Raw genomic sequence first — 53,935 nt, forward strand, 5'->3', positions numbered from 1 at the left:
GCGCGTTGAGTCGGCAGGAGGAGGTTGGCCGCCGTCAAATCGACATGGGAATCCCACCAGGGGTCTGTACGGGTTTTATCCTGAAGCCGGTATCATGGATACGTGGAGAGCTGTAGATACGCCGTATGGCGTCTGGCGTGAGGGCAAAGTGAAGTGCTAAAAGGCAGGGAAAGAGGAAAGTGAGCTTGTTGCAGGGGGGATGGTGGAAGATGGTGGATTCAGGCATAAAAAAAGGCCTGCAATGAATGCAGGCCTTCGGAATTTTGGTGCCCAGAGGCGGAATCGAACCACCGACACGGGGATTTTCAATCCCCTGCTCTACCGACTGAGCTATCTGGGCAAGTGATGCGCATTCTTTCATTAACGACCGTATGTGTCAAGTATGTAGCTGATTTTAATTATTATTTCCTGCCTTCTCCTGCCTTCTCCTGACTAAATCGGCTGATCATTCGGTTCAGTGAATGGCTGATATTCTCCAGCTCAAGAGCCAAATGGCGGTTGTTGTTGGCTTCATTGGCAGCGTCACCCGCCAGAGAAGCGCTGAGATCGATGGTCGTCTGGATATGTGCCGTTGTTTGCGACTGTTGTTCGGTGGCGGTCGCGATCATAGCGTTCATGTCGGCAATTTCCGTAATTGCGTTGTCTATTGCGTGTACGGATTCTCGGGCTTCCTGAATGGCTGTTACTGTGGCGTCGACCAGCGTTTTTTGGGTCTCGATACAGTTGCTGGCTGTCAATGAAGCATCATTCAGCTTGTTGATGATAGCCTGAATCTGTTCGGCAGACTGGGCGGTATTGTTGGCGAGGTTACGGACCTCATCGGCGACAACGGCAAAGCCCCTGCCTGCATTGCCTGCCCGTGCTGCTTCGATAGCGGCATTAAGTGCCAGCAGATTGGTCTGTTCGGCAAAACCGTGAATCACGGTCAATACTTCGCCGATGGCCAGAGTGTCCAGGCGGAGCTGCTCGATGCTGCTTTCGGTGCGCCCTGCCTCCTCACTTAATTGCTGGGCGTAGTGGCTTGTCTGGATGATATGGTCATTGCTCTGCTGTACCTGCTGCTGTACACGGAGTGTAGCAGTGCTGGTATGGCCCGCGCTGTTGGCAACGTCCTGGTAGGAGTTGGTGAGTTGCAGCATCTGTGCGGCGGAATCGGTGGTTTGACGCTGCTGTTGTTGCGCAACATCCTCAATCAATGCGGAACTGTCGGTTGCGCGAGCTTGAAGTGCCGCCAGTTGGACGGTTTGTTGACCGATTTCACTGATTAGCTGCTTGAAGTAGAGTTGCAGCTTGGCCAGGGCCTGGCCCAGACTTTGTGCTTCGTCGAAACGGCTGTTGAAATGGATGTGCCCATTGAGGTCGCCGGCGGCCAGTTGAGAGATGACGTGGCACGTCATGCTGATGAGAGCGGCCAGTCGATTCAGGAGCAGGCCCATCAGAGAGCCGATAAGGAGCAGTAAAAGCACGGATATCCCTAAAATCCAATAGGTGTTATCCAGGGTTGCCTGGTAGGAGGCGTTCACCGATTGCTCCACCTGTTCCAGTGCCTGTTTGAGGTCGAGCAGGGCGCTGCCGGCCAGTTGCTGTCCCTGCTGTTTCAACTGTCCCAGCTTGCCTGCATTTTGTAGTTCTTTGGGATAGCGGCTGACCAGTGTGTAAATTTGTGTGCGTGGCTCTTCACCGAGTTCGACCCGGTTTTGGACGGTATCCCAGCCCATCAGCTCCGCCATGGGGTCTGCCTCCGTGATGGTATAGAGTCCCAGTGGCTTCAGTGAATGAATGCTTTCTGCTGTTGTATGCATTTGCTGCAGGTGCTGTTCAATGGAGCGGAGTGTATCGTTGTCCAGGCGAGCAAAATAACTCTGACGCAGCAGCGTCAGGTGGTGAAGCTCGGACAATAGCTGAGAACCGAGGCGCAGGTAGTGGAGCGCCAAGCGTTGCTGCTCGGGCTCGGATGGTGCCTGCAGCGCGTATTCGTTGAGGCTGTTCAGGCCATAGGCAAGCTCGCGTTCGTTATTGATCAGCAGTGCCTGAGGCTCGGCCAGCTTTCCGGCGGCTCTAAGCTCGGGTAAGACTTCCGTTTGCAGACGAGACAGGCTCTCTTCAATGGGGCGGCGAATGCCGTCGTCGAGCCAAAGCATGTTGTCATTGCCATCAAGGGCGGTTTTGATGCCTTTTTCGGCTTGTGCCAGCTCGTTGGCATCACCTGAAGAAAGGTAGCGCTGTGTCGGCTGTTCGATCCGGTTTTGAATATCCAGTGTATAGTGCTGGTAATGAGTGTTGTTGCGAAAGGACTTGTCCAGTTGCATCAGTGATCCGATGACGGAAACAGCGAGGGCGGCCAGCATCAGCAGGAGAACCAGGGACGAAAGCCGTGCCAGAGTAGATATTTTCATCACGGGCCTGTGAGAGAATTTGTTGGTATGATGCAACAGTATATGAATATTCTGTGACGCTCCGATGACGTCCCCGTGCGTTTCGCACGTGACTCTGACAGCGGGATCGTCTAGAATGCGGGGGTTATCCTGCTACGAATGCAGGTTGTAAACAGCCAGATTTAATAGAAGCGAGGTAAGCGTCCGGTTTTACCTCGCTTTTTTGCACGTATACCATCCAACTGTCCAGACATATAAAGCAGCGCACGCGCGGGGAGGTTCAATTGACGCGACCAGCCATTCTAGCCCTTGAAGACGGTAGTATTTTCAGGGGAATAGCAATTGGCGCCGATGGTGAGTCCAGTGGAGAGGTGGTATTCAACACCTCGATGACCGGCTATCAGGAAATTCTGACGGATCCTTCCTACTGTCGCCAAATTGTGACCCTTACCTATCCGCATATTGGCAATACCGGCGTGAACGCCGAAGATGCCGAATCCACTCAGACATGGGCTGCCGGACTTGTCATTCGTGACCTGCCGTTGCTGGCCAGCAACTTCCGTTCAGAACAGACCCTGGACGAGTACCTGAAGGCCAACGGTATTGTCGGTATCGCGGATATCGATACCCGCCGCCTGACCCGCATTCTGCGTGAAAAAGGTGCCCAGAACGGGTGCATCATGGCAGGCGATTCTCTGGACGAAACCAAGGCTCTGGAAGCGGCGCGCGCGTTTCCTGGATTGAAGGGTATGGACCTGGCCCGAGAAGTTACCGTCGATGAAAACTATGCCTGGCGTTCAACCAGCTGGCAGCTGGGTGTGGGTCATGAAGATCGTGCGGATAGCGACTTGCCGTTCCATGTGGTGGCCTATGACTTTGGAGTCAAACACAACATCCTTCGTATGCTGGTCGAGCGTGGCTGTCGCCTGACCGTAGTGCCCGCGCAGACCCCCGCTGCTGACGTGCTGGCCCTTAACCCGGACGGTGTATTCCTCTCCAATGGACCGGGTGACCCCGAGCCTTGTACTTACGCCATTACTGCCATTCGAGAGTTGCTGACCAGTGGTCTGCCGGTGTTTGGTATTTGTCTGGGGCATCAGCTGCTGGCCCTGGCGTCAGGTGCTCAGACCGTGAAAATGAAGTTTGGCCATCATGGCGCGAACCACCCGGTTCAGGATCTGGATCGCAAGCATGTGATGATCACCAGCCAGAACCACGGTTTTGCCGTTGATGAAGACTCATTGCCGGACAACCTGCGCGCAACCCATAAATCCCTGTTCGACGGATCACTGCAGGGGATCGAGCGCACTGACGTGCCTGCGTTCAGCTTCCAGGGACATCCTGAAGCAAGCCCGGGGCCGAACGATGTGGCTCCGCTGTTCGATCGCTTTATCGAACAGATGAAGGCCCGCAAGGCCTGATAGCCCCCTGACAAGTCAGTGACAGTAACAGAGACGACCGGTTAAGACAGATGCCAAAACGTACGGACATAAACAGTATTCTCATCCTTGGAGCAGGCCCGATCGTGATCGGTCAGGCGTGTGAATTCGACTATTCCGGTGCCCAGGCCTGTAAGGCGCTGCGTGAAGAAGGCTACCGGGTCATCCTGGTGAACTCCAACCCGGCGACCATCATGACAGACCCGGTGATGGCGGATGCAACCTACATCGAGCCCATCAACTGGAAAACTGTTGCCAAGATTATTGAAAAAGAGCGCCCGGATGCGCTGCTGCCGACTATGGGTGGTCAGACCGCGCTGAACTGTGCGCTGGACCTGGACCGTGAAGGCGTGCTGGCTGAATTCGGTGTGGAAATGATCGGTGCCACCCAGGATGCCATCGACAAGGCGGAAGACCGTGAACGCTTTGACAAGGCGATGAAAAACATTGGTCTGGAGTGCCCGCGCTCCGCGATTGCGCACAGTATGGAAGAAGCCCTGCAGGTGCTGGACTCCATCGGTTTTCCGGCGATCATTCGTCCCTCGTTCACCATGGGTGGTTCGGGTGGCGGCATTGCCTATAACCGTGAAGAGTTCCTCGAAATCTGTGAGCGAGGCCTTGACCTCTCGCCGACCAACGAGCTGTTGATCGATGAATCACTGATCGGTTGGAAAGAGTACGAGATGGAGGTTGTACGTGACAAAAACGACAACTGCATCATCATCTGCTCCATTGAAAACTTTGATGCCATGGGTGTGCACACCGGTGACTCGATCACGGTTGCACCGGCACAGACCTTGACGGACAAGGAATACCAGATCATGCGTAATGCATCGATCGCGGTATTACGTGAAATCGGCGTGGAAACCGGTGGTTCCAATGTCCAGTTCGGTGTTGATCCGCAGACGGGTCGTGTCGTCGTGATTGAAATGAACCCGCGTGTATCCCGTTCATCCGCACTGGCTTCCAAGGCCACTGGTTTCCCGATTGCTAAAATCGCGGCCAAACTGGCGGTGGGTTACACTCTGGATGAGCTGCAGAACGACATCACCGGCGGCCGCACCCCGGCGTCTTTCGAGCCGTCCATCGACTACGTTGTTACCAAGATCCCGCGTTTCACCTTCGAGAAATTCCCGCAGGCTAACAGCCGCCTGACCACTCAGATGAAGTCCGTGGGCGAAGTGATGGCCATCGGCCGTTCGCAGCAGGAATCCCTGCAGAAAGCGCTGCGGGGCCTGGAAGTGGGTGCTACCGGCTTTGATCCGATTGTGGACCTGAAAGCTGAAGACGCGCGTGACACCATCGTTGCCGAGCTGACTCAGCCGGGTGCCGAGCGTATCTGGTATATCGGTGATGCGTTCCGTCTGGGCATGAGCGTCGATGAAATCTACAAGCTGAGCGGCGTTGATCCCTGGTTCCTGGTGCAGATCGAAGACCTGATCAAGGATGAGCAGCGCGTATCTGAAACGGCTCTGAGCGAGCTGGGCAAGGATCAGATCTTCCGTCTTAAGCGCAAGGGCTTCTCGGATGCCCGTCTGGCGCGTCTGTTGGGCGTGAGTGAAAAGCAGTTCCGCAAGCAGCGTCAGAGCCTGGGTGTGCGCCCGGTCTTCAAGCGGGTGGATACCTGTGCCGCCGAATTTGCGACGGATACCGCATACATGTACTCCTCCTATGAGGAAGAGTGCGAAGCCAATCCGTCTGATCGTGAAAAAATCATGGTCATCGGTGGTGGTCCGAACCGTATCGGTCAGGGCATCGAGTTTGACTACTGCTGTGTACATGCCGCATTGGCTGCTCGTGAAGATGGTTACGAAACCATCATGGTCAACTGTAACCCGGAAACGGTTTCCACCGACTATGACACTTCCGATCGCCTGTATTTCGAGCCGATTACGCTGGAAGACGTGCTGGAAATCGCCCATATCGAAAAACCCAAGGGTGTGATCGTACAGTATGGTGGTCAGACACCGCTTAAACTGGCGGTTGCCCTGGAGCAGGCCGGCGTGCCGATTATCGGTACCAGCCCGGAAGCGATTGATCGTGCGGAAGACCGTGAACAGTTCCAGCAGATGCTCAAGCGTCTGGGGCTGAAGCAGCCGGAAAACGCGACCGTGCGCAGCATGGAAGAGGCCATTGTTGAAGCCGGCAAGATCGGTTATCCGCTGGTGGTTCGTCCGTCCTACGTACTGGGCGGACGTGCCATGGAAATCGTTTACAAGGAAGATGAACTGCGTCGCTACATGACTACGGCGGTTCAGGTATCCAACGATGCGCCGGTACTGCTGGATCACTTCCTGAATGCGGCGGTTGAAATCGATATCGATGCGGTCAGCGATGGTAAAACCGTGGTGATCGGTGCCATCATGCAGCATATCGAACAGGCCGGTGTCCACTCCGGTGACTCCGCATGTTCCTTCCCGCCGTACAGTCTGGCGGCAGAGGTGCAGGACGATATGCGCGAGATGGTCCGCAAGATGGCGCTGGAACTGGGTGTTGTCGGTCTGATGAACGTCCAGCTGGCATATCAGGACGGCGAAATCTACGTGATCGAGGTTAACCCGCGTGCCTCACGTACCGTACCCTTTGTTTCCAAGTGTATCGGTACCTCGCTGGCGGCTGTTGCCGCGCGCGTCATGACGGGCAAAACTCTGCAGGAGCTGGGCTTTACCGAAGAGATCGTGCCGACCTTCTTCAACGTGAAGGAAGCGGTATTCCCGTTCAACAAGTTCCAGGGTGTTGACCCCATCCTTGGGCCAGAAATGAAATCGACCGGCGAAGTCATGGGAACGGGTGCAACCTTTGGTGAAGCCTTCATGAAAGCGCAGATCGGTGCGGGCGAAAAAATGCCGTCGGCTACGGGTAAGGCGTTCATCTCGGTGCGTGATGTGGATAAGGCAGCCGTTGTATCCGTTGCTCAGGATCTGGCGGAGCTGGGCTTTGCTATCGTGGCAACGGCGGGCACTGCGGCGTTGCTGGAAGAGTCCGGCTTGCAGGTGACCCGTGTCAATAAGGTGGCTGAAGGACGTCCGAATATCGTCGACATGATCAAAAATGGTGAGATCAGCTACGTGATCAACACCACTGAGGGTCGTAAAGCGATTGCCGATTCGGCTGAAATTCGTCGTTCCGCACTGCAGCACAAGGTTCCTTATACCACGACCCTGGCGGGCGCTGCAGCAACAGCAGAAGCGCTGAAGTACGGAGAGGAAAAAACCGTTCGTCGGCTGCAGGATTTGCATACAGGAGTTGCAAAATGAAACGTGTGCCGATGACCGTTATCGGTGAAAAAAGACTGCGGGAAGAGTTGAGCGACCTCAAGTCGGTTCAGCGCCCCGCCGTCATTGCGGCGATTGCAGAAGCGCGTGAGCATGGTGATCTCAAGGAAAATGCCGAATACCATGCTGCACGTGAGCAACAGGGCTTTATCGAAGGCCGTATCCGTGAACTGGAGTATAAGCTGTCGCAGGCACAGGTGATTGATGTCACCGACATTCCGCATACGGGTAAGGTTATCTTCGGAACCACGGTCGAGTTGATCAATATCGACACGGATGAAGAAGTGCGTTATCAGATCGTGGGTGATGACGAAGCGGATATCAAGCAGGGCAAGATATCCGTTAACTCGCCGATAGCACGAGCTCTGGTGGGAAAGGAAGAGGGTGATGTTGCTGCGGTACAGACCCCTTCTGGGATGACCGAGTACGAAATCTCTGCCGTGGCTCACATTTGAGTCACGCCAAGGTGAAAAAAAACCGCCGGTGATCGGCGGTTTTTTTATATGTGCAGCTCAGCGCATCAGGTTGGAGAGCTTGGGGTTGGGGTCTTGGGCGGCGCGATACAACAGTGCGATATTGCCGATTTCCTGTACCAGTTCGGCCTCCACAATGGCGCAGAGTTCGCGGATCATGTTTTTCTTGACCGTGCGGTCGCCGACGGAAAACTTCACCTTGATCAGTTCGTGGTCTTCGAGTGCGCGGTCCACTTCCAACTGAATGTTCTCGGACAGGCCGTTACCGGCCACCATGACGATCGGGTTCAGGTTGTGGCCCAGGGTGCGGAAATGCTTCTTTTGCTCAGGCGTCAAGCTCATACTAGAATATGGTGCCTCTTGATTGGGGGAATAGCCCCGTTGATCAAATAAACAGCTATTTTACCTGAGTCCTGCGGGGCTGAGTAGCCGCCGACAGGCGTCCGGGGTCAAGCGGTTGTTTTTGAGGGCTGGCGGGTGTGTTGCGAGGAACATTTTTGCCTCGTATCGATCGAAATATCAGTGCATGAGCTGTGCTCGGGTATCTGCTCGAAGGCGCACAAGTTGCGTTCAACGATAAAACAGGTTGCGAAGCGGTGCTTATTCAGTAACAGTGGCAATCACAAGCGGCCGACAGAATTGAGAGAACAGAGGGTGTTCCATTGAACGATATGGCAAAAAATCTGGTGTTGTGGCTGGTGATTGCAGCAGTGCTGCTGACCGTCTTCAACAATTTCAGTGCCGAAAACGAGGGTGGCAAGCTGAGCTATTCCGACTTTGTGGCCGAAGTACAGGCGGATCGGGTAGACAAGGTGACCATTGATGGTTACACCATTGTTGGTCAGCGCAGCAATGGTGAGCGTTTCGAGACTGTGCGCCCGGCTGTTCAGGACCCCAAGCTGATCGATGACCTGTTGCAGCATAATGTCGTGATTGAAGGCAAGCAGCCGGAGCGCCAGAGTATCTGGACGCAGTTGCTGGTGGCTTCATTCCCGATCCTGGTGATCATTGCCGTGTTCATGTTCTTCATGCGTCAGATGCAGGGCGGCGGAGGCGGCAAGGGCGGCCCGATGTCGTTTGGCAAGTCCAAGGCGCGGATGATGAGTGAAGACCAGATCAAAACCACCTTTGATGACGTGGCGGGTGTCGAAGAAGCGAAGGAAGAGGTCAAGGAACTGGTTGATTACCTGCGTGATCCCGGCAAGTTTCAGCGTCTGGGCGGGCATATTCCGCGTGGCGTGTTGATGGCGGGCTCCCCGGGTACCGGTAAGACGCTGTTGGCGAAAGCAATTGCCGGTGAGGCACGGGTGCCTTTCTTCAGCATTTCGGGCTCCGACTTCGTGGAGATGTTTGTCGGTGTTGGTGCATCTCGTGTGCGTGACATGTTTGATCAGGCGAAAAAACATGCGCCCTGTATCATTTTTATCGATGAGATCGATGCTGTGGGGCGTCACCGTGGTGTCGGCATGGGAGGCGGTAACGACGAGCGCGAACAGACACTTAACCAGTTGCTGGTTGAGATGGACGGTTTCGAAGGGACTGAGGGCATCATCGTGATTGCGGCTACCAACCGCCCTGACGTACTGGACCCTGCGCTGCTGCGACCGGGTCGTTTCGACCGTCAGGTACATGTAGGCTTGCCGGATATTCGTGGTCGTGAACAGATTCTCAAAGTGCACATGCGCAAGGTGCCACTGGGTGATGACGTCAAGCCGGAGCTTATTGCTCGGGGTACGCCGGGCTTCTCCGGTGCGGATCTGGCCAACCTGGTGAACGAGGCTGCACTGTTTGCCGCGCGTAACAATCGCCGTACGGTTGGCATGGAACAGTTCGAACAGGCCAAGGATAAGATCATGATGGGGGCTGAACGCAAGTCCATGGTCATGTCTTACAAGGAGCGCCTTAATACGGCCTATCATGAGGCCGGTCACGCGATTATTGGTCGCGTCATGCCGGAGCATGACCCGGTGTACAAGGTGTCGATTATCCCGCGTGGCCGTGCGCTGGGGGTCACCATGTTCCTGCCGGAGGAAGATCGTTACAGCCATAGTCGTCAGTGGATTATTTCTCAGATTTGTTCGCTCTACGGTGGTCGTCTGGCTGAGGAAATGACACTGGGCAAGGAAGGGGTGACCACCGGAGCATCCAATGATATCCAGAAGGCAACCTCACTGGCACGCAATATGGTCACCAAGTGGGGGCTGAGTGAAGAGCTGGGCCCGCTACTGTACGGTGAAGAAGATGATGATCCTTTTGGCCGCGGTATGGGGCAGGGCAGCAAGCCGATGTCTGAAGAGACGCAGAAGCGCATTGATGCCGAAGTAAAACGAATCATTGATGGGTGCTACCAGAAAGCTTCACAGATTCTGCATGACAACCGCGATATCCTGGATGCCATGGCAGAAGCGTTGATGAAGTATGAGACCATAGGTTCAGACCAGCTGGATCAGCTGATGGCACGTACCGAGGTTTCACCGCCGGACGGGTGGGTCGAAGCGCAGGAGCGTGCCGATCAGGCCGAGCGTGATGTGCAGGAAATGAAACAGCGTGGCTCGGACGAGCAGGCTTCAGCTGATGATGCCGATAAGCCGTCTGATGACGAGCCGCCGGCCGATAACTCTGGCAAGGAAGGTTCCGGTGATAACGACCCGAACCCATGGCAGCGTCCGGATGATCGCTGACAGGTATTGATCTGGTATCATGAAGCCGGCCCGGGTGGCCGGCTTTTTTGTGCCTGTCCGTGGTGAAAAATAGAACGTAAACGTGGATGAGTACGATGACGGTATTGCAATGCGCCGAGCGCAGGCTTGATCTTTCGACCGCACAGGTCATGGGTATTTTGAATGTGACGCCTGACTCATTTTCGGATGGTGGTAGTGTTTATGCCGGTCGGCGGTTGTCGGTGGAGCTGGCGCTTAAAAAGGCCGAGCAGATGGTCAAGGACGGCGCGACCCTGATTGATATCGGCGGTGAGTCGACGCGTCCGGGGGCAATGCCGGTACCCGTTGAAGAAGAGCTGGAGCGTGTCATACCGGTTGTTGAACGCCTGAGTCGTGAATTGGACGTCGTGCTGTCGGTGGATACCAGTGCTGCTGAGGTGATGGCGGCAGCCGCAACAGCGGGAGCCGGCCTGCTCAACGATGTACGTTCGTTTTCTCGGCCTGGCGCTTTTGAGGCGGCGGCCGCCACCGATCTGGCACTGTGCGTGATGCATATGCAGGGCAGTAGCCCGGCTACCATGCAGCGTCGGCCGAGCTATGAAGATGTTACTGCAGAAGTGGCGCACTTTCTGTCTTATCAGCAGCAGCGTTGTCAGGATGCGGGAGTGGCGGTCAATCGCCTGTTGCTGGACCCGGGGTTTGGCTTTGGCAAGACCTTGCAACATAATCTGGAATTGCTGAACAGGATGGAGCGTCTGCAGAATGTGGGCGCCCCATTGCTGGTCGGTACATCTCGCAAGTCCATGGTTGGGTTAACCCTGGACAAGCCGGTCGATCAGCGTTTGTACGGTAGTCTGGCGACCGTCGCGTTGGCGGTGACCAAGGGGGCCAAAATATTGCGTGTGCATGATGTGGCAGCAACCGTTGACGTGGTACGCATGACCGAAGCGGTCATTAATGAAACAGCAGGAGAGTAACGGGTGAGCAGACGATATTTTGGAACTGATGGTATTCGCGGTGAGGTAGGTCAGTTTCCGATCACCCCTGATTTCGTATTAAAACTGGGCTGGGCGGCAGGGTGTGTGTTTGCTCGTGAAGGCCGCAGCAAAATTCTGATCGGCAAGGATACGCGCATTTCCGGTTACATGTTCGAGTCGGCACTGGAAGCGGGCCTGTCCGCAGCCGGCGTTGATGTGTTGTTGACAGGGCCGATGCCGACACCTGCGGTCGCCTATTTGACCCGCACGTTCAGGGCCAATGCCGGCATTGTCATCAGCGCATCCCATAATGTCTATTCGGATAACGGGATCAAGTTCTTCTCGGAGGACGGGACGAAACTGCCCGACCATATTGAAGAAGCGATTGAAGCACAGATGGATCTGGCCATGACAACAGTGCCTTCTGCCGAGCTGGGCAAAGCACGTCGAGTCGAAGACGCGGCCGGTCGTTATATTGAATACTGCAAGGGTACGCTGGACAATCGTTTTAGCCTCAAAGGCATGCGAGTTGTGCTCGATTGCGCCAATGGCGCCACGTACCATGTGGCGCCCAAGGTGCTGAGCGAACTGGGCGCCGACGTCATCGAAATTGCCTCTTCGCCGGATGGTGTGAATATCAATGAAGCCTGTGGTGCCACCGACCCCGCTCGGCTACAGAAGGTAGTACTGGCTGAAAAGGCTGATCTGGGACTGGCGTTGGATGGTGATGGCGACCGGATCATGATGGTCGATCATCAAGGGGAAGTGGTTGATGGTGATGAAATACTTTTTATCATCGCAACGGCTTTGCAACAGCAGGGTGAACTGGAAGGCGGGGTTGTGGGTACGCTGATGTCCAACTTCGGTCTGGAGCAGGCGCTTAAGCAGCTGGACATCCCCTTTACACGCGCCAAGGTCGGGGATCGTTACGTCATTGAGCAGATGCAGCAACGTGGCTGGGTGCTGGGGGGGGAAAGTTCCGGGCACATTGTCTGTGCGCAGCTGACGACCACAGGAGATGGTCTGGTAGCTGCCTTGCAGGTTCTTAAAGCCATGGTAGAGGGCGATCGCAGTCTGTACGACCTGAAGGTCGGAATGCATAAGATGCCGCAAACCATGATTAACGTGGCAATGCCTCGAAAACTGGACCCCATGCAGGACGCGGATGTGGTCGCGGCTGTGCGTGAAGTTGAGGCCGTGCTGGGGCAGCGGGGGCGCGTGCTGCTGCGTCCTTCTGGCACTGAGCCGGTAGTACGGGTTATGGTTGAGGGCGAGGATGGGCACGAAGTAGCACGCCTGTGTGACGAGCTGGCGCGGCGAGTTGAAAAAACACTGCAGGGCCTTGCCAGCTGATTTCGGCTCGGATACTATATGCGCCTCTTTCGTAAGGGGATATCGATGCGTAAGGCACTGGTAATCGGTAACTGGAAGATGAACGGGTTACAGGACCGCAATGCGGAACTGCTGACTGAAGTGGCTTCCGGTGTTGCGGGTGATGCTTTTGCAAGTGTCGATATCGGCGTGTGTCCGCCTTTCATCTACCTCCAGTCGGTTGTTCAACAATTGACCGGTACGATGATAGCGACGGGAGCTCAGAATATGAGTCAGCATGCCGGAGGCGCCTATACGGGAGAAATCTCCGCCGAGATGCTGGCGGATATTGGCTGCAGTCTGGTCGTGTTGGGGCATTCGGAACGCCGTTCGCTGTTTGCTGAAACTGATGTGGATGTGGCCGAAAAGGTTCAGGCTGCCTTGGCTGCCGGGTTGATCCCAGTTGTATGTGTGGGTGAGACTCTGGAGCAGCGTGAGGCGGGTCGTGCGGTAGAGGTTGTTTCTCAACAGCTTCTGCAGGCGATTGCAGGCCTTGATGTTACAATGCTGGAGCGAATTGTCGTGGCATATGAGCCCGTATGGGCGATTGGCACTGGCTTGACTGCTTCGCCGGAGCAGGCGCAAGAGATACATCAGGCGCTGCGAGCGGCTTTGAGCAGTCTCTCGATTGATGCTGCTGAGCAGATGCGGATTGTTTATGGCGGCAGTGTCAATGCGGCCAATGCAGATGCCTTGTTTGCTCAGCCGGATATCGATGGTGGTCTCATTGGTGGTGCATCATTGAAGGCTGAAGACTTTATTGCGATCTGCCGTGCGGCGGCAGTCGCCGGCTAAACGGTATCGATGATGGAAAATGTAATTCTGATCGTTCATGTGCTGCTGGCCGCTGCGATTGTTGCTCTGGTGCTGCTGCAGCAGGGCAAAGGCGCCGAAGCGGGTGCTTCCTTTGGTGGTGGTGCATCGCAGACAGTATTTGGCAGTCAGGGCTCAACCAGCTTTTTGGGACGTCTGACTGCAATCATGGCAGCCGGTGTGTTTGCGACCAGCTTTGCTCTGGCCGTTTTTGCCAAGCAGAAGGCTGTCAGCGTAAATGATGCTGGTATTCCGGCGGCAGAGGTGATTGAATCTGCAGCGGAAGCCCAGAAAGAACTGCCGGTGCTCGAAAGTCAGCAGGCAGTGCAGTCGGAAACTGATATTCCGGTTGCTGAATAAGTTTAAGCCGAAGTGGTGAAATTGGTAGACACGCCATCTTGAGGGGGTGGTGAGCTATGCTCGTGCCGGTTCGAGTCCGGCCTTCGGCACCATTTGTAAACTGATCAGGTGTTGTGTATAATGTGCACCTGTTTCTGATGCGGGGTGGAGCAGTCTGGTAGCTCGTCGGGCTCATAACCCGAAGGTCGTTGGTTCAAATCCAGCCCCCGCTACCACTATTTAACGAAAAAGCCCCTTGTTAGGGGCTTTTTCGTAGATGATCAACAGGCATCACAGGTGCCGTGTCAGAAATGGGTCCTAAGCGGCCCATTTTTTGTTTCAGGCATATCCAGAACGAGGTCTTCGTCAGTGTCAGCCAAACTTAACGCCTTGCAGGAATTGATCGAGCCGGCCGTAACCGCGCTGGGTCTGGAGCTTTGGGGGCTGGAGTTTAACTCCGCCGGTCGCCACAGCACGCTGCGCATCTTTATTGAAGGGCCGGAAGGCGTCACTGTTGATGACTGTGCACGTGTCAGTCATCAGGTCAGCGGCATTCTGGATGTCGAAGATCCCATCCAGGAGCAGTACACGCTGGAAGTGTCTTCTCCGGGGCTGGATCGACCGTTGTTTACACTGGAACACTTCAGTGAATATGCCGGTCATATGGTGCAGTTGCGTCTGCGGGTTCCCTTCGAGGGACGGCGCAAGTTCAAGGGCATACTGAACGGCGTCGAAGGCGATGAGGTGCTGTTGGTTGTTGATAATGAAGAATATTTGTTGCCGATCGACTATATCGATCGTGCCAACGTGATTCCCCAGTTCTAATACCGGTTTGAGGTTTGGCGAGGCAGTCGTATGAATAAAGAGATTCTACTGGTTGCAGAAGCTGTTTCTAATGAAAAGGACGTGCCCAAAGGCGTCATTTTTGAAGCGATAGAAGTTGCTCTGGCCACGGCTACAAAGAAACGCTATGACGAAGAGGCGGATATCCGCGTCGTAATTGATCGTGCAACCGGCGGCTATGAGACCTGGCGTCGCTGGCTGGTGGTCAGCAATGAAGAGGTGCCTGCACTGGGCACTGAACTGACGCTGGAAGAAGCGCATGAAATAGATCCTGCTCTGCAGCCGGGTGATGTGCACGAGGAGCAGGTTGAATCTGTCGCCTTCGGTCGTATTGCTGCCCAAACTGCCAAACAGGTTATTGTGCAGAAAGTGCGTGAAGCTGAGCGTGCCAAGGTGGTCGAGCAGTATCAGGACCGCAAGGGTGAGCTGGTGGCAGGTACTGTCAAGAAAGTGACCCGTGACAATATTATCGTTGACCTGGGCAATAATGCCGAGGCGCTGCTGCCGCGTGAAAACCTGATTCCGCGTGAAAGCTTCCGTATGGGCGACCGTGTCCGTGCGGTGTTGCAGGAAGTGCGCAGTGAAGGACGTGGCCCACAGCTGATTTTGAGCCGTACCTCCAATGAAATGTTGATTGAGCTGTTCAACATTGAGGTGCCTGAAATCGCCGAAGACGTGATTGAAATCCGTACGGCTGCACGTGATCCCGGTGCGCGCGCCAAGATTGCGGTCAAGACCAACGATGGTCGTATCGATCCGGTGGGCGCCTGTGTCGGCATGCGTGGTTCTCGTGTCCAGGCCGTTTCCAATGAGCTGGGCGGCGAGCGAGTGGATATCATTCTGTGGGATGACAACCCTGCTCAGCTGGTGATCAATGCCATGGCGCCGGCCGAGGTGGCTTCCATCGTAATCGATGAAGAAAGCCATTCCATGGATGTGGCCGTAGCGGAAGAAGCCCTGGCCATGGCGATTGGGCGCAGTGGACAAAACGTACGTTTGGCCGGTGAACTGACTGGCTGGGACCTGAACGTGATGTCGGAAGCAGAAGCGGCCGACAAGCAAGAGTCCGAGGTGGGTGCAGTTGTCGATATATTCGTCAAGCACCTGGATGTTGATGAAGAGCTGGCAGAAGTTCTGGTAAGCGAAGGCTTTACCTCTCTGGAAGAGGTGGCTTACGTCCCGGTCGACGAGATGCTCGAGATCGAAGACTTTGACGAAGATCTGGTTGAGGCCCTTCGTGCAAGGGCAAAAGATGCCCTGATCAACCTGGCAATCGCCAGTGAAGAGCAACTGGGTGACGCGGAACCGGCAGACGACCTGCTGACAATGGATGGTATGGATCGCACGCTGGCATTTCAGCTGGCGGCTTCCGGCATTGTGACCATGGAAGATTTGGCAGAACAGTCTATTGAAGACCTGCTGGAGATTGAGGGGCTGACTGAAGATAAAGCAGCCGAGCTGATCATGACCGCCCGTGCTCCCTGGTTTGAGCAAGAGCAGTAAACGCCAGCGGAATAGGAGAACACATAGATGGCAGAATTAACCGTCAAGAAGCTTGCCGATGTGGTTGGTGTATCCGCTGAGCGTCTGCTGACGCAAATGCAGGAAGCCGGCATTCAGGGTAAGAAAATTGACTCCAGCGTTTCGGAAGAAGAGCGTCTGTCGCTGTTGAGCCACTTGAAGCGCAGCCACGGCGAAAAATCTGACGCCGAGCCGAGTAAAATTACTTTGAAGCGTAAAACCAAATCGCAATTGAAAATTTCCAGTGCTTCCGGGCAACGGAAGACCGTCAGCGTTGAAGTGCGCAAAAAACGCACCTATGTGAAGCGCTCGGTTCTGGAAGAAGAAGCCAAGCCGGCAGAAGAGACTGCAGCGATTGAAGCCGTTGCCGAAGTCAGCGCACCTGAAGCGGTAGTGGCTGAGGTCAAGGCCGAAGCACCGCAGGCTGCAGCCGCTGAGCCGGCAGTAGAACAGGCCCCGCAGGCGGCTGCCCCGGAGCAGGCTGCACCAGCGACAGCTGAACCGGCGGCTCCCAGTGCCGAGCCTGTACATGACAACCCGCGTCGCAAGGACAAGGAAAAGTCTCGTCGCAACGAAGATGACGATCGTCCGCGTCGTGGCAAGGGCGGTGGCCGGGAACAGGACAATAACCGCAACAACCGTCGTGGCAAGGGTGGTCGACGCACGGGAGCGGCTAACAGCCGTGGCCGTGGTGGCAATCAGAACCAGCATGGTTTCGAAAAGCCGACGGCTCCGGTTGTGCACGAGGTGAGTATCCCCGAGAGCATCACCGTCGCGGAATTGGCCAAGAAGATGTCCATCAAGGCCGCCGAAGTAATCAAGGCGATGTTCAAGATGGGTGCCATGGCGACCATCAACCAGGTACTGGACCAGGATACGGCGGTTCTGGTGGTTGAGGAGATGGGTCACAAGGCGATCCCGATGCAGGAAAACGCGATCGAAGATGCACTGATCGAGAGCGTACAGGCTGCTCAGGGTGAAAAGGTTGGCCGTGCACCGGTCGTAACCGTAATGGGTCACGTTGACCATGGTAAAACATCGCTGCTGGACTATATTCGTCGCACCAAGGTGGCAACCGGTGAGGCGGGTGGCATCACCCAGCATATCGGTGCTTATCATGTTGAAACCGATAACGGCATGGTGACCTTCCTGGATACACCGGGACACGCGGCCTTTACTGCCATGCGTGCGCGCGGTGCCCAGTTGACCGATATCGTGGTACTGGTCGTGGCAGCCGATGATGGTGTTATGCCGCAGACCGAGGAAGCGGTTCAGCACGCCAAGGCGGCCGGAGTGCCTCTGGTTGTGGCGGTGAACAAGATCGATAAGGAAGAAGCGGATCCGGATCGTGTCAAGAACGAACTGGCGCAGCGGGACGTGCTGCCTGAAGACTGGGGTGGCGATGTTCAGTTTACCCATGTCTCTGCCAAGAGCGGTGAAGGCATTGATGCCCTGCTGGACGCTATCCTGCTGCAGGCCGAACTGCTTGAGCTGACAGCGGTCAAGGATGCGCCGGGTCAGGGCGTTGTGGTTGAATCCCGTGTGGATAAAGGGCGCGGTTCCGTATCGACCCTGTTGGTCCAGAACGGTACCTTGCACAAGGGCGACATCGTACTGGCAGGTCTGCATTACGGTCGCGTACGTGCCATGCTGGATGAGAACGGCAAGCCGATTGAAGCGGCAGGACCGGCTATTCCGGTCGAGATCCTGGGGCTTGACGGAACACCGGATGCGGGTGAGGAATTCACCGTAGTATCCAGCGAGAAAAAGGCGCGTGAAGTGGCGCTGTTCCGCCAAGGCAAGTACCGCGAAGTGAAATTGGCGCGTCAGCAGAAAGCCAAGCTGGAGAACCTGTTCGAAAACATGCAGGCCGGCGACGTGAAATCGCTGAACATCGTGCTGAAAGCGGATGTGCGCGGTTCTTTGGAGGCGATCATCCAGTCGCTGGAAGAGCTGTCTACCGACGAAGTGAAGGTGAACATCGTCTCCAGCGGCGTTGGCGGTATCGCCGAGACCGACGCCAACCTGGCCCTGGCCTCTTCGGCAATTCTGGTCGGCTTCAACGTTCGTGCCGACAACCAGGCCAAGGCCCTGGTCGAACGTGAAGAACTGGAGCTGCGTTACTACAGCGTTATCTATGACATCATTGATGATGTTAAACAGGCCATGACCGGTCTGTTGGCGCCGGAATACCGTGAAGAAATTGTCGGTATTGCCGAAGTACGTGATGTCTTCCGCTCGCCGAAACTGGGCGCGATTGCCGGCTGTATGGTAACGGATGGCACCGTATACCGTAACAAGCGCATTCGAGTCTTGCGTGATAACGTGGTGATCTATGAAGGCGAGCTGGAATCTCTGCGCCGCTTCAAGGATGCCGTGCCTGAAGTACGTCAGGGTATGGAATGTGGTATCGGGGTGAAGAACTACAACGACGTGAAGGTCGGTGACCAGATCGAAGTGTTCGACACCGTGGAAGTGCAGCGTACGCTGTAACGGAGCATTATGGCACGCGACTTTAAACGAACAGACCGGGTAGGGGACCAGATCCAGCGTGATCTGGCCGCCCTGATCCAGCGTGAAATCAAGGATCCGCGGCTGGGAATGGTGACCATCAGTCACGTCAAGGTGAGCAAGGATCTCGGCTATGCCGATGCCTATTTCACCGTGATGGCTTTTGGTGAACAGACCGAGCAGACGCAGGCAGAGGCGATCAAAAACGCCACGCAGGTCCTGAATAACGCGGCCGGTTTTCTGCGCACCGAGCTGGCCCGCGGCATCAAGCTGCGGGTAATGCCGCAACTGCGTTTCCATTTTGATGAAAGTGTAGAACGCGGCCGCCACCTGCATGGTCTGATAGAAAAGGCCTGGCAGCAGGAAGCTCGGCGTACGGATGATGACGAAGATACTGACGGGAATTGAATACTATGGCCCGTAAACCAAAAGGTCGCTCAATCAGCGGCCTTTTTCTGTTGGACAAGCCCCAGGGGCTGTCTTCCAATTCGGCCCTGCAGCGGGTCAAACGCTTGTACGGTGCGGCCAAGGCTGGTCATACCGGTGCATTGGATCCATTGGCGACCGGCCTGCTGCCGATTTGCCTGGGTGAAGCGACCAAGTTTTCCCAGTACCTGCTGGATTCGGACAAGCGTTACCTGACGACGGCCAAGCTGGGACAGCGTACCGATACCTGTGATGCCGAAGGCAGCATCACCGAGGAAAAAGCAATCCCTGGGGATTTGACATCCGCACAGGTGGAAGCGCTGTTGAATGAGCATTTCAGCGGTGAAATCGAGCAGGTGCCGCCGGTGTATTCGGCGCTCAAGCTCAATGGTCAGCCACTATACAAGCTGGCGCGTCAGGGAATTGAGGTCGAGGTCAAACCGCGCCAGGTGTGGATCCATGAAATCAGGCTGCTGGCGTTGCGAAAAGACGAAATCGATCTGGAAATCTTCTGCTCCAAGGGCACCTACATCCGCAGTATCGTTGAAGATTTGGGACTATTGCTGGGGTGCGGGGCGCACGTAACGGTTTTGCGTCGTCTGCAGACCGGGGCTTTTGATGCCTCTCAAATGATGACGCTGGAGCAGCTGCAGCGCCTGGCCGAACCGGGTGCCGAAGAATCGGAAAACAGCATACAACAGCGCCTGGATGCGTTATTATTACCGGCTTGGAGCCCCGTGGCAGAATTGCCGGCGTTGGAACTGACCGCCTCGGAGGTCGATCGCATGCGGGTGGGGCAACGCTTCAGAGCCGTCAACTCGGGCTCACTCGTTGGCGAATTGCGTTTGTTCGCTGAAGATGATGCGACGTTCATGGGCATTGGCGAGATCGGTGCCGATGGCGTGCTGAGGGCTCGTCGCCTGGTCAGCACGTCCTGACAGATTCGGCCATCAGGGTCGACTGACGCTGTACTGAAAATATGCTCGGTGCAGCGCGACTTTTAATCCGCAGTATCTTGTTGCTGTGTGCATATTGATCAAGGAGATTACAATGGCTCTTTCAAACGAACAAAAAGCGGCAATCGTAGCCGAATTCGGTCGTGGTACCGGCGATACCGGTTCTACCGAAGTGCAGGTTGCACTGCTGACTGCGAACATCGAAGGTCTGCAGGGACACTTCAAATCGCACAAGCATGACCACCACTCTCGTCGTGGTCTGATCCGCATGGTAAACCAGCGTCGTAAGCTGCTGGACTACCTGAAGGGCAAAGATGCTGACCGTTACCTGGCCCTGATCGGCCGTCTCGGACTGCGTCGCTAAGCAGTACCCTACTGAGGCCATACACTGTATGGCCTCAGTTTTATCCGGGTTCTTGAATTCAGGTCCCGTTACCGCCGATACAATCATCCAGCCTGTACTCATGTATCCATTGCCATATCAGTGCATATATGAGTACCGGCTTGAATATGAGGAATGATTGGTCAGCAGGCGGGATATACTCGACAACAAGGAGTTTTATCGTGCAAGCGATTAGCAAGACATTCCAGTTTGGCAAACATGAAATCACCATCGAAACCGGCAAGGTTGCGCGTCAGGCGACCGGTGCCGTCATGGTGACCATGGATGGTGTTCAGGTGTTGTGTACCGTTGTGGGTGCACGTGACGCCAAGGAAGGTCAGGATTTCTTCCCTTTGTCCGTTCACTACCAGGAAAAGTACTACGCCGTAGGCCGTATTCCGGGTGGTTTTTTCAAGCGTGAAGCGCGTCCGTCCGAGAAAGAGACGCTGACCTCCCGTCTGATCGACCGTCCGATTCGTCCGCTGTTCCCGAAAGGTTATATGAATGAAGTGCAGGTGATCTGTACTGTCATGTCGGCCGACAAGGTGAATGACCCGGATATCGCGGCGATGATCGGTACATCGGCTGCACTGGCCATTTCCGGTATCCCCTTCCTGGGACCGATCGGTGCTGCTCGTGTCGGCTTTACCGAAAACCAGGGCTATATCCTGAACCCGACTTACGAAGAACTGGCCTCGTCCGAGCTGGACATGGTGGTAGCGGGCACCAGCGATGCGGTGCTGATGGTTGAGTCCGAAGCACAGGAATTGACCGAAGACGAAATGCTGGGTGCCGTTCTGTTCGCGCATCAGGAAATGCAGGTGGCGATCAACGCCATCAACGAACTGGTTGCCGAAGCCGGTAAACCGAAGTGGGATTGGCAGCCGGCTGCCAAGAACGAAACCCTGGTGGCTCAGGTACGTGAACTGGTCGGTGAAGGCATTGCCGCTGCTTACCAGGTGGCTGACAAGATGCAGCGTCAGGGTGCTCTGTCCGATCTGCGCAGCAAGGCGGTTGAAACACTGTCCGGTTCTGAAGAAGGCCAGCCGTCCGACAAGGAAGTGGCGGGTATCTTCAGCTCCCTGGAAAAGGAAATTGTGCGTAACCGTATCATCGACGGTGAACCGCGTATCGATGGTCGTGACAACAAGACCGTTCGTGGTATCGATGTTGAAATCGATCTGCTGAAAGGTGTGCACGGTTCTGCCCTGTTCACCCGTGGTGAGACCCAGTCCATCGCGACCTGTACCTTGGGTACCAGTCGCGATCAGCAGATCATCGATGCGCTGGAAGGCGAACGTAAAGATCCGTTCATGCTGCACTACAACTTCCCGCCGTACTCCGTCGGTGAAGCGGGCCGCATGGGTGCTACCGGTCGTCGCGAAATCGGTCACGGCCGTCTGGCACGTCGTGGTGTTGCTGCGGTACTGCCGACTCAGGAAGAGTTCCCGTACACCATCCGTATCGTATCCGAGATCACCGAGTCCAACGGTTCCAGCTCTATGGCCTCTGTGTGTGGCGCGTCCCTGTCCATGATGGATGCGGGTGTTCCGCTGAAGGCTCCGGTGGCAGGTATTGCCATGGGTCTGGTCAAAGAGAATGATCGCTTTGCAGTCCTGACCGACATCCTGGGTGATGAAGACCACCTGGGTGACATGGACTTCAAGGTTGCCGGTACCGAAGCGGGTATTACTGCACTGCAGATGGATATCAAGATCACCGGTATTACCGAAGAGATCATGGAAATCGCGCTGGAGCAGGCCCTGGATGCACGTAAGCACATCCTGAAAGAGATGGCCAAAGTCATTGGTTATGCGCGTCCGGAACTGCCGGATAACGCTCCGGCCATGCAGCTGCTGAAGATCAACCCGGAGAAAATCCGTGACCTGATCGGTAAAGGTGGCGCGACCATCCGTGCCCTGACCGAAGAAACCGGTGCCATGATCGACATCGAAGATGACGGTACTGTCCGCATCTACGCCGACGACAAGGCCAAGGGTAAGGCGGCGCTGGATCGTGTAACTGCGATCACCGCTGAAGCCGAGATTGGCAAAATCTACGAAGGTAAGGTTGTTCGCATCGAAGAGTTCGGTGCTTTCGTGAACATCCTGCCGGGTAAAGATGGTCTGGTACACATTTCCCAGATCGCCAAGGAGCGTGTCAACAAGGTGACCGACTTCGTCAATATGGATGATGTCGTGAAGGTGAAAGTGCTGGATGTTGATATGCGTGGTCGTATCAAACTGTCCATGAAGGACCTGGAAGCGGATGACGCTGTTTCCTGATTCCTGAGCTGATCCAGAGCCCCTGTCGGTGTTACCGGCAGGGGCTTTTTTGTTTTGGCAGGACGGTGAACGGAGGAAAAGGCAGGTACCGAAAGTGGCACTCTGCCTGGGGTGCAAGGTCAGGTCGGCTGGTCGTCGGCTTTCATGACACAGTAGAGACGGTAGGCATAAATGGTGGGGAGTACGCCCAGAAACTGAATCAGTATCGAGACCAGGGTCAGAGCGCCCTGCTGCTCGCGTAGTAGCTCACCGATAAGGGTTTCGAGCAGGAGCAGGCAGCCAAAGAGGAGGGCCATCCCTTGCAGGAGTGGCCAGAAGAAGTCATTGGTTTTGTCCCAGCTGGCTTTCAGGGCGTCGATGGGTCCCATGCCATCCATTACGCAATAAAACTCGGCAAAAGCCAGGCGAATCGCGATATAGATTCCGGGTACGATCAACAGGACCAGGCCGAAAGAGATGGCCAGCACCGACAGCATGTAGGTCAGCAGCAGGCGTCCCCAGCAGGTCATGCTGAGGCTGAGGGCGCGGCTGATGGCCAATGGCTGTCCATGGAGCACAGACTGCAGGTAGAACAGAGTTGCCCCCCAGTAAACCGGCATCAGCGCGAGGTCCAGAGCTGAACTGAGAAAAATGCTCTTTTGCAGCGTTGCGGTTTGGATGTTTTCCAGATTATCGGGCAGCTGCTGGATAACCTGAAACTGTACAAACGCGAGTACAGCCAGGAAGGGCAGTTGGATCAGGGCCAGGCGATTGGCGTGGTTTCGGAAGAAAAACAGGCTTTGGCGCAGATAGTCGAAGGTCATGAGTCTCTCTGAAACTGAAGGTTGATCGGCTGGCGCAGACGAACCAGCTTAAACTGTCCGCTATCCAGGTGCGTGTGTATATCGGCAAACAGGCCAATGGCCTTGCGTTCCAGTGGAATATGCTGGTTGACTACAAAGCAGGCGCTGCCCTTCGCCGACAGCAGACGCCGGGCCGCGTGAAGAAAACGGTCTGTCAGGTCGCCATCAACGGAAAAGCCGCTGTGGAAGGGTGGGTTGCAAAGCAGAACGTCGAAGCCGGGGGATAGTCGATCACCGGCGTCAGCCGCGATAACTTCGGCCTGTTGCAGTCCGGCCTGATCCAGATTATAGCGGCAGGCACGCAGGGCTGCGGCATTGTTATCACTGCAGACCAAGGCCGTTGTGCTATCAGCGACGTTCAGGGCGAGATAGCCGAAACCGCAGCCTAGATCAAGCACTTTACCCGGCAGCGGCAGAGAACTGCCCAGCATGGCAGGCAGCTGCTCGATCAGCAGGGCGCTGCCGCGATCGATCTTGTTCCAGCCGAACAGCCCCGGCTTGGACCAGTATTGGCGTTGGGCATCGGCACAGGCCGGGCGGAGTTCGGAGTAGTGTTGATGATCCGGACACGGGCCTGTTCCGTTGCCTTGGCGGATATGTGCGTGCCAGCTGTTGGGACCCAGCTTCTGTTCCGTGCGTGTGCCTTCGAGGCAGGCTTCGGCCTTGCGGGCGTAGGTTCGAATTCCCTCGCCCTTGTCGCCCAACAGGCTAAGGCTACCGTCTGCACGTAAAAGACGTTGTGCTGCAGTGATCAGATAGTGGACAACGGGCTTCTCCTTGGACACTCGATAGATGATCTGATCGAAGCCTGCCGATGCCAGAGCGGACAAGTCGAAATCACTGAAGTGGGCGTCCCAGCCACACTGCTGCAGGCGCTCAATGACATCGAAACGATTGCCTACAACCAGAACCGCAGGGTTGGCCGGCATATCGAGTTGAATATTTTCGTCTACCAGCCAAAGGGTGGTGCCGGAAGCCTGGCGTAACAGCTGGTTGAGTTCGGTAGTCAGCACGTCCATATCAGATACTGGCAATTTCTTCAGGAGTCAGTTCACGGTACTCGCCGGGCTCCAGCATCTCATCCAGCGTGATGCTGCCAATCTGCTCGCGGTGCAGGGCGACCACCCGGTTGCCAATGGCGGCGAACATGCGCTTGACTTGATGATAACGGCCCTCGTGCAGACAGATACGGGCCTGATGCGCAGACAGAATCTCCAGTTCGGCAGGTTGGGTACGCAGTTTTTCACCTTTCAGCATCAGACCCTCGGCAAAGGTGCGAACCGCATCACTCGGGATGGGGTCAGCGGTATCGACCAGGTAGACCTTGCCGGTTTTGTGATTGGGCGATGCGACACGGTGAGCCCACTGGCCATCGTCGGTCAGCAGCACCAGTCCGGTCGTATCGATATCCAGTCGGCCACAGATATTCAAACGTTCGACGCGGGGCAGTTCCAGCAATGCGAGCACAGTCGGGTGGGTGGGGTCATCGGTGGCACAGATCACTCCTTCCGGCTTGTACAGCATCAGGTAGCGTGTGCGGGGCGCCTCCAGAGGCATTCCCTGGAGATTGATCTCGTCATGTTCGCCAACCTTGCGGCCGGGGTCGCGTTCCGGTACATCATTGACGGTGACCTCGTTTGCATGGAGTAGCCGTTTGACTTCCTTGCGTGAGAAGTCCGTTACCTGAGTAATATATTTATCGAGTCGCATGTGAACCTGCAAACCAGTCAAAAGGTCTAGTATATAGTAGCGGCCAGGGGGACCACAGGGTGTTGTGAAAGCTCCGGTCCAATCCGGTAAAATGGTGCTCTTAATCTGATTGCTGAGGTGTCTGTGAAGCTTTTTGTCGATAACCTGACACATGTCGATTTTTCCTACCTGCATCCCGAACGTGGCCTTCTTGGAGAGTCCTGGGCGGTGCAGCTAGTGCTGGACGGGGGGTTGGATGAGCAGGGCATGATCTGCGACTTCGGTGTGGTCAAGCGCCGGGTCAAGCAGTGGCTGGATACCTATGTCGATCATCGACTGGTCGTGCCAACGGGAATGCCCCGCCTGAAACTCGATACGGTGGCCGGCATGACCGAAGTGAACTGGCAGTATCCCGAAGGGGAACGCTTCTATTGCCGGGCACCCGAACAGGCAATCGCGGCTGTTCCGGTGGCCGAAATTAGTGCGGAAGGCTTGGCCGAGTGGTGTCGCGACCAGTTGCTGGCGCTGTTTCCAGATCAGGTCAAAGGAGTCGAGCTGAAATTCATGCCCGAATCCATTGAGGGGCACTTTTATCATTACAGCCACGGCTTGCAGCAGCATGAGGGTAATTGCCAGCGCATTGCACATGGGCATCGCTCGAGTATCGAGATTTACCGCAACGGGCAGCGAGACGAAGCGCTGGAAGGGGCCTGGGCCGGACATTTCCGGGATATCTATATCGGTACCCGGACTCACCTGCGCAGTGATGCCAATCATGAACACCACTATGCCTATACCGCGCCACAGGGGAATTTTGAACTGATCCTGCCGGCACGTTGCTGTTATCTGATCGACGTTGAAACAACGGTGGAGCAGATTGCGATGTATCTGGCCCGTACGATCAAGGCGGAATATATGCACGATGCCGTGGTTGTAAAGGCATTCGAGGGTATCGGTAAGGGTGCGATCGCGTCCGCCTGAGACCTGTTATTGAAATGCAAACAGCCGCCTTTCAAGGCGGCTGTTTGCGTTCTGCAGGTCGGTGGTTTCAGTCGCGCTCGATTGCCAGCGCGGTACCCATGCCGCCGCCGATGCACAAGGTCGCCAGGCCTTTTTTCGCGTCACGTTTGATCATTTCATGGACCAGACTGACCAGAATGCGGCAGCCTGAAGCGCCGATCGGGTGGCCCAGTGCAATGGCGCCACCATTTACGTTGACGATGTCGGTGTTCCAGCCCAGGTCCTGATTGACAGACATAGCCTGGGCGGCAAAGGCTTCATTGGCTTCGACAAGTTCCAGGTCATCAATGCCCCAGCCGGCTTTTTCCAGCGCCTTGGTGGTTGCGCAGATCGGGCCGGTACCCATGATGGCGGGGTCGACTCCGGCAGAGGCGTAAGCCTTGATGCGTGCCAATGGTTTCAAGCCCAGCGCGTCGGCCTTTTCGGCAGAGCACAGAATGACGGCGGCGGCACCATCATTGATGGTGGAGCTGTTACCGGCGGTTACGGTGCCGTCCTTCTTGAAGGCCGGGCGCAGTTTTCCCAGGGCTTCAGCAGTGCAACCGAAACGGGGTTGTTCGTCGGTATCGAAGACGATTGGGTCACCCTTGCGCTGCGGGATGCTGACCGGAATGATTTCGTCCTTGAAGCGACCTGAGGTTACCGCCGCTTCGGCCTTGTTTTGTGAGGCGCTGGCAAAAGCATCCTGCTGTTCACGGGTAAAACCGTATTTGTCGACGATATTCTCGGTGGTGATGCCCATGTGGTAGTTGTTGAAGGCGTCCCAGAGGCCGTCATTGATCATGGAGTCGACCATTTTCCAGTCGCCCATGCGGGCCCCGTTACGGGAGTTGGGGAGGATATGCGGTGACTGTGACATGCTTTCCTGGCCACCGGCAATCACAACATCGGCGTCGCCACAGCGGATGGCCTGGGTTGCCAGCTGCAGCGCCTTGAGGCCGGAACCGCAGACCTTATTGATGGTCATGGCGGGCACTTCCTGCGGTATGCCTGCGTTGATCATCGCCTGACGTGCAGGGTTCTGGCCGCAGCCGGCGGTCAATACTTGACCGAGAATGACTTCGTCCACTTCTGCCGGGTTCAGCCCGGTCTGCTCAAGCAGCCCCTCGATAACCCTGGTGCCGATAGAAGCGGCGGTCAGGGAAGCGAGAGAACCATTGAATGCACCAACCGCCGTGCGTCCGGCAGCAACAATAACAACATCGCGCATAATCAGAGTGCCTCTTTTGTTTGTATCATTATTGATCCTGTACCCATGCTAGAGCGGCTTGGTGACCGGGAAGTTGCATATATTCGGGTACGACACAGGCCTGGGTCGGCGCCGTGGCGCTTGACTTGGAAGTCTTTCGAGTCTGCGTGATGCGGGAAGGGAGTGTCAAGTAGCGAAAAGGACTAATTTGTGCGTTGCACAAAACGGCCTGACCAAGAGCAGAATCAGGCCGTTTTAACGGGCGACCGGCGGCAGCCCTGGTCAGATCTCGATATTGTCGATTAGACGAGCGCGCCCAAGGAACGCGGCGGCCAATACCACCTTGTCATCTGCGGGGCTGGCGGGTAGCAGAGTATCGCGGTTCAGAATGCGATAAAAGTCACGGCGGAACCCCGCGTTTTCCAGGGTCTTCTGGGCCTGCTCTTCCAGCAGCGGAAAATCGGTACTGCCCTGACGGACTGCATCGGCGGTCAGTTGCAGGGTTTGTTGCAGTACAGCAGCGGCAGTCAGTTCATCCTGTGTCAGATAGCCGTTTCGTGAACTCAGTGCCAAACCACTCTCGGCGCGTACCGTTGGTACACCGATAATGTCGACCGGTATGCACAGGTCGCGCACCATCTTCCGGATGACGGCCACCTGTTGATAATCCTTCAGGCCGAATACGGCCACATCCGGTTGTACCATGTTGAACAGCTTGCAGACTACGGTGCTAACGCCGCGGAAATGGCCGGGGCGGCTGACGCCACAGTGGATATCGGACAAACCGGGAACCTCCACCAGCGTTTGTGCGGCCTGACCATCCGGGTAGACTTCGCTGACGGTGGGGGCAAACAGCAGATGACAGCCGACGGAAGCCAGTTTCTGCTGGTCTTCAGTCAGGGTGCGCGGATAACTGTCCAGGTCTTCGTTAGGACCGAACTGCAAGGGGTTAACGAAGATGCTGGTGATGACGATGTCCGCATGCTGAAGCGCTGTCTGTACCAGGCTCAGATGTCCCTGATGCAGGTTGCCCATGGTGGGGACCAGGGCGATTCGCTTGTCGGCCAGGCGGTGCTCGCGCACCGCTGCACGTAGTTCAGCGAGGGTGTGTATCGCGTACATTGTTAATTGAATCCGTGTTCTTCGGCAGGGAACTGACCGTTGCGTACCTGTTCGCCGTACAGGCGGAAGGCATCCTGGATGCTGTTGGCTTCGGGCATGAAATTCTTGACGAATTTGGGTACTCGGCCGGTCGTGATGCCGAGCATGTCGTGCATCACGAGAACCTGCGCATCGGTGTGCTGACCGGCACCGATACCGATGACCGGGATATCCACGTTACGGGTGATTTCCTGAGCCAGCAGGGAAGGTACACATTCCAGCAGGAGCATGCTGGCACCGGCCTGTTCCAGCCGCTTGGCGTCTTCCAGCATTTTCAGCGCGGAATGTTCGTCACGCCCTTGTACCCGGTAACCGCCCAGTTTGTTGACGGCTTGCGGCGTCAAGCCCAAGTGGGCGCAGACAGGCACGCCGCGCTCGGCCAGAAGGCTGACACTGTCACATAGCCAATCGCCTCCTTCCAGCTTGACGATTTGTGCCCCGGCCTGCATCAGGGCCGCCGCACTGTCCATGGCCTGTTCGGGCGTGGCATAGCTCATGAAGGGCAGGTCGGCCATGATCATCGCACCCTGATTGCCACGGGCAACGCAGGCGGTGTGATAGACCATTTCTTCGACGGTAACGGGCAGGGTGCTGTCCTGTCCTTGCAATACCATGCCGAGTGAGTCGCCGACGAGGATCATCTCGATGCCGGCACTGCTGACCAGGTGCGAGAATGTCGCGTCGTAGGCGGTCAATACGGCAAACTTTTCACCCGCCTGTTTACGGGCGTTCAGGGTATGCAGCGTGATGTTACTCATAGCATTCTCTTTGTTATCAATGAGACGCCGATCCAGTTCGGCCTTGAGCGGATTATAGCGATATCCTTTCCAGTGTGCCCAGTGGACAATGGATTAGATGTGAGGATAACGCCGAGCCGTCGGGCAGGCGGAGCTCGGGGGTGATTTCGGCCAGGGGCCAGAGCACAAAATTGCGCTCCAGCATCCAGGCATGAGGTACTGTAAGGCGTTCGGTTGCGAGTGTCAGGTTTGCAAACAACAGAATATCCAGGTCCAGCGTTCTGGGGCCCCAGTGGATCTTGCGGACCCGCTGGTGTGCCTGCTCGATTGCCTGCAGAGCATCCAGCAGCTGTTCGGGCTCCAGCGCGGTATCCAGCGCGGCAACCGCGTTGATGTAATCCGGCTGGCCTGGCGGGCCGACCGGATCTGAGCGGTAGAGTGAGGAGTGAGCAATGACCCGAGTATGCGGGATATGGTCCAGCTCCTGCAAAGCGTCACGGACCTGTTGGTGCGGATCTTCAAGGTTGCTGCCCAGGCCGATATAGGCGCGTCTCACATCGGTTTCTCCTGGTTGTGTTCGCTATTCGGAGTGTGTTTGCGTGGTCGACGGCGACGTTTGCGCTTGGGTTTGTCGTCCTGATTGGATGGCATCATTTCCCGGCGATTGACCGGGTTAGCTACCTGATAATCGGTCCACCACTGCCCCAGCCCGTTCAGATCTTCGCCGCTGCTTTCACGCAGCAACAGCAGGTCATAGGCGGCGCGGAAGCGCGGGTGCTCCATCAACTGGTCCGCTTTTTTGCCCTGACGGCGTGGCAGGCGCAGTTGCAGTTCCCAGATTTCGCGTACCGGGGTGGAGAAGCGGCGCGGGATGGCCGTGCATTTCACCTGTTCGCCCAGTACCTGATTGGCGGCTTCGTGCAGCAATGGCAAGGGCGGAAGGTCGGAAGTGGGTTCCAGTTCACGGATGCGTTGCTGCAGGGGGTACCAGAGCAGAGCGGCAAACAGGAATGCGGGTGTGACGCTCTTGCCTTGAGCCAGGCGACGGTCCGTGTTGCCCAGTGCATTGATGATCAGCGTTTCAACCGGCAGCGTATCGTCTTCCAGCGCCAGATCGGTCAGCGGGAACAGGTATTGGAACAGGCCGAAGCGCTGCAGTTGGCGATAGGAGGCTTCGCCGTGTCCGCTCTGCAGCAGCTTGAGAACTTCGTCAAACAAGCGTGCCGGGGATACGTTGCGCATCAGGCCGGCCAGGTCTCGAATGGGATTGGCGGTGTCCGGGTCGAGGTCAAAGTTCAGTTTTGCAGCAAAGCGTGCAGCCCTGAGCATGCGTACGGGGTCTTCACGGTAGCGTGCATTGGCGTCGCCAATCATGCGCAAGCGGTTGTTTTTCAGATCATCATAGCCGCCGGCGAAGTCGAGAATACTGTGATCCTTGGCATCATAGTAGAGCGCGTTGACGGTGAAGTCGCGCCGCAGGGCGTCTTCTTCAATGGTGCCGTAGACATTGTCGCGCAGGATCATGCCGGTGTCGGCTGTGCGCGCCTGATCACGGTTGACTTCATCCTGATCATGGGAGGCCCGGAAGGTGGCGACTTCGATGACTTCCCGTCCAAAGCGGACATGTAAAAGCTTGAAGCGTCGTCCGATCAGGCGGCCGCGCCGGAACAGCTCTTCGGCTTCTTCCGGATGTGCGGAGGTAGCGATGTCAAAGTCCTTGGGCTTGAGTCCCCGCAGCAGGTCTCGTATGCAGCCGCCCACCAGGTAGCCCTCGTAACCGGCATCTTCCAGTCGATACACCACTTTCATTGCGTTGTCGTCGAGATAGCGGCGCGGGATCTGGTGTTCGGATTCGGGGATGCGGCGGTACGGCAGCGTGTCGGTGCCGGAGGTTGAGGGCATGTCGGTGTCCCTGGTGGCTGTGCCGGAGCGCTTGCGGATCAGTATCCAGGCGGTCAAAGCGGCAACGAGCACTGCACAAATGATCAATAGAGTGGTCGGCATGGGTCGAACGGTGTCCCTGTCTGTAACGTCATCACGGTTGGCGCATCATAACACCTGGTTCCACTTAGGGCATAAGATTCGGTGTTGTTCGATACGGGTAAACGGATCAGGTAGCGTGTTGCAGGGAGTGTGGAAGGAGAGGAGTGGGGTGTCGGTCGTAAAGTGGCAACATTAAACTTAGCTTGTTGTTGTTGTTCCTAAGAGCACTGATTGGGGAGCGCTGCAGTGCCACTTTAACGACCGACTAAGCCTCATTATTATTTTTATTCGAGGCGGTTCACTCGTCGGCATGACCTGTTTTTATTTTTATTGCTGGTCAGGCTTCAGGGTGTGCGTTGTTGTTGTTCTGCCAAATATACTGCAGTTGCCGTGCCAGTTTTCTTAACTATTTGTTTTATAAGGAAAATGGTTTTTTGAGTCGGTTTTTTGTCTCTAAAAACACAACAGAGTGTTACTTGAATATACACGAATAAAGGGATGTGGGTATTTAGGTAACACTTTGGAGTGTTACCGGTTGTTACCCTTTGGGTTTGCGGGGAATCCCCAGTTTCTGGCGCCGCTCCCACAGGTTCTTGCGGCTGATGCCCAGTGTCTTGGCCAGCTCGGTCTCGCTCATCTGGTCCTGGTTTTCCAGCACAAAGCGCTGGAAGTAGTCATCCAGCGACAGGTCGGTCCGCGGGCGCTCGAGTTCATAGGGTGCTGGTTGCCCGTGTGATTCACGGTATTGGCTTTCCAGTTCAGACAGACTGTGCGGGTCCATTTCCAACCCCAACAGTTCGGGTGTAATCGATATGCCATCGGTCAGGATAACGGCACGCTCGATGGCATTTTCCAGTTCGCGTACATTTCCGGGCCAATGGTAACCGCGTAACAGGCGACGGGCTTCGGCGCTGAAGCTGAGCGTCTCACACCCCAGCTTCTGGCACTGTTTGTCGAGAAAGGCCTGCGCCAGTTCAAGAATATCGTCCTCGCGCTCGCGCAGAGGGGGCATGCGCAGTTCCATGACGTACAGACGATAGTAAAGGTCTTCACGGAATTGTCCCGAGCGGGCGCGGTTTTTGAGATCGCGGTGAGTGGCAGCGATCAGGCGGACATCCACATTGAGAGGCTGTACGGCACCTACGCGGCGAATTTCACCCTCCTGCAGGAAGCGCAGCAAACGGGCCTGGGCTTCCAGTGGCAGCTCGCCAATTTCATCCAGAAACAGGGTGCCGCCATCTGCAGCTTCGATCAGGCCGCTGCGACTGCTGGTCGCACCGGTGAAGGCCCCTTTTTCATGGCCGAACAATTCGGACTCGATCAGGGTCTCGGGGATAGCGGCGCAGTTCACGCAGATCATTGGCTTGTCGGCGCGGGTGCTTTGTTCGTGAATCGAGCGTGCCGCCAGCTCCTTGCCTGTCCCCGATTCACCGAGAATCAATACCGTCGCATCGGTGCGGGCAACCTTGGCAATGCGACGGTATAGCTCCTGCATGGCCTGACAGGAACCGATAATATGCGTACCCCCCGAACCATCGGCCAGAGCTTCGCCGGGGGGAGTTGGTGCCGTCAGCTGTTGGGCCAGTGTTCCGGCAACGGTGCTGAGCATTTCGTCATGGTCGAACGGCTTGGCAATATAGTCGACGGCACCAAGCTTCATGGCATCCACGGCCGAGCGCAGGCTGGCATAACTGGTCATGATCAGAACCGGTACCCCGGCCGCCAGTTCGATCAAGTCTGTGCCCGGAGCACCGGGCAGGCGCAGGTCGGAAATGATCAGGTCAAACGTATCCAGACGGAAGCGGGCTGTTGCATCGGTTACAGACTCGGCATCGCTGACATCGTAATCGTTTTTTTCCAGCAGGCGCTTCAGTGCGGCACGGATGATACTTTCATCCTCAACAATCAGAATTCGACTCATCCGGACAAACCTTCTCCATCTGCTTCCGGCCGCTCAGGGAGTGCAGAACCCTGCAGCCGGGGTAAGGTGATAATGACCCGAGTGCCGTTGTTCTGTTTCTTGTTGGCCGGACTCACAATTTCGATACTACCATAGTGCTGAGTAATGATGTTGTAGACCAAAGGCAGACCCAGGCCGGTTCCCTTGCCGGGTTCCTTGGTGGTAAAGAAGGGTTCGAACAGGTGGTCCTGATGTTCGGCCGGGATGCCGTAGCCTTCGTCGGTAATCATCAGGCGGCTGCTGTGCTCGTTCATATCCGAGTCGATTCGAATCACGCTTTCGGCAGGTGAGGCATCGCTGGCATTATTGAGCAGGTTGACGAACACCTGTAGCAGCAGCTGCAGATCGCCCTGGATCAGCAGAGTCTGGTCTACGGCGTTGATGAAATGTTGCTGGCGGCCGTGACGATCCAGAGCGGCCAGGTGAATGGCCTCGTCAATACAGGTATGCAGTCGGATCGGTTCCATGTGCCCGGGACCGTCCTGACGTCCGGTATGCGCAAAGCGAACCAGTGACTGTACGATGCGGCTGATGCGGCGGGTCTGGTCGACGATCTGATCGCCGGTTTCCAGTACTTCCGGCTGTTCGGTTTCCAGTTTCAGATTTTGTGCCAGGCAGGCGATACCGGTCACCGGGTTACCGATTTCATGTGCGACCCCGGCGGCAAAGCGCCCAATGGATGCCAGGCGTTCGCTGTGTGCGAGTTTGCGGGCCATGAGCAGGTGCTGGGTTTCTTCTTCCACCAGCAGGACCATGCCTTGGGCGGGGGTGTCGTCCAAGCGGGCCTTGTGCAGGCTGAACCAGCGCTGTGCGCCGTTCAGTTCAAGACATTCGGCACTCTGGTGCAGGGCATCGGCTGCTGCAAAGCGGGCCAGGAAGTCGGACCAGGGCGAAGGCAGCTGGTCCAGACGGAGTCCCGGTGCCTGGTCTGAGCTCAACTCGGTGCAGGTTTCCAGTTCGGCATTCCAGAACAGAATGCGCTGTTCGGCATCGAGGGTGCAAACGCCAATAGGGAGTCGTTGCAGGGTAGCGCGGTGGTAACGGCGCAGTTGATCCAGCTCGGCGGCCAGCCCCGACAGACGCTGATCGTATGCCTCCAGTTGTTGTTCCAGCAGGTGCACGTTGCGGGCCTTGAAACCGCTGTTGTTGCCGGGCGTATCCAGAGGCTGCAGCAGGGCTGCGGCCTCGACCGGTCCCAGCAGGCCGGACAGGTTCTGCTCCAGGCGGGCGCGCAGGCGCAGACTGTCCAGAGGTGCAAGCCGACCGCTTGGCAGTTGCAGTTCGCGCAGGGCACGGCGTACTTCACGTTGGGCCGGGCGCTCGCCCAGACGGGGAGTGAGTCGATTGACAAAGTCGGCATTGCTTTGGACCTGAATGCCCTGCCCGGTGGGATGCGGCAGGGCATTCAGCAGACAGGCTTCGGCCGCCTGGCGCTCTTCGCGGCGGCCGGGAAACAGAAGTGAGGTGACAACCAGTGTCAGGCTGTTGGCCAGTAGGGAAATCAGTGCGACCGGATAGCTGGACAGGGCCGTGGTGCTACTGTCGGGCTCACTCTGCAGCGCGACGCTCATCATGGGCAGGAGCAGGCCCAGTGCCCAGATGCCAAAACCGACTCCGACGCCGGCCAGAAAGCCATTGCGGCTGGCACCGGGCCAGTACAAGGTCACCAGAATGCCGGGCAGAAATTGCAGGAAGGCCACAAAGGCCAGCAGTCCCAGTTGGCTCAGGGCAAAGCGGTTGCCGATAAAATGAAAAAACAGATAGCTGCCCAACAGCACGGCAAGGATGATCAGGCGTCGTACCCAGAGTAGCCAGGCATAAAAGCGTACATTGTCCGGGACACGTACCAGCGGGAGGACTACATGGTTTTGCAGCATGGAGGCAAGGGCAACGGTCGCGACAATAATGATACCGCTGGCGGCGGACAGGCCGCCAATGAAGGCCAGCAGGCTCATCCATGGCAGCTGCAGTGTTTGTCCCAACTGCAGCACCATGTATTCGGGGTTGTCGATGGCATCGCTCTTGATGGCGGCCCAGAGAATGGGGGGCACGGCCAGAGCCAGCAGCAACAGTAACAGCGGCAGTCCCCAGCTGGCGCGATACAGACTTTCGGTGGGCAGGTTTTCAGTAAAGGCGACATGGAACATGTGAGGCATGACGATAGCACAGGCAAAGAAGGCCAGCAGCAGGACTTGCCAGTGATCGGCCGGAGGCTGCTGCAGGCGCTGCAGCTGTTCCGGATTGGCAGCCAGCCAGTCGGCCAGCCCGCTCGGTCCATCCAGTACGACAAAAAAGGCGTAGCCGGCGATGGCCAGCAGAGCAACCAGTTTGACTAAAGACTCGGTGGCGATGGCGACGATCAGGCCGTTATGGCTGTTGCGCAGGGAGGCGTGACGTGCGCCAAACAGGATGGTAAACAGAGCGATCACGGCACAAAATACCAGGGCGGCCTGGTGTGATGACACGTGGGGCGTCAGCATGGGCAGGGATGCAGCCAGCGCCTGAATTTGGATGGATAGCAATGGCAGGCTGATGAACAGCATCAGCAGGGTGGTCAGGGTGCCGACGCGGCCGCTGCGGAAACGGAAGGCGAAGAGGTCGGCCAGTGAGCTCAACTGATGGCGTCGTGTAATGCGGAGAATTGGAATCAGCACCACTGGTGCCAGCAGAAAGGCCGCCGACCCGCCCAAATAGGAAATCAGATAGAGGTAGCCTGATTGGTAGGCCACGCCAAAAATGCCATAAAACGTCCAGGCGCTGGCAAATACGCCAAGCGCCAGAACGTGCACGATCGGGTGACGGATCAGGCGTTCGGGCAGGTATTTGCGTTCGGTGAGCCAGGCCGCGCCGAACAGTACCAGCAGGTAGCCGCATCCGAACAGCAGCAGGGTCGAAAGGTCAAAGTTCATGATGTCGGTGCCGCCATTCGATGGCTGCTGCCGTTAGAATCAGCAGTGCCCAGATCAGGAAAGGAGTCAGCCAGTGTGCGTGACCGAACAGCCACCAGTTGATGCCGGCCGGGGCAAGCAGCAGAGCGATGAGGGTCAGCAACAACAGCAGCCGCTGGCGGATCATGGTGTGCCTGGCTGGTCAGGTGGCTGAACCCTAGGCACGCCTTCGGGTGTCAGTTGCATGGCTGCAGGTATGTTGTCCAGGCGCCAGTGTGTTCGGGCCCAGGTGAGCAGTTCCGTCGGACTTGCAGCAAGGAACTCTGCCGGTGGCTGCTGTCCCAGCAGCCTGAGTGCCTTGAACAGCAAGGCCTGGCGTTCTACCGGATCAATGGCGGGAGCCAAATTCTGTTTGCTGAGTTTCTGGCCCTGAGGGTTGGTAATAACCGGGATGTGGGCATAACGGGGCTGTGGGTAACCAAGCTGCCGCTGCAGTTCGTTCTGATGTGGTGTTTCGTCGATCAGGTCGCTGCCACGCAGTATTTCGGTAATGCCCTGTTCGGCATCATCGACCACGACTGCCAACTGGTAGGCAAACAGGCCGTCGCGTCTGAAAACGGTAAAGTCGCCCTGGTGGGCGCTCCAGTGATACCGGCGCCGTCCCTGGATGCGGTCGATGAACTGGTGGTCGGTTTGTGTATGCTGCACTCGGTAGGCCGCTGTGGTCGTATCGACGGGGGGATGACGCAGGCAGTGTCCGTCGTAGCCATGTGACAGCAGTCGTGCTCGCAGTTGCTTTCGGCTGCAGGTACAGGGGTAGGCTGTTCCGAGGCGAATCAGCTGCTGCAGGGCCTCATGGTATAGGTCATGTCGCTGGCTTTGGTAGACCACCGGGCCATCCCAATGCAGACCAAAGGCATCCAGGGTATAGAGAATCGAATCGGCAGCACCAGGTTGCTCACGGGGTGGATCGATATCTTCGATACGCAGCAGCCAGCGGCCGTTGCGGGCACGAATGTCCAGATAGCTGGCCAGGGCGGCCAGCAGTGAGCCAAAGTGGAGCGGACCGGTAGGAGAAGGGGCAAAACGTCCGATACAGGGCACGGTGAGCTCTCCAGCCAGTGGGCCGAGGTGCCGGGGGCCCCTCGGCATCCGGCATCAGCGGCCGATCTGTTTTTCCTTGATCTCGGCAAGGGTCTTGCAATCAATGCAGAGGGTCGCGGTCGGGCGGGCTTCCAGGCGGCGAATGCCAATCTCGACGCCGCAGGCCTCGCAATAGCCGTAGTCGTCCTCGTCGATGCTTTCGAGAGCTTCGTCGATCTTGCGAATCAGTTTGCGCTCACGGTCGCGGGTGCGCAGTTCCAGACTGAATTCTTCTTCCTGGCTGGCACGGTCGCTTGGGTCTGCAAAGTTGGATGCTTCTTCTTTCAGGTGAGTGATGGTGCTGTCGACTTCTTCCATCAGCTCGCGTTTCCAGGCAAGCAGAATTCTGCGGAAATGATCTTTCTGCGCTTCATTCATGTACTCTTCGCCGTTATCCAGCGGGTAGGGCTCGAAATGCATGAACTGGGTATCGTTTGTTTTCGGCATTGGCGCAGCCTCACGTCATTGGGGGTTCGGAAGCGTGCAGAGCGCTATTGCTCTGGCCCTGCGCCCCTGATATGGGAACACTATGGTGCTTTAAAAGCCGGTGAAAGTACCAGAAGCCCATCCTTTAGGCTAGACCCCTTTCGGGTTTTTGCCATCTGCTTGATCGGCTGCAGGCCCTCCGCGGCATACAGCTACGACGAATGTCTATATACTTCGGCACGTATTGAAGGGAGAAACAGAACGATGAATACTGGCTGGACGGAACGGGCGCGGGAAATCGACTCGTTCAAGGTGATGGATCTGCTCAAGCGTGCCGCCGAACTGGATGCCGCAGGGCATGACGTGGTGCATATGGAAGCCGGTGAGCCCGATTTCCCCACGGCGGAGCCTATCCTGCAAGCGGCTCGTATCGCGCTGGCCGGCGGCGAGGTGCGTTATACCCCGGCGGGCGGTATTCCCCGCCTGCGTGCGGCAATTGCCGATTTTTATCAGCAGCGTTATGACGTCAGCATCACGCCACGGCAGGTACTGGTGACGGCGGGTGCCTCGGGCGCTTTGCTGCTGGCCTTTGCCTTGCTGGCACCACCGGGTGGCCGCTTCCTGCTGGCGGACCCGGGATATCCCTGTAACCGGCAGTTTTTGCGTTTGCTGGAAGCGCGGGGGCAGCTGGTGCCCGTGGGGCCTGAAACCAACTACCAGCTGACACCTGAACTGATTGAGCGGCATTGGCAGGACGACACGGCCGGTGTACTGCTGGCATCTCCGTCCAACCCGACCGGCTCGGTGGTGCCTGCCGACCAGCTGGCAGCAATTGCCCGGACGGTGGAGCGGCAGGGAGGAGCGCTGATTGTTGACGAAATCTATCACGGTTTGACCTATGGCTTTGATGCCGAGACCGTGCTGAGTGCTGCGCCGAATGCAGTTGTATTGAACAGTTTTTCCAAGTATTTCGGTATGACGGGCTGGCGTCTGGGGTGGCTGGTTGCCGAAGAAGCCGCCGTCGCTGAAATGGAAAAAATTGCCCAGAACCTGTTTATTTCGCCCCCGACCCTGTCACAGCAGGCCGCACTGGCGGCGTTTGAGCCGCAAACGCTGGCCATTTTCGAGCAGCGCCGGGCCGCTTTTGCCGAGCGCCGTGACCGTTTGGTCGAGGGACTGCGCCAGTTGGGTTTTGGTATCCCGTTAATGCCTGAAGGGGCGTTTTATGTCTATGCCGATGCCTCCCATCTGACCGATGACAGCTATGCTTATTGCTGGTCGCTGCTGGAAGAGGATTTTCTGGCCGTGACGCCGGGGGCCGATTTTGGCTGCAATCATCCGGAACGCTATATCCGCTTTTCCTACACCACTGGCCTGGATCGCATTGAGCTGGCACTGCAGCGACTGCAGCAGCGCATCAAGCGCGGCTGAGATAGACCTTCCCGTCCCTGACTGTGCAGGGCAGTGCTTCCAGCTGTTCGCCAGGACAGGGACCGGCGACGCAGATACCGTCCTGGATGCCGAACAGTGCGCCGTGGGTAGCGCACTGGATAAACTGCTTTTCGTGGTCGAGAAATTGATGTGGCTGCCACTCCAGTCGAATGCCTCGATGAGGACAGCTGTTTCTCCAGGCCAGTATCTGGTCGTCACGGCGCAGGACCAGCAGGGCGGTGCCGTCGTCCAATTCGAAGCCGCGCCCCTCGATCGGGTCCAGCTCATCAAGGTGGCACAGTACAATTTCGCTCATGTCAGTCTCCTATCAGGCGCTGGGCTCGTAGCTGTGCCATCAGCTGTTCGATGGCCTCGTCATCGCGTGTGTCGACCGGCAAGGTGATCAATTGCTCTTCACTGCTCAGTGGCTGCATCACCTTCAACTGCTCGTGCATGACATCAACATCTGCATCCGAGGGATCCAGCCCTTCTTCCCGGCGGCGCTTCAGACGCGCTTCAATCAGGTTCTGCTCACAGTGGCAACTGATGATGCGGACGGGGACTTCGCGCAGCGCTGCCAGCTCGACATAGGCATTACGGGTGCGTTGATGGATGAAGGTGGCATCGACAACCACGGAGTAGCCGGCCTTCAACATCAGGGCAGTCGTCTCCAGCAGGTGCTGGGATGTGCGGCTGTTCATCTGGGCACCATACAGATCCAGTGACAGTCCCTGCAGGCTCAGTTCACGGTAGAGGCGTTTGCGTTCCACGTCCGAGCGGATACGAATCACGCCCACGGCCTCGGCCAGACGTTCGCTGAGGTAGCTTTTGCCGCTGCCACTGACGCCATGCATCAGAAAAACGGCCGGCGAGCGTGTGCGGCAGTAATGCTCGGTCAGGTGCAGGTAATGGCGGCATGTCGGTACATCGGGCTGGAGACCGAGCATGGCAACCTTGGCGCGGACCATGGCGCGATAGGCCTTATAGAAATTGAGCAGCGGCAGTGCCGAATAGTCACCGGTTCTTTCCAGATAGAGGTTCAGGCAGCGGTTGGCCCAGCGGAACTGCTGGTTGGCCTCCAGATCCATCAACAGGAAAGCCAGATCGGAGGTGGTATCGATCCAGCGAAATTCCAGGTTGAACTCGATGCAGTCGAACAGACGCAACTCGTCGTGGAACAGGTTGATGTTGGCCAGATGCAGGTCACCATGACATTCACGGACATGCCCTTCCCGCTTGCGCTGGCGCATCAGGCCCTCCAGGGCGCGGAAGTTCTCGGCGGTCCGTGTTGACAGCTGCTGCAGCAGGAGACGGTCTTCGGCTTCCAGGTGGTCCGGCTGGATATGACGGTAGTTGTCGGCGACAGCTTCCCAGAGTGTTTCGGGTTCACCCCAGGGGCTGTCCTGGGCCACGATCGGTATACGCTGGTGGAAGGCCGCGATCTGTTCTGCCAGCAGGTCGATCCAGTGAGTTTCGAACAGGTGACGTTGCAGCAGACGGTCAAGGCGCAGTTCAGGATCAAACTGGTACATTTTGACCGCATAGTCGATGATGCCGTCGTCCGCCCCCAATTCGGGAGCATCGTCACTGCCCCCGATCGGCACCAGGCCGATATAGATATCCGGCGCCAGGCGCTGGTTCAGTCGAACTTCTTCCTCGCAACAGTGGCGTCGCTGTTCCAGCGTGGTAAAGTCCAGAAAACCGAAGTTGACCGGCTTTTTGATTTTGTACGCGTACTCACCGGTGAGCAGCAACCAAGATATATGGGTTTCGATCACTTCGACCTGCTCCACCGCATGTGGATAGCGGGCGGGGTCGCGCAATGATTCGATCAATTTGGGTAACATGAGGCTCCAGCTGTTGTCAGCGATGGCATGAGATTATACTGACCCGATGAGTAAAAAGAGAACACCCCCCTCGAAAGGGCGCAGGACGCGCCGTCCCAAACAACCTTCCCGTATGGTCCGACTGTTCCGCTGGCTTCTGAAGCTGGGGCTTGTCTTGACGGTCATGGTGGGAGTTGGTCTGATCTATCTGGATGCCCAGGTACGCAGTAAATTTGAAGGCAAGCGCTGGGCTGTGCCGGCCAAGGTCTATGCTCGACCTCTGGAGTTGTATCCGGGGCAGCGGCTGAGTCGTGATGAACTCAAGCAGGAGCTGAAGGGGCTGCATTATCGTTTCGTGCGCAATGCCGGTCAGCCGGGTGCGGTTGAGTGGGCCAGCAGTCGCGCACGCATTCGGACGCGAGGCTTTAACTTTCCGGATGGTGCCGAGCCTGCGCGGAACATGTTGCTGACGTTTTCGGGCGACACGATCAACGATATTCGCGATGCTGAAGGTCGACGTTTGCCGTTGGTGCGCCTGGAACCGATGCTGATCGGCGGTATCTACCCGAAATCCAATGAAGATCGCGATCTGATCAAGCTTTCCGAGGCACCGTCACACCTGGCGAGAGCACTGGTGGCAGTGGAAGATCAGGCGTTTTATGACCACTGGGGCGTGTCCTTCAAGGGCATTGCCCGTGCCATGTGGGTGAATGTGCGGGCGGGGCGTTTTGTTCAGGGCGGCAGTACCTTGACCCAGCAGCTGATCAAAAACTTCTATCTGACGTCGGAACGTACGCTCAGTCGTAAGTTGCTGGAGCTGCCAATGGCGATGTTGCTGGAATTGCACTACAGCAAGGATGAAATTCTGGAGGCCTATCTCAACGAAGTCTATTTGGGTCAGTCAGGAAATCGTGCCATCCATGGGTTTGGCCTGGCCAGCCAGTATTATTTTGCTCGTCCGGTACAGGAGCTGGATCTGCATCAGGTCGCGTTGCTGGCGGGCATGGTCAAAGGACCATCCTGGTATGACCCGCGCCGCCACCCGGAACGGGCGTTGGAGCGTCGCAACCTGGTCTTGAAAATGCTGTATGACCAGAAGCAGATCAGTCAGACCGAATATGACAGTGCGCGCCAACGCGGGCTGGAAGTGGTCAAACAGCGAAGTTTGCACAAGGGAGCTTTCCCGGCCTATCTGGATCTGGTTAAACGCAAGTTGCGAGAAGAATACCGTGACGAAGATTTGAGCACCGAGGGACTGAGAGTGTTCACCGCATTGGATCCGCTGGTGCAAACGCGTGCTGAAGCAGCGCTGGATACGGGTATTCAGGGACTGGAAAAACGCTATGGCAAGCGCGCCTCAGGACTTGAAGCCAGTATGGTCGTTACTGACCCGCAAACCGGTGAAGTGCTGGCGCTGATCGGTGGTCGGGACACCCGTTATCAAGGATTTAACCGGGCGCTGGATGCGTTGCGCCCGATCGGTTCACTGGTGAAACCCGCTGTGTATCTGGCGGCACTGGAGCGTGGTTATACGCTGAATTCGATGCTGGAGGATGAGCCTCTCAGCGTTAAGCTGCCGGGCGGTAATGTCTGGAAACCGCAGAACTTCGATCGGCGCAGTCATGGCCTGGTCCCTTTGCATCGCTCGCTGGCACTGTCCTACAACCAGTCAACCGCCCGGCTGGGTATGGATGTGGGGGTGGACCGGGTCATTGATATGTTGCAACGTCTGGGGGCCGAGCGTGAGCTCAAGCCTTATCCTTCCCTGTTGCTGGGGGCTCAGGCCCTGTCGCCACTGGAATTGGCCAGTATCTATCAGACCATCGCGGCGAACGGTTTTCGAATGCCTTTGAGGGTTATTCGTCGTGTCACCGATGCCGAGGGTGCAGAGCTGTCACGTTATCCTTTTAGTTTGAAACAGCAGGTCAAACCCGAGGTCGTGCATCTGTTACAGTACGCTCTGCAGGAAGCCGGACGTGAAGGAACGGCACGCAGTGCCTATTCGGTATTGCCGCAGAATCTGAATTTGGCGGGTAAAACCGGCACCTCCAATGATCAGCGGGACAGCTGGTTTGCCGGTTTTACCGGCGATCGTCTGGCCGTTGTCTGGTTGGGGCGGGATGATAACTCCCAGTTGCCCTTTACGGGGGGCAGTGGCGCCTTGAGGGTCTGGACCGAACTGATGCGCCGTGAGCGCCCGGAGCCGTTTATTGCGACCCGGCCGGCCGGTATCGAGTATGTGTGGGTTGACGAGGCGACAGGTCTGCGTTCGGATGCGCGCTGTGAAGGGTCGCGGCAGCTGCCGTTCGTAACGGGAACTGCGCCCAGAGACAAGGTTGACTGCGGACTGGATCGTCCGGTAGAGCGTTCCCTCGATTGGTTCCGCAACTGGTTTAACTGAATATAGAAGGATGCTATGAAAAAGGTTTATATGATGCTGGGCGTGGCTCTGGTTATGACCGGTTGTGCTGCACCCAACCCCTATGGCTACAAAACGCCGGTTGAGGATCGCAGCCGAACCTCGCCGTCCCCTTCGCCGGGTACGGCGGTGCCGGTGGAGTCTGAGTCCGGAGTGAAAGTGACACCGATTGGTGAAATGCCGGTGATTCGCGCGCAGCGTGACGAGCAGGCAGCGGCCCGGGTACAGCAGTCTGCGGAACCGGTGCTGAGTCAGCCGCAGAGCCCGGCGGTTATTGCGTTGCTGGAAACGGCGCGCCAGGACAGCAGCGGCGGCGATCTGCGTATGGCGCAGAGCCGACTGGAGCGGGCGCAGAGAATCGCCCCACGTGACCCGGAAGTGTATGTTCAACTGGCGGATGTGCAACGCCGCCAGGGACAGTTTCTGCAGGCGGAGCAGGTGGCTTTGAAAGGCGTCAGTGTGGCGTCAGGGCAGTCGGGCGCCTTGCGTCGACTGTGGAATCTGGTGGCGGATATTCGTCAGGAAGCCGGTAATGAGGCGGGCGCCCGTGAGGCCCGCCAGAAGGCAGCCGCCTATTAAATTCTGGCGGCTTGCGGGTGTCGCAGCAGAGAGCCGCTGATCAGCAGGAGAGCAGCGGCCTGTGCCATCTGCAATGCCGTGTCAGACAATCCCGAGCCCATCAGTTTCGGTGCGCTCAAGCTCAGCAGCAGAAGCGGTGCTGCCAAAGCGCACATCAGTCGTGACAGGTGATCAGGCAACAGCCAGGCCGCGATCAGTAGACTGGCCGCCAGCGCCAGACTGAGCCAGAACGTGTAATCATCGCCCAGCCCCATGCGCCGGAACAGTTCAAACAGTGCAAACAGCGCCAGCAGCCAGCGTCCCCAGCCCGCTTTGGACCAGTGTCGCCCCATGGCCAGCGCCAGCATGGCAGTGGCCAGCAGGGGCAGGCCCGCATAGGTTGCCAGGTTGCCGAGCAGGCGCTGCAGCGTGGCAGTGTCCTGGTTATGGGGCAGAGGCAGCAGTTGTCCAAGTGCGGCCATGGCGACAAACGCCAGGCTCAGGCTGCCGACCTGCAGGTGAGAACGAGAGGTCTCCGGCAGTGGTTCACTGCGGCGCAACAGCAGGATGGCGCCCGCAAGGGACGCCAGCAGCAGAAGGCTGTTACCCAACACTTCCGATCAGCCCGCGAGCGTGGCAAAGACGCGGTCTGCAGCAGCCAGTGTGGCATCCAGTTCCGCTTCGGTATGGGCGTTGGAAATGAAGCCGGCTTCGAATGCGGAGGGCGCCAGATAGATACCTTCATCCAGCATGCCATGGAAGAAACGGCCGAACTGTTCTGTATCACAGGCCGTAGCATCGTCGAAGCAGGCTACGGTATCCTGTTCGGTGAAGAATAGACCGAACATGCCGCCCACGCAGTTGGTGGTGAACGGGATGCCGTGACGGGCCGCCATGGCTTCCAGGCCTTGGGTCAGGTATTCGGCCTTGGCACTCAACGCCTCATAAACACCTTCTGCTCGCAAGGCTTGCAGCATGGCAAAACCGGCTGTCATGGCCAGCGGGTTGCCGGACAGAGTACCGGCCTGGTACACGGGACCCAGCGGAGCGATATGTTCCATAACCTCGCGCTTGCCGCCAAACGCTCCGACCGGCAGGCCACCACCGATTACCTTGCCCAGAGTGGTCAGGTCGGGCTGGATGTCAAAGTGTGCCTGGGCACCGCCCAGTGCGACCCGAAATCCGGTCATCACCTCATCGAAAATCAGCACACTGCCGTGCTGGTCACAGACTTCACGCAAACATTCCAGGAATCCTTCTGCAGGGGGAATGCAGTTCATGTTGCCGGCGACCGGCTCGACTATGATACAGGCTACCTGATCGCCGATTTCGGCAAAGGCCTTGCGTACGTTATCGATGTCGTTATAGGTCAGGGTGATGGTGTGCTCGGCCAGGGCGGCGGGAACGCCCGGAGAATTGGGTTCTCCCAGTGTCAGTGCACCGGAGCCGGCCTTGACCAGCAGGGAGTCGGAATGGCCGTGGTAGCAGCCTTCGAATTTGACGATTTTGTCACGTCCGGTGTAACCGCGGGCCAGACGAATGGCGCTCATGGTGGCTTCGGTGCCGGAGTTGACCATGCGCACCATATCCATTGAAGGCACGAGTTCACAAACCAGGTTGGCCATGTCCGTTTCGATTGCGGTTGGCGCGCCAAAGCCGAGCCCGTTGTCGAGGGCTTCGCGGACGGCATCAATGACTGGCGGGTAGGCGTGTCCCAGCAGCATTGGGCCCCAGGAACCCACATAATCGATGTAGCGTCGGTCGTCTTCGTCAAACAGGAAAGGACCTTCGCCACGTTTGAAGAACACCGGGGAACCACCAACGCCCTTGAAAGCGCGTACCGGTGAATTAACGCCGCCGGGGATATGGGCCTGTGCGGCCTGGAACAGGGATTCTGAACGTGACATGGAGCACTTCCTTTAAGGTGAAAGTTGGTTGTTACGAAAGGTTGAATTGCTGTACGAAGCGGGCGGTCTGTTGCTGGATGTCCGGGGCTGCGAACAGCGCATGTACCACGGCAACCAGGTCGGCACCGGCCTCGATGACCTGACTCGCATTATCCACACTGATTCCGCCAATCGCTACTACCGGGACGCTCAGTCGTGTTTTGGCGGCTTGAAGCAGGCTCAGGTGGGCCCGGCATGCGTCAGGTTTGGTGTGCGAAGGAAAAAAAGCGCCGAAGGCAACATGGTCTGCACCCTCGCGTACGGCTTTGTGTGCCAGTTCAAGACTGGCGTGGCAAGTCTGGCCGATCCGGGCGTGCGCCCCCAGGTAGGCTCTGGCGGCCGCCACGCTGCCATCCTGTTGGCCCAGGTGTACGCCATCGGCCTGGCTGGCGTGGGCCAGCTCGACATCATCGTTGATCAGCAGGGGGCAGTCATACTGGCGGCACAGTTCCAGCAACATGCGGGCCTGGCGCAGGCGTTTCGAATGATCGGTCGATTTGTCGCGATACTGCAGCAGGCTCAGACCGCCCTTAAGGGCGGCTTCAACATGCTCGAGCAGAATGTTGTCCGTGGGCATCAGGGTGGCATCGGTCAGGCCGTACAGGCCGTGAAGTTGCGTCATGATAGGGTTTGTTTCCGGTTGTAGTACTCTTCAATCTGCTGGCGGCTGATCAGCCCCAGGGGTTCATCCTGGTTACTGACGACCAGCAGGTAATCAAGCTGCTTTTTCTGCATGCGGTTCAATGCTTCCTTTAGAGTGGCGCGGTAGAGCAAAGGTTCAAGATCGGCACGCCTGGCCGGCATACTGAGCAGGTCAATACTGAGGCCATCGTGTTCTTCCGTCAGGCTGTCCAAGTGTTGGCGCAGGTCTGCGGGAGGCATGAGAACGGAGCGGGAACCGGTGCCGACCAGCAGCCAGTGTGGTGCCTGTTGCAATAGCTGGCGCGCCTCGGTTAGCGTGATTTGTGCGGGCGTTGAGGCAAAATCTCGTTGCATCAGGCTGCCGACCGCTGCCCGAGACAGAATCTGGGCCAGCGGGGCTTGACGCAAATCCAGCCCCTGGCGCTGCAAGGAAGCATGAAAGATGGACGGCAGGCCAAAACCGAAGCGGGTGGTCAGATTGGCGACCAGAATGGCCAGCATGCCCGGTAGAATGATGCCGGTATTTTGGGTCAGTTCGAGCATGGCCAGCATGGCCGCCAGCGGGGCATTCAATAGTGCCGCCATCATGGCTCCCATGCCCAGCATGGCATACAGGCCGGTATGGGCCGTGCCGGCCAGCAGGGCCCCGACAGCACCCAGCAGAGCGCCGGCAACGGTGCCGATGAACAGTGTGGGGCCAATCAGGCCGGCCGGAATGCCCAGGCCGATCACGATCGGGGTCAGCAGACATTTGGCCAGCAGCAGTCCGGCCAGGAAGAGCATGGGCTTGGGCGTGTTGAACAGGGACTCAATAGTGTCATAACCGCCTCCCATAACCTCCGGCCACTGCAAGGCGACGACTCCGGTCAGTAGCCCGGCCAGCAGAAAACGTACCGGGAACGGCCAGTGCTTGAGTTTGATAACCTGCATCTGGAGCAAGTGAAAGCCGGTTGCGAGCAGACCGCACAGGAGTCCCAGCAGTGCGATAAGGGGCAGCTGAGTCAGTTCACCAATGGACAGTTCAGGCGCGTTGAAAACCAGTGCTTCGCCAACCAGAGCGCGGGAGACAATATCACCAACCAGGGCCGCGACCATGATGGGCAGAAAGCCGATCAGGGTGTACTCCAGCAGAATGACCTCCATGGCAAAAATCACGGCGGCCAGTGGCGTATTAAAGGTCGCGGCAATCCCGGCCGCCGCCCCACAACCGACCAGAACGCGCAGGGAGTTGTTGGGCAGGGACAGCCGCTGCCCGAGCAGGCTGCCGGCGCCTGCTCCCAGATGAACGGCAGGACCCTCGCGACCGACGGAATGGCCGCTGGCCAACGCAATGAGGGCTGCAATCCCCTGAATGACCAGGTTGAAAGCGGGCAAGCGACCTTCATAGTTGGCCAGGCGTTCAAGCATATGGACAATGCCGACCGAACGAGCATGTGCCGGTACGCAGGCAAACAGCAGGATCAGCAGCAGGCTGCCTGCGACGGGGAGCAGCAGGCGGTGCAGGTCATCAAGTTCTTCGAACCGCTCTGTGCCGCCCGGCAGCAGCCATATGTGCAGCAAAGTATCGGCTGAGCGAAACAGACTGATCAGACCGCCAGCCATCAGCCCGGACAGGATGCCGAGTATGACCAGTTGCGGCAGTGCATCGGCATGGGCCAGGCGTTGGCGAAAATGTTCCAGAGAAAACGGTCGATGTGGCATGATGGAGAACTCAGGGGATCATCATAGTCATCTGCTGAGCAGCTAAGTATTATACCCTAACAGTTTTTACGCACTGATGAGAGGTTGATGTGGTTAAGGTAGGTATCGTCGGCGGCACCGGCTACACCGGTGTAGAGTTGTTGCGTCTTCTGGCAAATCATCCTCGGGCACGAGTAGAGGTGATCACCTCCCGCTCCGAAGAGGGGATTCCCGTCGCGGACATGTTCCCCAACCTGCGTGGCCACTACGACCTCGCATTCACGGTGCCGGATGTGGATCGTCTGGCAGCCTGTGATGTGGTGTTTTTTGCGACACCACACGGTGTTGCCATGAGCATGGCGCCGGAACTGATTGAGCGTGGTGTGCGCATCATTGATCTGGGAGCCGACTTCCGTATCAAGGACATCGAGTTGTGGGAAAAGTGGTACAACTTGGAGCATACCTGCCCGGATCTGGTGCAGAAGGCTGTTTACGGCCTGCCGGAAGTCAACCGTGAGGCGATCCGGGAAGGCCAACTGATCGGCTGTGCCGGCTGCTACCCGACGGCCGTGCAGCTGGGTTTCCGTCCGCTGCTGGAGAATGGTCTGATCGATCACCGTCGCCTGATCGCCGACTGCAAATCCGGTGTTACCGGTGCCGGCCGTGGTGCCAATGTGGCGATGCTGCAGGCCGAGTCCAGTGAAAGTGTTAAGGCCTATGGCATCCCGGGACATCGTCACCTGCCGGAGATCAAGCAGGGGCTGAGTGGCATGGCCGGTCGTCCTGTCGGCCTGACCTTCGCGCCGCACCTGATGCCGATGATACGAGGTATTCACGCGACGTTGTATTCGGTACTGAAAGACCCGGTGGCACCGGATCTGCAGCGCCTGTTTGAAGAGTTCTATCGTGACGAGCCTTTTGTTGACGTGATGCCGGCCGGGTCTCACCCGGAGACGCGTAGCGTCAAAGGGTCGAATATGTGCCGGATCAGTGTGCATCAGCCTCAGGGTGAAGATACCCTGGTGGTGTTGTCAGCGATCGACAACCTGGTAAAAGGGGCGTCGGGGCAGGCGGTGCAGGTGATGAATATCATGTTCGACCTGCCTGAAACGACCGGTTTGGAGCAGGTCGCAATGATGCCTTGATCGGTTAATACTTGACTGATTTGGTTGGTCTAGGCAGAATGCGATGCATCCAAGAGGGTTTAGTGTAATTATGAGCGATACTGCACAGGTGCCTGCCATGGTGTTTACCGAGGCGGCAGCCAACAAAGTCAAATCACTGCTGGAAGAAGAGCAGAACGATAACCTCAAGCTGCGTGTTTATATCACTGGCGGCGGGTGTGCGGGCTTTTCTTACGGTTTTACGTTCGATGAGAACATGGCCGATGATGATACGGCGATTGAACGTGATGGTGTCGTGCTGCTCGTGGATCCGATGAGCTTCCAGTATCTGGCAGGGGCCGAGGTAGATTACCGAGAGGGACTGCAAGGGTCTCAGTTTGTAATCAATAACCCCAATGCCACGACAACTTGTGGTTGCGGTTCTTCCTTCTCGATCTGACCAATCTCAAGTCAGCCGTTCAGTGACAGACGCCGGCAATGCATGCCGGCGTTTTTGTGTGTGGCCTAGGCGGGCAGGGCGAGGTGAATTGCACCCAGAATACGAGCGCCGTTGGCGCCGGTGACGGCAGCCAGGCTAGCGGTTTGTTGATTCAATGTTCTCATGGCGAACCAGGCGAAAGCGGCGGCTTCTACCCAATCGGGTGGCAATCCGAGCGTTTCGGTTGTGGTAATTTCGCTATCCGGCAAATGGTGGTTCAGTCGCTGTTGCAAGGCCTTGTTGTGACTGCCGCCGCCGCACAGAAACAGTTCGGGCCGGTGTAGCGAGTGGCGCTTGATCGCTTGCGCCAGTGAAACCGCTGTCAGCTCCATCAGAGTGGCCTGCACATCTTCCGCTGTCGGGCGAGTCGGGCAGGCTGCGAGGGCCTGCTGCAACCAGTGCAGATCAAACAGCTCGCGGCCCGTGCTCTTGGGCGGGAGACGCTCGAAATAGGGATGGGCCAGCAGTTGTGCAAGCAGCGGTGCATCGACTCGACCGCTGGCAGCCCATTCACCATTATGATCATAGTCCCGTTGACGCTGATCGCGTATCCAGGCGTCCATCAGAACGTTACCGGGGCCGGTGTCGTACCCTGAAGCAGGTGACTGTCCATGACCGGGGAGCAGGGTGATATTGGCCATGCCGCCCAGGTTGATCAAAACCCGGTCCTGCCCGGGCCGGGCAAAAAGTGCCTGGTGGAAGGCCGGGACCAGTGGGGCTCCCTGGCCGCCCGCAGCCAGGTCTCGGCGCCGGAAATCGGCTACGGTGGTGATACCTGTGTGTTCGGCGATGCGGGCCGGGTCACCGATTTGCAGGCTGAAAGAATGCTCCGGTCGGTGACGAATGGTTTGGCCGTGGCTGCCGATGGCGCGTATTTGTGTGGCGTTGAAGCGGCTGTGCTCTAGCAGGGCTTGTACGGCTTCGGCGAACAGACTGCCGAGTGCGACATCCAGGCGGCCAAGCTGATCGATTTCATTGGGCCCCGGGTGGTTCAGCGTCAGGATTTGCCGGCGCAGTTCGGTGGGTAGAGGATGAGAATGGCTGGCATGCAGGTGAAAGTCGGGTTCAAAGCTGACAATCACCGCATCAATGCTATCCAGGCTGGTGCCGGACATCAGACCGATAAAGTATTCTCGGCTCACTCTTGAGGCTCCTCATTCATGGCTAGTCGGGTTTGGGCATGTTGGGCGAGCGCAGCCATGAGACGTTCGGTCTCTGCCTGAAAGGCAGTCTGTTCGCTCGGTGCAACCGGCTGAGCGGCTGGTAGATCAACCGTCAGCGGGTTGCGGTGTACACCATTACTGCGGAATTCATAATGCAGGTGCGGGCCGGTTGCCAGGCCGGATGCGCCTACATAGCCAATGATTTGCCCCTGCTTGACGCGGTCGCCGTTTGCCAGGCCTTTCTGGTAACGACTCATATGGGCATAAAGCGTGGTGATATTGCCACCATGTTGCAGCATAACAGTACGTCCATATCCCCCCTTGGTACCACGCCAGATGATTTTTCCGTCGCCTGCTGCCTTGATGGGGGTTCCGGTTGCTGCTGCGTAGTCGACACCGCGATGCGGGCGTTTTTTGCCCAGTACGGGATGGTAACGCTCCGGCTTGAAGCGAGAACTGATGCGGCTGAAGTCGACCGGGGAGCGCAGGAATGCCTTACGCATGCTGCGTCCATCGGGGGCAAAATACCGGCTGTTCCCCTCGGCGTCGGTAAAAAGAATGGCGGCAAAGGTGTTGTCCCTGTTGGTAAATTCGGCTGCAAGTATACGGCTTTGGTCCAGCGGCTCATCATCCAGAAAATCCTGTTCATACAGTACGCGAAAATGATCGCCTGCCCGGATATCCAGAGCAAAGTCGATATCCCAGCCAAATATTTCGGCCAGCTGCATAGTTGTTTTGTTGGACAGCCCGGCGGCTTCCGCGTCCAGAAACAGTGAGCGCTGGATGGTGCCTTCCGTATAGTGTGTTCGGGCTTCGGGTGTGCGCTGCAACTGCTGCACCTCATATCCGGTGTCGGTCATTTCGATCAGAGTGGAACTGAGGCGGTCCTGGGTGTGGCGCAGCTTGTGCAGCAGGCCGCCTTCGATCAGGAAGGATAGTGTTTGTCCCGGGCGCAGTCGCTGCAGTGCATCGCTGCCGCTAACCGCTTGCGAAATTCGGTAGACTTCGCGAGGCCCCAGGCCGGCACGCTTGAACACTCGAGTCAGGTTGTCACCGCTTTGGACGGAGTACTCGACCCAGTTTTCCTGCACGGGAGGAACCGGCTTGGGGGCAGGTTGGGGCGGTTGTGACAACGCGGGTGCTTCGGCAGTGTCTTGTAGCGCATCAACGCGGGCAGGTTCTGTGTCGGTGGTGGGGTAAAGGTCGGAGCGGTCTGGCGTGGAGGTGGGGGAAGTGGGCCAGAGCAGAACGATGAACAGCAGTATGAGCAGTGTTGCCGCTGCGGTAATAAGATGAAGCCGCGGCAAACGGCGCAAAAGTGGCAGTAAGGGTGTCACGGGGATACCTGTTTTGCAGCAAGGGAAGATAAGAGTCGACAACAAAGTATAACGAAAATTCCCGGGTGTCGGATGGTCTGATGAGGGGGCAGGAGGCGAAGCAGGTTTGTTCCGTCTACGGTGAAGGTTTAGAATGCGGGACCTGCTTACTTTAATTTTACAGAGAGATTTCGGCGGTATGAACGCAAACAGTTTGATCGATGATCTTAAGGCCCGTGGTCTCATCGCACAGATGACCAATGAAGATGAACTGGCTGAGCATTTGGCTCAGGGCCCAGTGACGCTTTATTGTGGCTTTGATCCGACTGCTGACAGTTTGCACCTGGGGCATCTGGTACCTCTCCTGATGCTTAAGCGTTTTCAGGATGCCGGCCACCGGCCGATTGCACTGGTAGGCGGAGCTACTGGGCTGATTGGTGACCCCAGCTTCAAGGATCAGGAGCGACAGCTGAACTCCGCAGAGGTGGTTCAACAGTGGAGTGAGTGTCTCAAGGCCCAGATCAGTCGTTTTATCGAGTTTGATCGCGAAGGCGGGGCCATTCTGGCCAACAACTATGACTGGACTGCCAGTGTGGATGTGTTGAGTTTCCTGCGAGATATTGGCAAGCATTTCACGGTCAATAAAATGATCGCCAAGGAATCGGTCAAACAACGTATCGAACGTGAAGGGTCGGGCTTGTCCTTTACCGAGTTCACCTATCAGATTCTGCAGTCTTATGACTTCCAGCAGTTGAACAGTCAATATGGCTGCACCATGCAGATTGGTGGTTCGGATCAATGGGGCAATATCACCGGGGGGATCGACCTGACTCGTCGTGTCAACGGCGCGGCTACACATGGTCTCACTCTGCCGCTGATTACCAAGTCCGATGGCACCAAATTCGGCAAGACCGAGGGTGGAGCAATATGGCTGGACGCCAAAAAAACATCTCCCTATGCCTTCTATCAATTCTGGCTGCAGACGCCTGATGCGGATGTATATCGCTTCATGAAGTTCTTCACCTTCCTGTCGGTTAGCGAAATCGACGCGATTGAAACCGCTGATCGCGAGCGTGAGGGTCGTCCGGAAGCTCAGCGTATTCTGGCAGAGCAGATGACGGCATTGGTGCATGGTGAAGACGCCTTGCAAGCTGCGCGCCGTATTACCGAAGCACTGTTCTCGGGAGACCTGTCCGAATTGAGCGCGGAAGATTACGCTCAGCTGGAACAGGATGGTCTGCCGGCAACACAGGTTCCCGAGAGCCTGGCGGAGCTGCCATTGACGACCTTGTTTGCCGATGCCGGGTTGGCGACTTCCGGCAAGCAGGTTAAGGATGTTCTGCAGCGTAACGCCGTGATGATCAATGACCAGACCTGTGGTTTGGATCAGAATATGAATGCGGCGGCCCTGTTCAGCCGTGAAGCAGCTCGTTTCGGGAAGTACTTCCTGGTCAAGCTGGGCAAGAAGAAGCACCACATCTTCTACCTGGGCTGATATACAGCTGCACTAAGAGTAATATGCTAGACACAGGCGCCCTTGGGCGCCTGTGTTCGTTTTCACGCTGTTTTCATTATTTTGAAACTTTTTTACCTCAGGGCGTTGACACCGGTTCAGGGATCAGTAGAATACGCCTCCTCGATTGAGACAACAGCGTTCGCGAAACACTG

At 57.1% G+C, this 53,935-nt stretch carries 45 protein-coding genes and 3 tRNA genes; 24 read left to right on the forward strand and 24 right to left on the reverse strand.

Going from position 1 to position 53,935, the window contains the following annotated elements; translation table 11 throughout:
• Nucleotides 1-264: 264 nt before the first annotated feature.
• Together H1S06_RS00005 and H1S06_RS00010 are read right to left on the reverse strand one after the other, a co-directional pair.
• A tRNA-Phe gene (locus H1S06_RS00005) sits at nucleotides 265-340 on the reverse strand.
• 61 nt (nucleotides 341-401) lie between these two features.
• Entirely contained in the window at nucleotides 402-2,396 is a 1,995-nt protein-coding gene (locus H1S06_RS00010) for a methyl-accepting chemotaxis protein (RefSeq protein WP_181736241.1), read from the reverse strand.
• A gap of 263 nt (nucleotides 2,397-2,659) precedes the next feature.
• Between H1S06_RS00010 and carA the strand changes: the two genes are divergently transcribed.
• The 3 genes from carA to greA are packed head-to-tail and all read left to right on the forward strand — an operon-like array spanning nucleotide 2,660 to nucleotide 7,544.
• Nucleotides 2,660-3,796, forward strand: a complete 1,137-nt coding sequence (gene carA, locus H1S06_RS00015) for a glutamine-hydrolyzing carbamoyl-phosphate synthase small subunit (protein ID WP_181736242.1) — start codon at nucleotides 2,660-2,662, stop codon at nucleotides 3,794-3,796.
• A 50-nt stretch (nucleotides 3,797-3,846) separates the two neighbouring features.
• Complete coding sequence (gene carB / locus H1S06_RS00020) at nucleotides 3,847-7,071, forward strand: carbamoyl-phosphate synthase large subunit (RefSeq protein ID WP_181736243.1); 3,225 nt, start codon at nucleotides 3,847-3,849, stop codon at nucleotides 7,069-7,071.
• Nucleotides 7,068-7,544, forward strand: a complete 477-nt coding sequence (greA, locus tag H1S06_RS00025) for a transcription elongation factor GreA (protein ID WP_181736244.1) — start codon at nucleotides 7,068-7,070, stop codon at nucleotides 7,542-7,544. The genes carB and greA overlap by 4 nt, the downstream gene beginning before the upstream one ends.
• A 57-nt stretch (nucleotides 7,545-7,601) precedes the next feature.
• Here greA and H1S06_RS00030 read toward each other — a convergent pair whose 3' ends face one another.
• Nucleotides 7,602-7,904 carry a YhbY family RNA-binding protein gene (locus H1S06_RS00030; protein WP_181736245.1) on the reverse strand — a complete coding sequence of 101 codons (303 nt, stop codon included), beginning with the start codon at nucleotides 7,902-7,904 and terminating at the stop codon, nucleotides 7,602-7,604.
• A gap of 329 nt (nucleotides 7,905-8,233) precedes the next feature.
• Here H1S06_RS00030 and ftsH point away from each other — a divergent pair, with 329 nt between their 5' ends.
• From ftsH to pnp, 14 genes are all read left to right on the forward strand, one after another.
• Nucleotides 8,234-10,243 carry an ATP-dependent zinc metalloprotease FtsH gene (ftsH, locus tag H1S06_RS00035; protein ID WP_181736246.1) on the forward strand — a complete coding sequence of 670 codons (2,010 nt, stop codon included), beginning with the start codon at nucleotides 8,234-8,236 and terminating at the stop codon, nucleotides 10,241-10,243.
• 95 nt (nucleotides 10,244-10,338) lie between these two features.
• Nucleotides 10,339-11,199 (forward strand): dihydropteroate synthase, encoded by an 861-nt coding sequence (gene folP, locus H1S06_RS00040; protein ID WP_220183691.1) that lies wholly within the window; start codon nucleotides 10,339-10,341, stop codon nucleotides 11,197-11,199.
• 3 nt (nucleotides 11,200-11,202) lie between these two features.
• On the forward strand, nucleotides 11,203-12,552 hold the full coding sequence (gene glmM, locus H1S06_RS00045; protein ID WP_181736248.1) for a phosphoglucosamine mutase: 1,350 nt from the start codon (nucleotides 11,203-11,205) through the stop codon (nucleotides 12,550-12,552).
• A gap of 45 nt (nucleotides 12,553-12,597) precedes the next feature.
• A complete protein-coding gene (tpiA, locus tag H1S06_RS00050; RefSeq protein WP_181736249.1) occupies nucleotides 12,598-13,365 on the forward strand; it encodes a triose-phosphate isomerase in 768 nt (255 codons plus the stop codon).
• 12 nt (nucleotides 13,366-13,377) lie between these two features.
• Complete coding sequence (secG, locus tag H1S06_RS00055) at nucleotides 13,378-13,743, forward strand: preprotein translocase subunit SecG (protein WP_181736250.1); 366 nt, start codon at nucleotides 13,378-13,380, stop codon at nucleotides 13,741-13,743.
• A gap of 6 nt (nucleotides 13,744-13,749) precedes the next feature.
• Nucleotides 13,750-13,835 (forward strand) — tRNA-Leu (locus tag H1S06_RS00060).
• A 46-nt stretch (nucleotides 13,836-13,881) separates the two neighbouring features.
• Nucleotides 13,882-13,958, forward strand: a tRNA-Met gene (locus tag H1S06_RS00065).
• A gap of 133 nt (nucleotides 13,959-14,091) precedes the next feature.
• Nucleotides 14,092-14,547, forward strand: coding sequence for a ribosome maturation factor RimP (gene rimP, locus H1S06_RS00070; protein WP_181736251.1), 456 nt, complete (start codon nucleotides 14,092-14,094; stop codon nucleotides 14,545-14,547).
• A gap of 30 nt (nucleotides 14,548-14,577) precedes the next feature.
• On the forward strand, nucleotides 14,578-16,068 hold the full coding sequence (gene nusA / locus H1S06_RS00075) for a transcription termination factor NusA (RefSeq protein WP_181736252.1): 1,491 nt from the start codon (nucleotides 14,578-14,580) through the stop codon (nucleotides 16,066-16,068).
• 27 nt (nucleotides 16,069-16,095) lie between these two features.
• A complete protein-coding gene (infB, locus tag H1S06_RS00080) occupies nucleotides 16,096-18,579 on the forward strand; it encodes a translation initiation factor IF-2 (RefSeq protein WP_181736253.1) in 2,484 nt (827 codons plus the stop codon).
• A 9-nt stretch (nucleotides 18,580-18,588) separates the two neighbouring features.
• Nucleotides 18,589-19,005 (forward strand): 30S ribosome-binding factor RbfA, encoded by a 417-nt coding sequence (rbfA, locus tag H1S06_RS00085; protein WP_181736254.1) that lies wholly within the window; start codon nucleotides 18,589-18,591, stop codon nucleotides 19,003-19,005.
• A gap of 5 nt (nucleotides 19,006-19,010) precedes the next feature.
• Entirely contained in the window at nucleotides 19,011-19,961 is a 951-nt protein-coding gene (gene truB, locus H1S06_RS00090; RefSeq protein WP_181736255.1) for a tRNA pseudouridine(55) synthase TruB, read from the forward strand.
• Nucleotides 19,962-20,073: 112 nt separating this feature from the next.
• Nucleotides 20,074-20,343, forward strand: coding sequence for a 30S ribosomal protein S15 (rpsO, locus tag H1S06_RS00095; protein ID WP_181736256.1), 270 nt, complete (start codon nucleotides 20,074-20,076; stop codon nucleotides 20,341-20,343).
• Between the two features lie 200 nt (nucleotides 20,344-20,543).
• Nucleotides 20,544-22,646, forward strand: coding sequence for a polyribonucleotide nucleotidyltransferase (gene pnp / locus H1S06_RS00100; protein WP_181736257.1), 2,103 nt, complete (start codon nucleotides 20,544-20,546; stop codon nucleotides 22,644-22,646).
• A gap of 119 nt (nucleotides 22,647-22,765) precedes the next feature.
• Here pnp and H1S06_RS00105 read toward each other — a convergent pair whose 3' ends face one another.
• From H1S06_RS00105 to rsuA, 3 genes are read right to left on the reverse strand one after another with little or no spacing between them, the layout of a single operon-like run.
• Nucleotides 22,766-23,449, reverse strand: a complete 684-nt coding sequence (locus H1S06_RS00105) for a YciC family protein (RefSeq protein ID WP_181736258.1) — start codon at nucleotides 23,447-23,449, stop codon at nucleotides 22,766-22,768.
• Nucleotides 23,446-24,507 (reverse strand): methyltransferase, encoded by a 1,062-nt coding sequence (locus H1S06_RS00110; RefSeq protein ID WP_181736259.1) that lies wholly within the window; start codon nucleotides 24,505-24,507, stop codon nucleotides 23,446-23,448. Before H1S06_RS00110 ends, H1S06_RS00105 begins: the two co-directional genes overlap by 4 nt.
• 1 nt (nucleotide 24,508) lies before the next feature.
• Complete coding sequence (gene rsuA, locus H1S06_RS00115; protein WP_181736260.1) at nucleotides 24,509-25,198, reverse strand: 16S rRNA pseudouridine(516) synthase RsuA; 690 nt, start codon at nucleotides 25,196-25,198, stop codon at nucleotides 24,509-24,511.
• 123 nt (nucleotides 25,199-25,321) lie between these two features.
• Here rsuA and H1S06_RS00120 point away from each other — a divergent pair, with 123 nt between their 5' ends.
• A complete protein-coding gene (locus H1S06_RS00120) occupies nucleotides 25,322-26,158 on the forward strand; it encodes a 6-carboxytetrahydropterin synthase (protein WP_181736285.1) in 837 nt (278 codons plus the stop codon).
• A gap of 67 nt (nucleotides 26,159-26,225) precedes the next feature.
• On the opposite strand, the gene H1S06_RS00125 is transcribed toward H1S06_RS00120, so the two are convergent.
• From H1S06_RS00125 to dksA, 10 genes are all read right to left on the reverse strand, one after another.
• On the reverse strand, nucleotides 26,226-27,407 hold the full coding sequence (locus H1S06_RS00125) for an acetyl-CoA C-acetyltransferase (RefSeq protein ID WP_181736261.1): 1,182 nt from the start codon (nucleotides 27,405-27,407) through the stop codon (nucleotides 26,226-26,228).
• A 261-nt stretch (nucleotides 27,408-27,668) separates the two neighbouring features.
• A complete protein-coding gene (panC, locus tag H1S06_RS00130) occupies nucleotides 27,669-28,508 on the reverse strand; it encodes a pantoate--beta-alanine ligase (protein WP_181736262.1) in 840 nt (279 codons plus the stop codon).
• 2 nt (nucleotides 28,509-28,510) lie between these two features.
• A complete protein-coding gene (gene panB / locus H1S06_RS00135; RefSeq protein ID WP_181736263.1) occupies nucleotides 28,511-29,305 on the reverse strand; it encodes a 3-methyl-2-oxobutanoate hydroxymethyltransferase in 795 nt (264 codons plus the stop codon).
• A gap of 52 nt (nucleotides 29,306-29,357) precedes the next feature.
• Nucleotides 29,358-29,840, reverse strand: a complete 483-nt coding sequence (gene folK, locus H1S06_RS00140) for a 2-amino-4-hydroxy-6-hydroxymethyldihydropteridine diphosphokinase (protein ID WP_181736264.1) — start codon at nucleotides 29,838-29,840, stop codon at nucleotides 29,358-29,360.
• The gene (gene pcnB / locus H1S06_RS00145) at nucleotides 29,837-31,288 is read right to left on the reverse strand and encodes a polynucleotide adenylyltransferase PcnB (RefSeq protein WP_181736265.1); all 1,452 of its coding nucleotides are present in this window, start codon (nucleotides 31,286-31,288) and stop codon (nucleotides 29,837-29,839) included. Before pcnB ends, folK begins: the two co-directional genes overlap by 4 nt.
• A gap of 517 nt (nucleotides 31,289-31,805) precedes the next feature.
• Complete coding sequence (locus H1S06_RS00150; protein ID WP_181736266.1) at nucleotides 31,806-33,188, reverse strand: sigma-54-dependent transcriptional regulator; 1,383 nt, start codon at nucleotides 33,186-33,188, stop codon at nucleotides 31,806-31,808.
• Nucleotides 33,185-36,136 carry a sensor histidine kinase gene (locus H1S06_RS00155; protein WP_181736267.1) on the reverse strand — a complete coding sequence of 984 codons (2,952 nt, stop codon included), beginning with the start codon at nucleotides 36,134-36,136 and terminating at the stop codon, nucleotides 33,185-33,187. The genes H1S06_RS00150 and H1S06_RS00155 overlap by 4 nt, the downstream gene beginning before the upstream one ends.
• A complete protein-coding gene (locus H1S06_RS00160) occupies nucleotides 36,126-36,302 on the reverse strand; it encodes a hypothetical protein (protein ID WP_181736268.1) in 177 nt (58 codons plus the stop codon). The genes H1S06_RS00155 and H1S06_RS00160 overlap by 11 nt, the downstream gene beginning before the upstream one ends.
• Entirely contained in the window at nucleotides 36,299-37,219 is a 921-nt protein-coding gene (gene gluQRS / locus H1S06_RS00165) for a tRNA glutamyl-Q(34) synthetase GluQRS (RefSeq protein WP_181736269.1), read from the reverse strand. The genes H1S06_RS00160 and gluQRS overlap by 4 nt, the downstream gene beginning before the upstream one ends.
• A gap of 54 nt (nucleotides 37,220-37,273) precedes the next feature.
• On the reverse strand, nucleotides 37,274-37,705 hold the full coding sequence (gene dksA / locus H1S06_RS00170; RefSeq protein WP_181736270.1) for an RNA polymerase-binding protein DksA: 432 nt from the start codon (nucleotides 37,703-37,705) through the stop codon (nucleotides 37,274-37,276).
• A 243-nt stretch (nucleotides 37,706-37,948) separates the two neighbouring features.
• Between dksA and H1S06_RS00175 the strand changes: the two genes are divergently transcribed.
• Nucleotides 37,949-39,115, forward strand: a complete 1,167-nt coding sequence (locus H1S06_RS00175; RefSeq protein ID WP_181736271.1) for a pyridoxal phosphate-dependent aminotransferase — start codon at nucleotides 37,949-37,951, stop codon at nucleotides 39,113-39,115.
• Here H1S06_RS00175 and H1S06_RS00180 read toward each other — a convergent pair.
• Both H1S06_RS00180 and H1S06_RS00185 read right to left on the reverse strand, forming a co-directional pair.
• Nucleotides 39,102-39,431, reverse strand: a complete 330-nt coding sequence (locus H1S06_RS00180) for a Rieske (2Fe-2S) protein (RefSeq protein WP_181736272.1) — start codon at nucleotides 39,429-39,431, stop codon at nucleotides 39,102-39,104. The two genes, H1S06_RS00175 and H1S06_RS00180, sit on opposite strands and share 14 nt — an antisense overlap.
• Before the next feature lies 1 nt (nucleotide 39,432).
• A complete protein-coding gene (locus tag H1S06_RS00185) occupies nucleotides 39,433-40,962 on the reverse strand; it encodes a bifunctional aminoglycoside phosphotransferase/ATP-binding protein (RefSeq protein ID WP_181736273.1) in 1,530 nt (509 codons plus the stop codon).
• A 46-nt stretch (nucleotides 40,963-41,008) separates the two neighbouring features.
• Between H1S06_RS00185 and mrcB the strand changes: the two genes are divergently transcribed.
• Entirely contained in the window at nucleotides 41,009-43,342 is a 2,334-nt protein-coding gene (mrcB, locus tag H1S06_RS00190; protein WP_181736274.1) for a penicillin-binding protein 1B, read from the forward strand.
• A gap of 15 nt (nucleotides 43,343-43,357) precedes the next feature.
• Complete coding sequence (locus H1S06_RS00195; protein WP_181736275.1) at nucleotides 43,358-43,939, forward strand: tetratricopeptide repeat protein; 582 nt, start codon at nucleotides 43,358-43,360, stop codon at nucleotides 43,937-43,939.
• Here the strand turns inward: H1S06_RS00195 and H1S06_RS00200 are convergent.
• The 4 genes from H1S06_RS00200 to H1S06_RS00215 are packed head-to-tail and all read right to left on the reverse strand — an operon-like array spanning nucleotide 43,936 to nucleotide 48,207.
• On the reverse strand, nucleotides 43,936-44,532 hold the full coding sequence (locus H1S06_RS00200) for a hypothetical protein (RefSeq protein ID WP_181736276.1): 597 nt from the start codon (nucleotides 44,530-44,532) through the stop codon (nucleotides 43,936-43,938). The genes H1S06_RS00195 and H1S06_RS00200 overlap by 4 nt on opposite strands.
• Nucleotides 44,533-44,538: 6 nt before the next feature.
• The gene (gene hemL / locus H1S06_RS00205; RefSeq protein WP_181736277.1) at nucleotides 44,539-45,825 is read right to left on the reverse strand and encodes a glutamate-1-semialdehyde 2,1-aminomutase; all 1,287 of its coding nucleotides are present in this window, start codon (nucleotides 45,823-45,825) and stop codon (nucleotides 44,539-44,541) included.
• A 31-nt stretch (nucleotides 45,826-45,856) separates the two neighbouring features.
• Nucleotides 45,857-46,486: a thiamine phosphate synthase gene (gene thiE / locus H1S06_RS00210; RefSeq protein ID WP_181736278.1), complete on the reverse strand. Its 630-nt coding sequence runs from the start codon at nucleotides 46,484-46,486 to the stop codon at nucleotides 45,857-45,859.
• On the reverse strand, nucleotides 46,483-48,207 hold the full coding sequence (locus H1S06_RS00215; RefSeq protein ID WP_181736279.1) for a chloride channel protein: 1,725 nt from the start codon (nucleotides 48,205-48,207) through the stop codon (nucleotides 46,483-46,485). The genes thiE and H1S06_RS00215 overlap by 4 nt, the downstream gene beginning before the upstream one ends.
• Nucleotides 48,208-48,296: 89 nt before the next feature.
• Between H1S06_RS00215 and argC the strand changes: the two genes are divergently transcribed.
• Nucleotides 48,297-49,331 (forward strand): N-acetyl-gamma-glutamyl-phosphate reductase, encoded by a 1,035-nt coding sequence (gene argC / locus H1S06_RS00220; RefSeq protein ID WP_181736280.1) that lies wholly within the window; start codon nucleotides 48,297-48,299, stop codon nucleotides 49,329-49,331.
• Nucleotides 49,332-49,401: 70 nt separating this feature from the next.
• Nucleotides 49,402-49,749 carry an iron-sulfur cluster insertion protein ErpA gene (erpA, locus tag H1S06_RS00225; RefSeq protein WP_181736281.1) on the forward strand — a complete coding sequence of 116 codons (348 nt, stop codon included), beginning with the start codon at nucleotides 49,402-49,404 and terminating at the stop codon, nucleotides 49,747-49,749.
• A 65-nt stretch (nucleotides 49,750-49,814) separates the two neighbouring features.
• Here the strand turns inward: erpA and H1S06_RS00230 are convergent, their stop codons facing one another.
• Together H1S06_RS00230 and H1S06_RS00235 are read right to left on the reverse strand one after the other, a co-directional pair.
• A complete protein-coding gene (locus H1S06_RS00230; RefSeq protein WP_181736282.1) occupies nucleotides 49,815-50,930 on the reverse strand; it encodes an anhydro-N-acetylmuramic acid kinase in 1,116 nt (371 codons plus the stop codon).
• Nucleotides 50,927-52,288 carry a peptidoglycan DD-metalloendopeptidase family protein gene (locus tag H1S06_RS00235; protein ID WP_328515286.1) on the reverse strand — a complete coding sequence of 454 codons (1,362 nt, stop codon included), beginning with the start codon at nucleotides 52,286-52,288 and terminating at the stop codon, nucleotides 50,927-50,929. Before H1S06_RS00235 ends, H1S06_RS00230 begins: the two co-directional genes overlap by 4 nt.
• A gap of 178 nt (nucleotides 52,289-52,466) precedes the next feature.
• On the opposite strand from H1S06_RS00235, the gene tyrS reads away from it, so the two are divergent.
• Entirely contained in the window at nucleotides 52,467-53,762 is a 1,296-nt protein-coding gene (tyrS, locus tag H1S06_RS00240) for a tyrosine--tRNA ligase (protein ID WP_181736284.1), read from the forward strand.
• Nucleotides 53,763-53,935: the final 173 nt, after the last annotated feature.

It is taken from the genome of Marinobacterium marinum (assembly GCF_013868415.1).
Lineage (GTDB): Bacteria > Pseudomonadota > Gammaproteobacteria > Pseudomonadales > Balneatricaceae > Marinobacterium > Marinobacterium marinum.

Excerpts from the sequence above, each read along its gene's own strand:
- panC (WP_181736262.1), bottom strand. The coding sequence starts at position 28,508 with ATGTACGCGATACACACCCTCGCTGAACTACGTGCAGCGGTGCGCGAG.
- H1S06_RS00160 (WP_181736268.1), bottom strand. The coding sequence starts at position 36,302 with ATGATCCGCCAGCGGCTGCTGTTGTTGCTGACCCTCATCGCTCTGCTG.
- tpiA (WP_181736249.1), top strand. The coding sequence starts at position 12,598 with ATGCGTAAGGCACTGGTAATCGGTAACTGGAAGATGAACGGGTTACAG.
- H1S06_RS00180 (WP_181736272.1), bottom strand. The coding sequence starts at position 39,431 with ATGAGCGAAATTGTACTGTGCCACCTTGATGAGCTGGACCCGATCGAG.
- ftsH (WP_181736246.1), top strand. The coding sequence starts at position 8,234 with ATGGCAAAAAATCTGGTGTTGTGGCTGGTGATTGCAGCAGTGCTGCTG.
- pcnB (WP_181736265.1), bottom strand. The coding sequence starts at position 31,288 with ATGCCGACCACTCTATTGATCATTTGTGCAGTGCTCGTTGCCGCTTTG.
- H1S06_RS00155 (WP_181736267.1), bottom strand. The coding sequence starts at position 36,136 with ATGAACTTTGACCTTTCGACCCTGCTGCTGTTCGGATGCGGCTACCTG.
- H1S06_RS00185 (WP_181736273.1), bottom strand. The coding sequence starts at position 40,962 with ATGTTACCCAAATTGATCGAATCATTGCGCGACCCCGCCCGCTATCCA.
- H1S06_RS00110 (WP_181736259.1), bottom strand. The coding sequence starts at position 24,507 with ATGGACGTGCTGACTACCGAACTCAACCAGCTGTTACGCCAGGCTTCC.
- thiE (WP_181736278.1), bottom strand. The coding sequence starts at position 46,486 with ATGACGCAACTTCACGGCCTGTACGGCCTGACCGATGCCACCCTGATG.
- secG (WP_181736250.1), top strand. The coding sequence starts at position 13,378 with ATGGAAAATGTAATTCTGATCGTTCATGTGCTGCTGGCCGCTGCGATT.
- panB (WP_181736263.1), bottom strand. The coding sequence starts at position 29,305 with ATGAGTAACATCACGCTGCATACCCTGAACGCCCGTAAACAGGCGGGT.
- rbfA (WP_181736254.1), top strand. The coding sequence starts at position 18,589 with ATGGCACGCGACTTTAAACGAACAGACCGGGTAGGGGACCAGATCCAG.
- nusA (WP_181736252.1), top strand. The coding sequence starts at position 14,578 with ATGAATAAAGAGATTCTACTGGTTGCAGAAGCTGTTTCTAATGAAAAG.
- infB (WP_181736253.1), top strand. The coding sequence starts at position 16,096 with ATGGCAGAATTAACCGTCAAGAAGCTTGCCGATGTGGTTGGTGTATCC.
- folP (WP_220183691.1), top strand. The coding sequence starts at position 10,339 with ATGACGGTATTGCAATGCGCCGAGCGCAGGCTTGATCTTTCGACCGCA.
- tyrS (WP_181736284.1), top strand. The coding sequence starts at position 52,467 with ATGAACGCAAACAGTTTGATCGATGATCTTAAGGCCCGTGGTCTCATC.
- erpA (WP_181736281.1), top strand. The coding sequence starts at position 49,402 with ATGAGCGATACTGCACAGGTGCCTGCCATGGTGTTTACCGAGGCGGCA.
- carB (WP_181736243.1), top strand. The coding sequence starts at position 3,847 with ATGCCAAAACGTACGGACATAAACAGTATTCTCATCCTTGGAGCAGGC.
- H1S06_RS00150 (WP_181736266.1), bottom strand. The coding sequence starts at position 33,188 with ATGAGTCGAATTCTGATTGTTGAGGATGAAAGTATCATCCGTGCCGCA.
- H1S06_RS00215 (WP_181736279.1), bottom strand. The coding sequence starts at position 48,207 with ATGCCACATCGACCGTTTTCTCTGGAACATTTTCGCCAACGCCTGGCC.
- rpsO (WP_181736256.1), top strand. The coding sequence starts at position 20,074 with ATGGCTCTTTCAAACGAACAAAAAGCGGCAATCGTAGCCGAATTCGGT.
- H1S06_RS00195 (WP_181736275.1), top strand. The coding sequence starts at position 43,358 with ATGAAAAAGGTTTATATGATGCTGGGCGTGGCTCTGGTTATGACCGGT.
- dksA (WP_181736270.1), bottom strand. The coding sequence starts at position 37,705 with ATGCCGAAAACAAACGATACCCAGTTCATGCATTTCGAGCCCTACCCG.
- H1S06_RS00125 (WP_181736261.1), bottom strand. The coding sequence starts at position 27,407 with ATGCGCGATGTTGTTATTGTTGCTGCCGGACGCACGGCGGTTGGTGCA.
- rsuA (WP_181736260.1), bottom strand. The coding sequence starts at position 25,198 with ATGCGACTCGATAAATATATTACTCAGGTAACGGACTTCTCACGCAAG.
- H1S06_RS00105 (WP_181736258.1), bottom strand. The coding sequence starts at position 23,449 with ATGACCTTCGACTATCTGCGCCAAAGCCTGTTTTTCTTCCGAAACCAC.
- mrcB (WP_181736274.1), top strand. The coding sequence starts at position 41,009 with ATGAGTAAAAAGAGAACACCCCCCTCGAAAGGGCGCAGGACGCGCCGT.
- H1S06_RS00010 (WP_181736241.1), bottom strand. The coding sequence starts at position 2,396 with ATGAAAATATCTACTCTGGCACGGCTTTCGTCCCTGGTTCTCCTGCTG.
- greA (WP_181736244.1), top strand. The coding sequence starts at position 7,068 with ATGAAACGTGTGCCGATGACCGTTATCGGTGAAAAAAGACTGCGGGAA.
- H1S06_RS00175 (WP_181736271.1), top strand. The coding sequence starts at position 37,949 with ATGAATACTGGCTGGACGGAACGGGCGCGGGAAATCGACTCGTTCAAG.
- truB (WP_181736255.1), top strand. The coding sequence starts at position 19,011 with ATGGCCCGTAAACCAAAAGGTCGCTCAATCAGCGGCCTTTTTCTGTTG.
- H1S06_RS00030 (WP_181736245.1), bottom strand. The coding sequence starts at position 7,904 with ATGAGCTTGACGCCTGAGCAAAAGAAGCATTTCCGCACCCTGGGCCAC.
- hemL (WP_181736277.1), bottom strand. The coding sequence starts at position 45,825 with ATGTCACGTTCAGAATCCCTGTTCCAGGCCGCACAGGCCCATATCCCC.